Origin of the sequence: Actinomadura kijaniata NBRC 14229 (assembly GCF_001552175.1) — a bacterium.
Lineage (GTDB): Bacteria > Actinomycetota > Actinomycetes > Streptosporangiales > Streptosporangiaceae > Spirillospora > Spirillospora kijaniata.
Map to the genome: position 1 here is coordinate 1 of NZ_BCQR01000015.1, position 55,290 is coordinate 55,290.

A 55,290-nucleotide genomic window follows, 5' to 3' on the forward strand; every position below is an offset into this window, starting at 1 on the left:
TCGACCACGCCGACGCGTACTGGATCACCCCGGACGGTCGCATCGAGACCAACTTCTGGACTCACACAGAGGGATGGCATCAGCCGTTCTCCATCGCGCCGCCCGGCAGTGCCGCTCCCGGGGCGATCGCGACCCTGAGTCGTGCCGTCGACCACGCCGACGCGTACTGGACCACTCCGGACGGTCGCATCGAGACCAACTTCTGGACTCACGCAGAGGGATGGCACCAACCGTTCACCATCGCACCACCCGGCAGCGTGGCCAAGCGCTCCTAGGTCGAGCTGACCGATGCCGAGTGGGAGCTTCTGGAGCCGTCTGCCGCTTAGTCGGCGGACGGCTCCAGCTCCGCAGCGATCACCGGCGGGCGCTCTGAGCTTGTCAAGCGTTCTGGCTGGTGAGCGTCTTGTAAGCGGTTGGGGAGTGTTGCATATGTCAGCGATATGCCGTGCTGTCTAGCCTCCAGGTATGCGCGTACTGATCGTGGAGGACGAGCCTTTCCTGGCCGAGGCCGTGCGTGACGGTCTGCGGCTGGAGGCGATCGCCGCCGACATCGCCGGCGACGGTGACACCGCCCTGGAACTGCTCAGCGTCAACTCCTACGACCTCGCGGTCCTCGACCGCGACATCCCCGGTCCCTCCGGCGATGAGGTCGCCCGCCGAATCGTCGCCTCCGGCAGCGGCATCCCGATCCTGATGCTCACCGCCGCCGACCGGATCGACGACAAGGCCTCGGGGTTCGAGCTCGGCGCCGACGACTACCTCACCAAACCGTTCGAGCTTCGGGAGCTGGTCATGCGGTTGCGGGCGCTGGACCGCAGGCGCGCGCACGCCCGGCCCCCGGTCCGGGAGATCGCGGGGCTGCGGCTGGATCCCTTCCGCCGGGAGGTCTTCCGCGACGGACGCTACATCGCGCTCACCCGCAAGCAGTTCGCCGTGCTGGAGGTCCTGGTCGCCGCCGAAGGCGGTGTCGTCAGCGCCGAGGAGCTACTGGAGCGGGCCTGGGACGAGAACGCCGACCCCTTCACCAACGCCGTCCGCATCACCGTCTCGGCACTGCGCAAACGACTCGGCGAACCATCGCTCATCTCCACGGTGCTCGGCGTCGGCTACCGCATCGACACCGGCGTCGACCCCGCCCGCCCCGGCGACGCTCATGAATAGGCGCCCAGGGCTCAGCGTCCGGCTGAAACTCACCATCAGCTACGCCGGATTCCTTCTGCTGGCCGGTGTCGTCCTGCTCGCCGTGTTCTGGGTGTTCGTGCTGCGCTGGCTCCCGACCGACGACCCCGGGGCCATTCGCAGGGCGGTCGGCAGCGTGATCATCCTCGGGCACAACCGCTCCGACCTCCTGCGCGGCTTCGCCCCCGCCTCGGTCGCGGCACTGGCGTTCCTGCTGGTGTTCGGCCTGCTGGGAGGATGGGTCCTCGCCGGCCGGATGCTCGCGCCGCTCACACAGATCGCAGACGCGGCGCAGATGGCCTCCCACGGATCGCTGTCCCACCGGATTCGCCTGGAAGGCCCCAGGGACGAATTCCGCGAACTCGCCGACGTGTTCGACACCATGCTCGAACAACTCGAATCCCACGTCGCCGAGCAGCAACGTTTCGCCGCGAACGCCTCGCACGAACTGCGCACCCCGCTGGCGATCTCGCAGTCACTCCTCGACGTCGCCCGCAAAGACCCCGCACGGGGTCAGGGGGAGCTCATCGAACGCCTCCACACCGTCAACACGCGGGCGATCGAGCTCACCGAGGCCCTGCTGCTGCTCAGCCGCAGTGGCCGCGGAAGCTTCACCCGCGAGCCCGTCGACCTGTCCCTGGTCGCCGAAGAAGCCACCGAAACGCTGCTTCCCCTCGCCGAACAGCGTCAGACCACGCTCGATGTCACCGGCGAGCCCACGAAGACCGTCGGCTCCGCGCCGCTCCTGCTGCGGATGGCGACCAACCTCGTCCAGAACGCCATCGTCCACAACCTCCCCACCGGCGGCACCGTGACGGTCCACACCGAATCCCAGCACGACGCGAGCGTGCTGCGGGTCGAGAACACCGGCCATCGGCTCCCACCCGAACTGGTACCGACCCTCATCGAGCCCTTCCAACGCGGAACGACGCGCATCCGCACCGACGAGCACGCCGGCGTCGGCCTCGGGCTGGCCATCGTGCACAGCATCATCCGAGCCCACGACGGGACCCTCGACCTCGCCCCCCGCCCCACCGGCGGCCTCACCGTCACGGTCCGGCTTCCCGCCACACCGCAGGCGGCGTCTCCGAACGAGGCCCACTAGGTTCTGCCGTCGAAGTCCATAAAGGCGGCCCGGTTGCGCACCTGGTCGGCACGCTCAGGAACCGTCATGTCGATCCCGTGTGCCGCAGGAGCGCCCGGCTGCTGTAGACGTTGTCGGCCACCAGGTGGTCGGGCGGCGTCCGGATCTGTTCCAGCACCGTGGCGAACATGGTGGAGTCCACCGCTACAAGCCAGATCAGCCACTCGTACTGCTTGACGAATCACTTGCCCGTGTTGTCGCCCCACCACCGGGACCACCGCTCGCCGAGCAGGGTGTACGCGTCCTCGTCCAGCTGGTAGGTGCTCAACAGGGCCATCGACGTGCCCGCCGGTTCGGTCGTGGAGGGGCCGGTGCCTGCGATGATCAGCAGGCCTTCGCCCCAGGAGTCCACCGTGACCCCGAGCTGGTGCTCCGAGCGGAACCACACCTCACCCTCGATCGACTCGCCGGCGAGGGTCGCGGTGTAGCGGCTGCCCGGTTCGCTCGCCGCGGCCAGCCCCAGGCGTTCGATCACGGTGCCCGAGTACGTGCCGCGATCGCCGAAGAACAGCGTGCGCCGCCGCTCGCCGGGCTTGCGCTCGAGCGCGAAGCGCAGTTGGTGCAGGAAGGAGATCCAACCCTCGGTGACGTCGTCGTAGTAGGCGTCCCACTCGGGATCGCCGCTCAGCGGTGCGCGGACGAGCGTGACGCGGACGAAACCCTCGCCGTCGCCCCGCACCTCGAACCGGTCGCCGCCGTTGGCGAGGAACGTGTGCGTCTCGATGTCCTCGGTGACATCGGTGAAGTAGATCGAGTCGATCTCGGCTTCGAGCTCACCGGACTGCCAACCGTGCCACTGCCTGATCACGTCCTTGTCCCGCAGTGCCCGCCAGGCGGCGTCGACGGTGGTCGCCACCCGCACCTCCGGTCGCGGCGTGCCGGTGGGCTGGATGTCGCTCATGGACTCTCTCCCTCATCGCTGGTCTTGCCGGTCGGCCTGGGGGTGGGGTGGCCAGCGACCACCACGCGGTACTGGCGACCGTCGCGCGTGTCGAACCGGGCCGCGATCTCCCGCAGCGCTTCGGTCAGCTCGTCGGTGAACCGGTGGACGTCCGCCGGACTGGCGAACCGCACCTCGGTCTCGGCGGTGAAGGTGAGCAGGCGCTTGCCCGCTTCGTCCGCCTTGACCTGCATCCGTGCGACGTCGCGGACGGTCGCCGCGGCGACGTCGACCAGGTGCTCGGCGGCGTACTGGTCCTGGATCAGGCTGAGCTGCTCCGCCGGGGAGTCCTGGTCGTGGCTCATCACCGTCGGGTCCACCACGACCGCGCCGGGCCGGGCGCGCATGATGCGCTCCAGGCACCCGCGGCGCCTCCGCTCCTCGACCAGCTCGATCAGGCCCGCGGTCTCCAGCGCCCGCAGGTGGTAGTTCACCTTCTGCCTCGGCAGGCCGAGCGCCGCCGCGAGCTGCGTCGCGGAGGCGGGTTCGCGCAGCTTGGCCAGCAGTTTCCTGCGCAACGGGGCCAGCACGACCGCCACCGTGTCCGGCTCGTCGAGGTAGTTGATTCCGCTTTCCACGCAACCCATCGTTCATTTGACAGAAAAATTTGTCAAATCGTTCGCATGAACAGGGCCGCAGGCGGAGACGAGGGTCGACGAGCATCGGAACGAAGATCCGCGCTAGGTTCCGCCGTCAAGGTTCCTGGCCACATCAGCAGGACGGCCGGGGCGACGACGGCCTGTCGGGGCCAAGCGGGTGGCGATGCCGCGCCAGTGTTTGAGCTGGTGGAAGCAGCGTTCCCTCTGTCGTGACATGTGTGGACCTCGGGGGCCAAGCCTGGGGACCGCCCACCGCGTGAGCCGCGACGAATCCGGCCCGCGATGTGGTCGGCGCGTTCGGGGACGGTGGCCCCGATCCCGCGCCGCCGCAGACGGCAACGGAGGGCCCGGCTGCTGTGGCCCTGGTCGGCCACCATGTGGCCCGGCCGCGTTCGAGGCCGTCCCGGCCCCGCACGCCGCGCCCGGATCCGGTCCGGCTCGCGCACGCGCTGGCGGTGGCACGGTGCTGGACCGGCCCTCCGCCGAGCTGTTCATCGGGGCAAAGATCCCTCATGCTCCCCAGCCGAACGGGCGGAACGGTCCCCGCCGACGCCTCGTTCGGGGCCTGTGCGTCGCCGGTCCACATCGTCAACGGTCAGTGGGTGATCGGGCACGCCGGTGTCATCCTCGGCAATCACGACGACCTGCCGTTTTTCGTCGAACGCGCGGTGCAGACCATCACCAGTCGGCGCTGACGCACGGCCAACGCGGTGCGGGATCCAGACGGGCGACCGGCACGTCTGTAGGGGCAGCGAAGAGATCGTTGTGACCTGCGGGCGGACTCCGCGGTCGAACGGAGTGGAGGTGGCGTGCTCAGGGAGTGGCATGGCTGGGTCGGCACGTTCACCGGCGTGGTGGTCGTCACGGTGGCCGTGCTTCCGTTGGCCGCGTCGGCGGTGTGGGCTCTGGCGCGACGCCGGAACGCCACCGGCACCACTTCGGCGTGGCGGATGTCGCTGGCCGAGGTCGGCATCGTCTACGGGACGGCGCCGTGGGTATGGATGGTCATGTTGCCGGGCGAGCGGGCCGGTGCCGTTCCCGGTCGGCTGAGCCTGGTACCGCTGCGGGACCTGCTCACGATGGACGCGGTCCAGGTCGTCGGCAACCTGCTGGTGTTCGCGGCGCTGGGATTCCTCGCTCCGCTGCGGTTCGGCGCGCTGGCGTCGGTACCGCGGGTCCTGGCGCTCGCGGCGGGCTGCTCGGTCCTGGTCGAGGCCGCGCAGTACGTCCTGCGACTGGACCGGCTGTCCTCTGTGGACGACGTGCTGCTCAACACCGCCGGCGCCGGGCTGGCCGCGCTGGCGTCGCGCCGCTGGTGGCGCGCGACGGCCACCGCTTCGTCAGGTCGACCTCGATCGGCTCCGGTATCGGGACGCTGAGCCGCCGCCCGCACCTGACCATTCTCGGCTTTGGACCGGCGCGGGCGGGGCCGGCCTGGGCGTGGTGGTCAGCTGGTGTCGATGGAGCGTTGCTGGCCGGGGTACCCGGGCTTCTGCTCGGGGACGCCGACCATCTCCTCGTCGCGCGTGGCCACGGTGGCGGGGTCGGGCGGGCCGGAGGCGGGGGCGGTCGGGTCGTCGTCCGGCTCCTGGTCCACGGGACGGTCGATCGCGCCTCCGGCGTTCACGCCCTGCGGCTCGATGAGGTTGTCGTCGCCGTTCGGCTCTGGATCGTTGTGGTGCGACATGATCCGCCCCTACCCGACGGCATCGAGGGAAACCCGCCCAAGCGCGTGCCTCGCAGGGAACGGACGGCATCCCCGGCGTCGCCGTCATCGGCACCGGCTGGAGCCGCGTCGCGTTCCTCTCGTAGACTCCCTCCGGATGAGCGGCGCGTTCGCCGGGTGCTGTGCGGGCTGGCGCGTAGCCCGTCGGCTCCGGGGGAGGAGCTGGAGCGGCTGGTCCGGGAGCACGGCGAGGACACCTCGGTCACGCCCCTTCTGGTGGAGCATCCCAACTTCCCGCCCCGGGCGTTCGTGCGGCTGGCCCGGTCGGACGACCCGCGTCTGCGCCAATGGGCGCTGAAGGGCGAGGACCTGCCGGCCGCGCTCGTCGGCACACTGGCCTCCGACCCCGTCCCGTCCCTCCGCCGCCGCGCCGCCGGGCACCGGAACCTGCCGGTCTCCTGCCCGCCGTCGCTGCTCACCGACGATGATCCGCAGGTGGTCGAAGCCGCGGGCGCCGCACCCGGCCTTCCCGTCCTGACGGCGGCCGTAGACTGCGGCCAGGGCGGGCGGATCGCCGGGACCCGTATCCGGTGACCGGCGCCTGCGTTCCAGATCCCCGGAGCATCTCCGCCCGGCACGGTGTCCGCGTCCCGACGACCCCACCGAACCGGATTCGGTCGCCGGAATCCATGATCGTGCGGGCGTGACGGCGGGGCCCCGGGCCAGCGTCAACTGATCCATCGCACAGATTTGGGCGGCAGAGGTTGGTGGGCGTCCACTGCCCACCGGCGCCCGCTGGTACATAGGGTCTGATCAAACATGTCTCCGGTGCCGGCCGCCGCCCTCGAGCACGTTCCTCCTGTCCGCGACCGAGTGAGGGGCACCGCGCTGTCGACGGAGCCGAGGGAGGTCTCGTGGTGGGGAGCGCGGTCAGCCGACTCCGGCGGGATCCAGACGACCAGCAGCGAGATCAGGGAGGGTTCGGCCGCGTGTTCCGTCGTGTCGCCATCGTCAACCGTGGTGAGGCAGCGATGCGCCTCATCCAAGGCGTTCGGGATCTGGTCTCCGAGACCGGGACGCCGATCGAGACCGTCGCGCTGCACACCGACGTCGACCGCGACGCGACGTTCGTGCGCGAGGCCGACATCGCCTACGACCTCGGGCCCGCCGCCGCGCGTCCCTACCTGGACCTGAAGGTCCTGGAACGCGCCCTGGTGGAGACCGGGGCCGACGCCGCGTGGGTCGGCTGGGGCTTCGTCGCCGAGGACCCGGCGTTCGCGGAGCTGTGCGAGCGGATCGGGGTCGCCTTCGTCGGGCCGAGCCCCGAGGCCATGCGCCGGCTCGGCGACAAGATCGGCGCGAAGCTGATCGCCGAGGAGGTCGGGGTGCCGGTCGCGCCGTGGAGCCGGGGCGCGGTCGAGAGCCTGGACGCCGCGCTGGCGGCGGCCGGCCGGATCGGCTACCCGCTGATGCTCAAGGCGACCGCGGGCGGCGGCGGCCGGGGCATCCGCGTGATCAGGGACGAGTCCGAGCTCGCCGACGCCTACGAGCGCACCAGCCAGGAGGCCGCGCGGGCGTTCGGCAGCGGCGTGGTGTTCCTGGAACGCCTGGTCACCGGGGCCCGGCACGTCGAGGTCCAGGTGATCGCCGACGGCCAGGGCACCGCGTGGGCGCTGGGCGTGCGCGACTGCTCGGTGCAGCGCCGCAACCAGAAGATCATCGAGGAGTCGGCCTCGCCGGTGCTCGACCCCGAGCAGGTGGCCGAGCTCAAGGGCTCCGCCGAACGGCTGGCGATCGCGGTCGGCTACCGGGGCGCGGCGACCGTGGAGTTCCTCTACCACCCCGGTGACCGGCAGTTCGCGTTCCTGGAGGTCAACACCCGGCTGCAGGTCGAGCACCCGATCACCGAGGCCACCACCGGGTTCGACCTGGTCAAGGCGCAGCTCCATGTGGCGGCGGGCGGCCGCCTGGAGGGGGAGCGGCCGGTCGAGCGCGGCCACGCCGTCGAGGCCCGGCTCAACGCCGAGGACCCCGACCGCGACTTCGCGCCGTCCCCGGGCCGCATCGCGCGGCTGGAGCTGCCGGCCGGGCCCGGCATCCGCGTGGACACCGGGGTCAGCGAGGGCGACACCATCCCCGCCGAGTTCGACTCCATGATCGCGAAGATCATCGCCTACGGCCGCGACCGCGCCGAGGCGCTGGGACGGCTGCGCCGGGCGATGACCCAGACCAAGGTGGTCATCGAGGGCGGCACCACCAACAAGAGCTTCGTGCTGGACCTGCTCGACCGGCCCGAGGTGATCGACGCCAGCGCCGACACCGGCTGGATCGACCGCGTCCGCGCCGCGGGCGGGCTCGTGTCGCACCGGCACTCCGCCGTCGCGCTGGCGGCCGCGGCCATCGACGCCTACGAGGAGCAGGAGCGCGCCGAGCAGCAGCGGCTGCTGTCGACGGCGTCCGGCGGGCGCCCGCAGGTGCAGCACGAGAGCGGACGGCCGCTGGACCTCAAGCTGCGCGGCGTCGGCTACCGCGTGCGCGTGGCGCGGGTGGGGCCGCACCGGTTCCGCGTCGGCATCGAGGCGGGCGGCGACCCGCACACCGCCGACGTCGAGCTCGACCGTTTCGACCGGTACTCGGGGCAGATCGTCGTCAACGGCGTGCGCTACCGGCTGCTCACCGACACCCACGGGCCGGTCCACCTGATCGAGGTGAACGGCGTCACCCACCGCGTCAGCCGCGACGAGGGCGGCGTCGTCCGCTCGCCCGCGCCCGCGCTGGTCATCGCCACGCCGCTGGAGGTCGGCGACGAGGTCGAGGCGAACGCGCCGGTGCTGGTGCTGGAGAGCATGAAGATGGAGACGGTGCTGCGGGCGCCGTTCCGGGCGCGGGTGAAGGAGTGCGTCGTCTCCGTCGGCAGCCAGGTCGAGACGGGCGCGCCGCTGCTGCGGCTGGAGCCGGTCGGCGACGACGAGGTCGCCGAGGCCCCCGTCGCCGCCGTCGAGCTGGACCTGCCCGCCGCGCCCGTGGACGTCCCGGCGCGCGACCGCCTCGCGCGCGGCCTGGAGGACCTGCGCTCCCTGCTGCTGGGCTTCGACGTCGACCCGCACGACGAGCGCCGGATGCTCGACGACTACCTCGCCGCGCGCCGGGCGGCCGCCGGGGAGGGCCGCCGGCCGCTGGCCGAGGAACTCGGCCTCATCGAGGTGTTCGCCGACCTGGCCGAGCTCGGCCGCAACCGGCCGAACGGCGAGGACGCCGCTGACAAGGGCCACCTGCACAGCGACCACGAGTACTTCCACACCTACCTGCAGAGCCTCGACGTGGAGCGGGCCGGGCTGCCGGAGGCGTTCCAGGGCAGGCTCGCCAGGGCGCTCGGGCACTACGGCGTCACCGAGCTGGACCGCTCTCCCGAGCTTGAGGCCGCGGTGTTCCGGATCTTCCTGGCCCGGCAGCGCGCCGCCGCGGACTCCGCGGTCGTCGCGGCGCTGCTGCGCTCGTGGCTGCGGGAGCCGCCGCCGGACGCGTTCGTGTACGAGTCGGCGGGCCTGGCGCTGGAACGCCTGGTGGCCGCCACGCAGGGGCGCTTCCCCGTGGTCGCCGACCTGGCGCGCGGCGTGGCGTTCACCTGGTTCGCGCAGCCGCTGCTGCGGCGCAACCGCGCCCGCGTCTACGCCCGGGTCCGCGAGCACCTGCGCCACCTGGACGCGCACCCGGACTCGCCGGACCGCGCCGAGCGCATCGCCGAGATGGTGCGCAGCACCGAGCCGCTGGTGCGGCTGCTGGGCCAGCGGCTGCTGCGCGGCGACCGGGACAACTCGGTCATGCTGGAGGTGCTGACCCGCCGCTACTACGGCAACAAGGGCCTCACCGGCGTCCGCGCCGTCGAGCACTCCGGCTGCCGGTTCGTGGTCGCCGAGCGCGAGGGCTCCCGGCTGGTCTCCTGCGCCGTCGGCTTCGACGCGCTGGGCGGGGCGCTGGACGGCCTGGCGGAGCTGGCCGACGGCGGCCACCCCGTCGACGCCGACATCTACGTGTCCTGGGAGAACCAGCCGGAGGACTCCGACGCGATGGCGGCCGCGCTCCAGGAGGCCGTCGGCGCGCGCCCGCTGCCGCCCCAGGTGCGGCGGATCACCGCCACCGTCGCCGGCAGCCGCCGCGCGGTGATGCACCACCACTTCACCTTCCGGCCGTCGAGCACCGGGATGGCCGAGGAACGGCTGATCCGCGGCCTGCACCCCTACATCGCGCAGCGGATGCAGCTGGAGCGGCTGAACGCCTTCGACCTCACCCGGCTGCCGTCGTCGGACGAGGAGGTGTACCTGTACCGGTGCGTCGCGCGGGAGAACCCGTCCGACGAGCGCCTCGTCGCGTTCACCCAGGTGCGCGACCTGACCGCGCTGCGCGACCACGACGGGCGGCTGGTGACGCTGCCGACGGCCGAGTACACCGTCGCGGCCTGCCTGGACTCGATCCGCCGCGCGCAGTCGCGGCGGCCGTCGAAGAAGCGGTTCAACACCAACCGGATCGTGGTCTACGTGTGGCCGCCGAGCGAGATGACCCGCGAGGAGCTGCAGACGATCGCCGACCGCGTGCTGCCGACGGCCCAGGGCGCCGGGCTGGAGGAGATCCTGTTCATCGCGCGGCGGCGCGACCCGCGCACCGGCGAGCTGCACAAGGTCACCGTGCGGGTGTCGTTCGACGCCACCGGCGGGACCGCGCTGACCGTCGGCGAGCCCGCCGACGAGCCGGTCCGGCCGCTCGACGACTACCGGCTGAAGGTGCTGCGCGCCGCGGCCCGCAACACGGTGTACCCGTACGAGCTGACCGGCCTGCTCGGCGACTTCGTCGAGCACGACCTCGACGGGGACCACGCGCTGGTGCCGGTCGACCGGCCGAGGGGACGCAACACCGCGGCGATCGTCGCGGGCGTGGTCACCACCCGCACCCGGCGCCACCGGGAGGGCGTGACCCGGGTCGTGCTGCTCGGCGACCCGACCAAGGCGCTGGGCGCGCTGTCGGAGCCCGAGTGCCGCCGCGTGATCGCCGCGCTGGACCTGGCCGAGCGGATGGGCGTGCCGCTGGAGTGGTACGCATTGTCGGCCGGGGCCCGGATCTCCATGGAGTCGGGCACCGAGAACATGGACTGGGTGGCCGCGGCGCTCAAGCGGATCGTGGAGTTCACCCAGGCCGGCGGTGAGATCAACATCGTGGTCGCGGGCATCAACGTCGGCGCGCAGCCGTACTGGAACGCCGAGGCGACGATGCTCATGCACACCAAGGGCGTCCTGGTGATGGTCCCCGAGTCGGCGATGGTGCTGACCGGCAAGCAGTCCCTGGACTTCTCCGGCGGCGTGTCGGCCGAGGACAACTTCGGCATCGGCGGCTACGACCGGGTCATGGGCCCCAACGGGCAGGCCCAGTACTGGGCCCCGGACCTGGCCGCCGCCCGCGACGTGCTGATGGCGCACTACGACCACACCTACGTCGCCCCCGGCGAGGACGCTCCGCGGCGCGCGGAGACCACCGACCCCGTCGACCGCGACGTCCGCGACTTCCCGCACTCGGCGGAGGGCAGCGACTTCGCCACCGTCGGCGAGATCTTCTCCGCCGAGGCCAACCCGGACCGCAAGAAGCCGTTCGACATCCGCACCGTGATGCGGGCGCTGTCCGACCAGGACCACCCGGTGCTGGAGCGCTGGGCGGGCATGGCCGACGCCGAGACCGCGGTGGTGCAGGACGTCCACCTCGGCGGCATCCCGGTGTGCCTGGTCGGCATCGAGTCGCGGTCGGTTCCCCGGCGCGGCTTCCCGCCCACCGACGGGCCCGACGCCTACACGGCGGGCACGCTGTTCCCGCAGTCGTCGAAGAAGGTCGCGCGGGCGATCAACGCGGCGAGCGGGAACCGTCCGCTGGTGGTGCTGGCGAACCTGTCGGGCTTCGACGGCTCGCCGGAGTCGATGCGCAAGCTGCAGCTGGAGTACGGCGCGGAGATCGGGCGCGCGATCGTGAACTTCCGCGGCCCCATCGTGTTCTGCGTGATCTCGCGGTACCACGGCGGCGCGTTCGTGGTGTTCTCCAAGGCGCTGAACCCGAACATGACCGTGCTGGCGCTGGAGGGGTCGTTCGCCTCGGTGCTGGGCGGCGCGCCCGCCGCCGCGGTGGTGTTCTCCGGCGAGGTCAACGCCCGCACCGCCGACGATCCGCGCGTGCGCGACCTGGAGGCCCGGATCACCGCCGCCACCGACGCCGACCGCGCCGCGCTCACCGCCGAGCTGACCGCCGAGCTCGACGAGGTGCGCGCCTCGGTGCGCGCGGAGAAGCTCAGCGAGGTGGCCGCCGAGTTCGACCGCGTGCACAGCATCCGGCGCGCGGTCGAGGTCGGCTCGGTCGACGCGGTGATCGGCGCCGCCGAGATGCGTCCCCGGATCATCGAGGCCATCGAGTCCCGGCTGGGCTGAGCCCGGGCCGGGATCCGGCCCGCCGCTCGCGGGAGCACCGCCCGGGTGCTCCCGCGAGCGGTTCCGGCGTCGCGCGTCAGGTGGGCCCGGTGGCCCAGCGGCTCAGGTACGCGGGGTGGTAGCTGCGGCTCCGGGTGGTCAGCCGGTGTCCCCGGCGGATGGGGGAGCCCCGGTGGGCGAGGTCGCTGTCGATGACCAGCAGGGTGCCCGCCGGGCCCTCGACGGGGATCTGGCCGGTCGTGAACTCCGGGGTCTCCAGGCGGGTCTCGGCCGAGGCCGGCAGCACGAGCCGCCGCCGGTTGTCGCGCTGGAGCTCCTTGGCGTGGCGGTGGGAGCCGGGCAGGCAGTGGAACGCGCCGTTGTCGGCGGTGGTGTCGGTCAGGTAGAGGAAGAACTTCAGCTGCGGCATGCGGTCGTAGTGGACCCGGTGGGCGAGGTGCTCGGTGCCCACCACGTCCATGACGATCATGAGGTCGTGGTTGAAGACGTACGGCTCGCCGCCGAAGAACAGCTCGGCCACCCGCCGCATCCACGGCCGTTCGAACACGGAGGCCAGGGCGGGGTGGTCGGCGGCGGCGCGGGCGCGTTCCACCCGGATGCCGTTCCCGTCGGGATAGCTGCTCAGCGCCTGGGCGTGGTCGGGGTGCGCATGGAGAGCCTCGCGGGCCTCGTGTTCGGCGGCGGACAGCTCCCCGGCGTCGTCGAGGTAGCGCGGGAGGAGCGCGATGCCGTGTTCGGCCAGCGCCTTCGTCACGGCGTCGGGGTCCGGTCCGGTGAGCTCGAACGGATGTCCGGTCATCCGTCCCACTCCTCTCTGGGGGTGAAGGGGTTCGGCCGGTGGGCCCGTGCGGGGGTCGCCGGGTCCAGCCGCATCAGGGTGAGGGGCTTGGCGGGGATCGGGGCGGTGAGCAGCGCCCGCCGGTCGGCGCGCGCGAAGGGCGTGTCGGGAAGGGCGTCGTAGGCGTGGCGGACCTGGGATCCGATCGCGTCCCACAGCCGTTCGGCCGGTGCGTGCGAGGCCAGGGTCGTGACCAGCCCGGCCAGTGTCGTGGCGACGAACGACCCGAACAGCTTGGCGTGCAGGCCGCGGGTGTCGGCACGGAGGCGTTCGGGGAGGTCGTGTCCGGCGAGCCCGGCGGCGTCCAGGCGTCCGGGGTGGACGCGGACGTCGGCCAGGTCGCGGTAGACCAGGCGTGCGAGACGGTCGCCGTCGAGGACCAGCAGGAGGTTCTGTTCGTGCGCCTCCAGCGCGACGCCCCACGCCAGCAGGGTGACCAGCGGGGGAACCGCCAGCGCGGCGAAACCCGCCAGCCACGCGGCCGGGTCGTCGCCCGCCAGCGCGCACAGCGGCGGGCATCCGCCGTCGCGGGGCCGCGCGGTCAGGGCGGCGATCGGCAGGACGGTCTCGCCCGGGCGCGCCTCGGGGACGTCGCGGATCACGGCGGCCAGGTCGGGGCTCGGCTCGCCGCCGACCAGGACGGCCGCGGTGGCGCGGGTGGGTTGCAGCCGCAGCGGACCGTCGAGGCGGTCCACCGCGTTCCGCAGGAAGTCCGACACCGCGACGCCGGACCGCGTCGAGCCCGCCGAGATGTCCCGCACCGACGAGGTGAGCTGGGTGCTCAGCGCGGTCTTGACCTGCCACGGCCTGCCGTCCAGGGCGAACGTCCGCAGGGCCATCAACGGATGCGCGGGCAGGGCCCCCGGCTGGTGGGGCGCCAGGCCGAGGCGGGGCAGGACATGGCGGGACTGCCAGGGGTGGAGCGGGAGCAGGAGGGCGTCGCCCTCGCGCAGCTCGGCGGGCCAGGAGCCGCGCGCCAGGCACGCGTCCGGCGGCACCGCGAGCAGGTCGAGTCCGACGACCGGGCGGTGCTCGGGGCCGTGGGCCAGATGGTCGGCGGCGCGGAAGCCGGTGCGGTTTCGACAGCACGGGTGGAGGGGATGGCCGTCCACCACGCTCTGTTCGTGTTCGACCGGGGTGCGATGGGTGAACGGCGCCGCGGGGCCGACGGCGTTGGCGCGGGCCAGGGCGAGCCCGGCCACGCTGTGGTCGATCTCGGCCCGCAGGCGCTCGGCCTCGGGCCATGCCAGCGCCGCCAGCAGCCCGGCGGGGTGCTCGTGACGGCGGCCGTCCAACGTGACCGGCCGGTCCGCGGTCGGCTCGGGGAAGCACCAGTCCCCGGACGGCCCGGCCAGGCGGCGGCCGTCGGTCAGCGTCAGGACGGTCTCGGCCCCGACCCGGCGGCGGCCGGCGACCCTGGGCAGCGGATCGACGCACAGCCCGCGCCACAGCCGGGCGAGCACGCCCGCGCGCGCCCCCGGCAGGGCCGTCCGGTAGGCGTCGGCCAGGTCCGGGCGCAGGCCCGCGGCGAACTCGGTCTCAAAGGGCCTCAACAACGCGCTCCCGGTGGGTCACAGGACATGATTGCGACAACGTACGACCTGCCGTCAAGGAGCCCGAAAGCGGTGAACCCACTGGAACAGCACGCCGACACCATCACCGGCACAGCCATCCTCAACTGCCTCGGACGCGAGGCCTCCGCCGTGGAGGGGCGGGTGACGGTCGGCGACACCCATGTGACGATCGGACTTCCCCGCACCGGGACGGTGCTGCGCGCGCGCCGGGGACGGTGGATGTCGGATCCCGAACGGCGCGTCGGCGACCGCTGGCGGCCGCTCGACTGGCGGGAGCTCGTCACCCTGGTGTGCCGGGAGCTGACCCTGCACACGGGGGCGGCCCCGGAGGGGTTCGTCGCCGAGATCGCCCAGAGCCGGGCGGCGCTCGGCGCGATGCTGCGGGCGCGGGCGGAGGCGCCGCTGCCGGAGGAGCCCTACCGGCGCTCGGAGCAGGCGCTCGTCGCGGGGCACCGGTACCACCCGGCCCCCAAGGGGCGGGGCGGCGCCGCGGCGGAGCAGTGGCTGCCGTACACGCCCGAGGCGCACACGTGCTTCCCGCTGCGGCTGCTGGCCGTCCGCGCCGACGCCGTGGCGGAGGAGGGGACGGTCACGGGCCTGGACGGGGCGGCAGCCGCCGTGCCCGACGGATACCGGCCGCTGGTCGCGCACCCCTGGCAGCTCGACCTGCTGGAGGAGCGGTTGCGCGGCCTGTTCGAGGGCGGCGTGCTGCGCTGGGTCGAGGCCCGGCACCGGCCGGTGTGGCCGACCTCGTCGGTGCGCACGGTGTACGACCCGGCGGCCGACGCGTTCCTCAAGTTCAGCCTCGACGTGCGGATCACCAACGACATCCGGCGCATGTGGCGGTACGACCTGCGTTGGACCTCCCCGCTCGCCGGGCTGCTGGGGGAGGTGTTCGCGGAGGTGGGCGCGGTGTTCCCCGGCGCGGCGTTCCTGGCCGACCGCGGGTACCGCACGGTCGACGTCGGGGACACCGACGTGTACGAGGGGCTGGCCGTCCTGCTCCGCGACGGGGTGCGCGCCCACGCGCGGCCGGGGGTGACGCCGCTGCTGGCGGCCGGGATCAGCGAGGGGTTCCCGGGGAATCCGCTGGACGGGCTGGGCGCCGACGCGGCGCTGGGGTGGTGGCGGCGTTACCTGGCGGTCGTCGTTCCGCCCGCGCTGCACGCGTTCTTCCGGCACGGGGTGGTGCTGGAGTGCCACATGCAGAACGTCCTGGTCGGCGTCGACGGCGACGGCATGCCCGTCCAGGCGTTCTTCCGCGACCAGGAGGGCGTCCGGCTGCTGGCCTCCCGCCACGCCGCGCTCCTGCGCGAGATCGACGGGCCGCACGCGAGGGAGCGGGGCGTGGAGACCGCCTCCGGCTGGCGGCGCCTGCAGTACTGCCTGGTCGTCAACCATCTGAACGAGATCGCGGGCGCCGTCGTCGAACGCCACCCCGCGCTCGCCGCCGACGTGTGGGCCGAGGCGCGGGCCGCGTTCCTGGCCTACGGCCACGACCACGGCACCGCGCGCGAGCTCCACGACCTGCTCACCAGCCCGTGCGTCCCCGGGAAGACGAACATGCTGCTGCGCTGGACCCGGTCCCACGGCTCGGCCGCCACCTACATCGACCACCCCAATCCGCTGCGTCTCCCCGCCGCGGTCACCGGGCGGTGACCGCGGCCCGCCGCGCCCGCAGGACGACGTCGCGGGTGTGGTGGGTGCCCGGCGGCGGGGGAACGGCCCGGGGACGGGTCTCGTCGACCAGGACGGTCCAGGTGTCGTCGAGCAGCGCGGCGTAGTCGGTGGGCTCGTAGTAGTCGTCGGCGTGGAAGCCGTGCTCGCCGTCCGGTATCTCGGTGCGGTCGTGGCCGACGACCAGGAGGGTGCCGCCGGGCGCGACGGCGGACAGCAGGGCGCGCAGCGCGGCGTGCCCGGCCCGGCGCGGCAGGGGGAAGTACTGGATCGACACCAGGTCGAACGACCCGGCGGGCGGGGGAGTCACGGTCAGGTCGGCGCGGGCCCACGCCACGTTGGGGAAGGCGCTCCCGGCCCTGGCGACGGCGCGTTCGAGCGCCACGCGGGAGATGTCGATCGCGGTGACCCGCCAGCCGCGCCCGGCCAGCCAGAACGCGTCGCCGCCCTCGCCGCACCCCACGTCGAGCGCCTGCCCCGGCGGCAGACCGGCCGCCTCGGCGACGAGGACCCCGTTGGGCAGGCCGCTGAACAGCTGCTCGCGGTCGGCGTAGCGCTCGTCCCAGAACGTCGCGTCCGTCATCATCGCTCTCCTCGGAGGGGTCGGCGTCGCTGACGGCCACGATCACCCACCGCATGCCAGGTTGACAAAATTCTTTGCCGAACCTGCAATTGACGGATGACGGACGAGTTCGACGCCGTGCTCGACGCGGTCGGCCCGCGCCTGCGCGAGCTGCGCCGGCGCAGCGAGATGACCCTGTCCGAGCTGTCGGAGGGCACCGGGATCTCGGTCAGCACCCTGTCGCGGCTGGAGTCCGGGCTGCGCAGGCCCAACCTGGAGCTGCTGCTGCCGCTGGCGAAGGCGTACCAGGTGCCGCTCGACGAGCTCGTCAACGCCCCGCCCAGCGGCGATCCGCGCGTCTACCCGCGGCCGATCGAACGGTGGGGCATGACCGTGATCCCGCTGACCCGCAAGCCGGGCGGGTTGCAGGCGTTCAAGCACATCCTGCCCGCGCGGGAGGCGCCCGCCGAGCCGGACCTGCGCTCACACGAGGGCTACCACTGGCTGTACGTCCTCAACGGGCGGCTGCGGCTGATCCTCGGCGACCAGGATCTCGTTCTGACGGCAGGCGAGGTGGTCGAGTTCGACACCCACCTGCCCCACTGGTTCGGCAGCGCCGGTCCGGAGCCGGTCGAGTACCTGAGCATCCTCGGCCCGCAGGGCGAGCGCTTCCACGTGCGGGCCCGCTACCGGCCCGCGCGCTGACGTCACCCGACCGCGAGGCGGAAGCGCCCGGCGAGGTCGGCGAGCCGGTCGGTGCTCTCGTTGGCGAACACCAGCCGCAGGTAGCGTTCCCCGGACGGGCCCCAGCCGTCCATGGGGGTGGCGGCCACCTTGCCGCGCCGCAGCAGCCGTTCCGACAGCGCGGCGGGGGTGAGCCCGAGCGCGGCGGCGTCCACCAGCAGCGACCAGCCGCCGTGCGGGCGGACGACCGGGTAGTCCGGAAGCTGCCGCAGGATCGTCTCGCAGCGCCGTCGCCACTCGGCGGTCGCGGCGGCGACGTCGCGGTCGGCGTCCGGGGCCCGCAGCGCCGCCGCCACCGCGTCCTGGGCCAGGCCGACCTGGCAGACGACGTTGGTGAGGCCGACCAGGCGGATGTCGGCCAGGATCGGGGCGGGGCCGACGACCCAGCCGACCCGCCAGCCGATCATCCGCAGCTCCTTGGACGCCGACCCGACGGTGATGACGCGCCCGGCCAGCGCGTCGTGCCGCGCCGGGTGGGCGGGGGAGCGGCCGTCGAAGCGGAGGCGTTCCATGGCGGCGTCGTAGATCAGCCAGGCGTCGTGGCGGTCGCACGCCTCGGCCAGCGCCGCCCAGTGGCCGTCGTCCAGCACCAGCCCGGTCGGCATGGCCGGGCCCATCATCAGCACGGCGGCGGTGGCGGGCCCGACGGCGGCGGCCAGGCGTTCGGGGTCGACGGTCCAGCCCTCCGGAGTGGGGCGGGCGGGCACGAAGCGGGGGACGCCTCCCGCCAGCCGCACGCGGTTGACCAGGCCCGCGTAGACGGGGTCGCACAACACGACCTCCCGGCCCGGCTCGACGGTGGCGAGGAGGGTGTTGAGGATGCCGTTGAGCCCTCCGGCGACGCCGACGCACTCGGTCTCCGGGTCGTAGAGCCGCCCGGCGATGCGGCCGACGTGCTCCGCCGCCGCCTCCCGCAGCGAACGGTGGCCGTGGAAGGGCAGGTAGCTGTTGGCCGCGTCGTCGCCGACGGCGGCCCGCGTCGCCTCCAGGGCGACGGCGGGGGGAGGCAGGTCGGTGTCCAGGTTCTCCAGGCGCAGCACGTCCGGATCGGCCAGGGCGTCGGCCGCCTCGCCGACGACGTCGACGCCGATCCCCGGGATGTCCCGCAACCGTGAAACCGACATCCGCCCTCCAAGGTGTTCGCTTTACTGGAATGTGCGTAACACCATAGTGGTACGCCGAGGCCGGGACAAGGCATCAGGACTCCGGGTGCAGCATGAGCAGGACGGCGCGGTTCCGGCGGCCGTCCCCCTCGTACACGTGCGGGAACTCCGCCTGCATCAGCAGTGAGTCGCCCTCGCCCAGGTCGACCGGCTCCGCGGCGGGACCGGCCGTGACGCCGCCCTCGGTGACCACGAGGCATTCCATGACCCCGGGCAGATGGGCGTCCGAGTGCTGGCGGCGCTCGGCCACCTCGATGTCGTAGACCTCGACGGTGCCGCGCAGCCTGATCCGGTGCAGCAGGCGCGCGGTGACCGCCTCCCCCTCCACGCGCGGCACCTCGTCGTCGCCCCGCACGACCCGCGTGGCCGACGCGGGCGGATCCAGCAGGTCCCCGAGCGTGGCCCGCAGCGCCGTCGCCAGCGCCCACAGCGTGCTCAGCGTCGGATTGCCCGCGCCCTGCTCGATGCCGTGCAGCGTCGTCTTGCTCATGCCCGCGGCCTCGGCGAGGTCGGCCAGGGAGATCTTGGCGGCGGTCCGCAGTCGGCGCACGTTGTCGCCGACGGTCCGCGCCAGATCCTGTTGTGCCAGCACAGTGGTCTCCACATACCGGTCGGGTGGGTCGTCGGCCAGTATCCCGCGCAACGCGAAAGCGACCCACGGGCGGCCGGGCCCGTGGGTCGCTTCGGCGGTCGAAGGTCAGTCCGTGCCGGTCTCCATCGCGGCGCTGTCGAGCAGCTCCTCCTCGGAGGGGGCCACCCCGCGCGAGGCGATCGCCTCGGCGCCGCCCTCGGGCATCGCGCCGATCAGCCCGGTCGCGGCGGCCTGCGCGGCGCCGACCGGCGACGCGTCGGCGCCGCCGACCATGCCGAGCCCGACGTACTGCTCCAGCTTGGCGCGGGAGTCGGCGATGTCGAGGTTGCGCATGGTGAGCTGGCCGATCCGGTCGACCGGGCCGAACGCCGAGTCCTCGGTCCGCTCCATCGACAGCTTGTCCGGGTGGTAGCTGAGCGCGGGCCCGGAGGTGTCCAGGATGGAGTAGTCCTCGCCGCGCCGCAGCCGCAGGGTCACCTCGCCGGTGATCGCGGCCCCGACCCAGCGCTGGAGCGACTCGCGCAGCATCAGCGCCTGCGGGTCCAGCCAGCGGCCCTCGTACATGAGCCGGCCCAGCCGCCGCCCCTCGGCGTGGTAGGTGGCGAGGGTGTCCTCGTTGTGGACGGCGTTGACCAGCCGCTCGTAGGCCGCGTGCAGCAGCGCCATGCCCGGCGCCTCGTAGATCCCCCGGCTCTTGGCCTCGATGATCCGGTTCTCGATCTGGTCGGACATGCCGAGCCCGTGGCGGCCGCCGATGGCGTTGGCCTCCAGCACCAGGTCGACGGCGGTGGGGAACTCCTTGCCGTTGATCGTCACCGGCCGGCCCCGCTCGAAGCCGATCGTGACGTCCTCGGTGGGGATCTCGACGTTCTGGTCCCAGAACCGCACCCCCATGATCGGCTCGACGATCTCGATGCCGGTGTCGAGGTGCTCCAGGGACTTGGCCTCGTGGGTCGCGCCCCAGATGTTCGCGTCGGTGGAGTAGGCCTTCTCGGTGCTGGCCCGGTAGGGGAGGTCGCGGGCCAGCAGCCACTCCGACATCTCCGTACGGCCACCGAGCTCGTTGACGAACTCGGCGTCCAGCCACGGCTTGTAGATCCGCAGCGAGGGGTTGGCGAGCAGGCCGTACCGGTAGAACCGCTCGATGTCGTTGCCCTTGAAGGTGGACCCGTCGCCCCAGATCTGGACGTCGTCCTCCAGCATCGCCCGCACCAGCAGGGTGCCGGTCACCGCCCGCCCGAGCGGGGTGGTGTTGAAGTAGGCCCGGCCGCCGGACCGGATGTGGAACGCCCCGCAGGCCAGGGCCGCGAGACCCTCCTCCACCAGGGCCGCCCGGCAGTCGACCAGGCGGGCGACCTCGGCGCCGTACTCGGTGGCGCGCCCGGGCACGGAGGCGATGTCGGGCTCGTCGTACTGGCCGAGGTCGGCGGTGTAGGCGCACGGCACGGCGCCCTTCTCGCGCATCCACGCGACCGCGACCGAGGTGTCGAGACCGCCGGAGAAGGCAATGCCGACGCGTTCGCCGACAGGGAGGGAGGAGAGCACCTTGGACATGAGTAAGAGTATGCACACTAATGAATGAACATGCAATGCCGTTCTTGAAGACGGTGTGTTCCGCGTGCGGCGGCGCACGGCCCCGGCGGGCGGCATGACATGCACTCCGGGCCTATGGCAAAGGGGTTCGGGCCGCTTCACCCGGCCGACGGGACGAGGCCGGAGGCAAGGCTGAGCGGACGCATCACCGGGCGACGCCACGCCCGCCCGTCCGTGTCACGTCTGGACACGAAGGGGCCGTCAACGTCGTGGCGCTGCCGCCGGACGGCCGTTGGCTGACCATGCGCCCGCTGGCGTCCCGTCCGCCTCGCGGATCTCCGCTATCCCGGCCGGATGAACGGCGTCATCCGGCCCCGGCGGGCGAAGGGGAACGTTGGCCACCACCTGCGGCGACCGCAAGATCAAGGCTGGAAGGTGTCGCCTGCCCGCGCCGTCCGGTTCTGCCCGGCGCCCTGCACGGCGTCGCCGCCGTCCTCGCTGGACGCTCCCTGGCCATTGCCGGTGACGATCGTGTCGTTCGCTTGGTGGGGCATCACCGCCGTGGCATGCGGCTCCGGGGCGGGTCAGCGGCCGGTGTCCGCCTCGGGGCGGGTGGCGGCGACGACCAGGGAGATCAGTTCCTCGTGGACGTCCTGGAGCGGGCGGGCCGAGCTCTCGGCGCGGGCCAGGATCATCGCGCCCTCCACGGCCGCCAGCATCACGGTGGCCAGCCGGGTCGCGCGGGCCGGGGGCGTTCCGTAGTGGACCAGCGCCTCGGCCGCCGCCTCCTGCCAGGAACGGTAGGCCGCCCGGCACGCCTCGGTCAGCGCCGCCGAGGCCGGTACCGAGTCCAGGGTGACGGTGCTGACCGGGCAGCCGTTCAGGTAGCCCGTCTCGACCAGCCCGCCCGCCAGGTGCTCGACCATCAGGCCGCAGAACGTCTCGACGTCGGGGGACTCCTCGACGGAGGCGGCGATGAGTCCGGTGTACTCGGCGGCGGCCTCGGTGATCGCGGCGACCGCCAGCTCCTCCTTGCCGCCGGGGAACAGGAAGTAGATCGAGCCGCGCGGGGCGCCGCTGGCGGCCACGATCTCGCTCATGCCGGTCGCCTGGTAGCCCTGGCGTTGCAGCAGCTCGCGGGCGGCCCTGATCAGGCGCTGGCGGGAGTCGGAACGCGGTCGGGCCATGGCTCCACAATACTATGATGACCGTTCCACTTAATGGGGGGAGAATGATGAAGGTCTTCGTCACCGGGGCCACCGGGTTCCTGGGCGGGCGTGTCGTCGACGGGCTGCTGGCCGAGGGGCACCGGGTACGGGCGCTGGTGCGGAACCCCTCCCGCGCTCCGCGGGGCGTCGAGGTGACCCGCGGCGGGCTGGCGGACGTGGCGTCGTGGGAGGCGGACCTGGACGGGTGCGAGGTGGTCGTCCACCTGGCGGCGGTCGTCTCCACCTGGGAACGCGGGGACGAGCTCTCGCGCGTCAACGTCGAGGGCACCCGCGACCTGATCGCGGCCGCGAAGCGGCACGGGGTGCGGCGTTTCGTCCACATGAGCAGCGAGTCGGTGCTCCAGGAGGGGCGGCCGCTGCTGGACATCGACGAGGGCCACCCGGCGGCGGACCGGCCGAGCTCCCGCTACGGCGCGGCCAAGCTGCTGGCCGAGCGCGCCGTGCGCGCCCACGCGAGCGAGATCGAGACCATCACGCTGCGCCCGACCTTCATCTGGGGCCCGGGGTCGGCGCACGTCGCCGGGTTCGTCGCCCGCGCCCGGGCCGGGAGGCTGCCGCTGGTCGACAGGGGCCGGGCGGTCGTGGAGCACGTCCACGTCGACAACGTCGCCGCCGCGACCGTCGCGGCCCTCACCGAGGGCGCCCCCGGAGGGACCTACTTCATCACCAACGGCGAGCCCATGCCGGTCCGGGACCTGCTCGGCGGCATCCTCGGCGTGTTCGACACCGCGCTCCCCACCCGTTCGCTCCCCGGCCGCCTGGCCTACGCGGCGGCGGGCGCGGGGGAGTGGCTGTGGCGGACGCTGCCGCTGCCCGGCCGCCCCCCGGTCACGCGGTTCGAGGTGGAGTTCCTGGCGCTGCCGCGCCGCTACGACATCACCCGGGCCCGCACCGAGCTCGGTTACGTTCCGGCGGTCACCTTCGCCGACGGCCTGAAGACCCTCGGCACCGCACGCTGAGCCGGACGGCCCGCCGCCCGCCGCCCCCAGGCGGTGGGCGGCCCTTCTCCGAGATTGCCCGATCGGGACGGTCGCCTCTTCGGCGAGGCGTGCTGCCGTTATCTTCCGTTCATGGCGAACGCGTCCTGGAACGCGGCTCGCCCACGGCAGGGTGACCGAGATTCCGGGAAGAGCCGATGGTCGTGCACATCACCGCCGACAACTGGGCGGAGACACGTGAGTACCTGCGGAGACGCTCGGCGCGGTTCACCGCCCTGGCGGTCCGGGCCGCCGCGACGCGCCGCCGGGCCACGGCCGACTGGTCGGTGACCGACACCGCCGCCCATGTCGCGACCCTGGCGCGGGCGTGCTCCGGCCTGGTCGACCCCGGCCACGCCCCCAGCCCGTTCACCGGCTTCGGCGACCTGCTGGAGCGGACCGTCGTCGACACCGTGGACGAGTTCAACGAGGTCCTTCTCGAACGCCTCCCCGGCCGGGCCCCTCACGAACTGGCCGACGCGACACGGCACGACGTGGACCACATCCTGCGCGTCACCGAGGGCGCCGACCCCACGGCACCGGTGTCCTGGCTGGGCGGATCCCGGGTGCCGCTCGCGGGGGTGCTGGCGCACCTGCTCAACGAGTTCCAGGTGCACGGCCGCGACATCGCGAACGCCGCCCGCCTCCCCTGGCGGGTCCCGCCCCGCGAGGCCGCGCCGTTCTTCGAGCAGTTCCTGGTCGGCGTGACCGACTACGGCTACGGGAGGCTGCTCGACGGCCACGGCCCGCCGCCGAGGGGCCGGGTGGCCGTCGAGTTCCGCTCGGAGCACACCACGCCCGTCACCATGGCGCTGACCGACGGGTTCGCCACGGTCGAACGTCCCGACGGCGAGCCGGACGTCCGCCTGTCCTTCGACCCGACCGTCCTCAACCTGATGCTGTTCGGCCGCGTGAGCAAGGCCCGCGCCGTCCTGACCGGGAAGGTCGTCATCCGGGGCCCGCGCCCGTGGAAGCTGCCCGGCTTCCTCCGCATCGTGCGCCTGCCGTCCTGACGGCGGAGCCCCGCGCATCGCCCCCGTTACTTACCATGTGGTAAGAAAAGTGGGTCCGGTGAAGTGTGGCCCCGCCGTTCGGAGGCACCGTGAAGGAATCGACGCCCCTGGTCCCGCTCCCGCAGAGCGTGGAGACGTTCGACGGAGCCGGGCTCCGGCTCGGGACGCGCCCGCGCGTCGCGGTCTCCGGCGACGCGCCGCGCGGGCTGGGGGAGACCGTCGTCGAACTGCTGGCGCGGCTGCACGACGTGGAGCCCGTCCTGACCGACGGGGACGCCGACCTGCGGCTGGTGCCGGCGGACCGGGTCCCGGTGAGCGGGATCGCGGACGTCCGGGGCGTCGATCCGCTGGACGGGGAACCGGGCGAGGCCGGTGTCCGGGAGAGCTACGAGCTGGTCGTGACCGGGAACGGGGCCACGGTGACCGCCCGCGCCGCCGAGGGGCTCTTCCGGGGGGCCACCACCTTCGCGCAGGCGCTGCGGCCGGGAAACGGCGGACTGACGGCGCCCGCGATGCGGGTCGCCGACGGTCCCGCGCTCGCCTGGCGCGGCCTGTCGCTGGACGTGGTGCGCCGCTTCTTCACCGTCGCCGAGGTCAAGCGGGTCGTCGATCTGCTGGCGCTCTACAAGTTCAACGTGCTGCACCTGCACCTGAGCGACAGCCAGGCGTGGCGGCTGGAGCTTCCCGGATGGCCCCGCCTGACCGACCCGGCGCGCTGGCCCGGCGAGCCGCTGGCCGAGGACGGGGTGCGCCCGTACTACACCGAGGAGGACTTCCGGGAGATCGTCGCCTACGCGGCCGACCGGTTCGTCACCGTCGTGCCCGAGCTCGACATGCCCGGTCACGTGCTCGCGGCCGTCCGCGCCTACCCGGAGTTGCAGGGCGAGGCGGAGCCGCCGCACGAGCTGCTGGCCTACCTCGATCCGCGCTCGGAGACGGCCGTCGGGTTCGCGGCGGACGCGCTCGCCCGGCTCGCCGAGCTGGCCCCCGGACGGTACCTGCACCTGGGCGGCGACGAGGCGTTCGGGATGCCCGACGAGCTGTACGCGGCGTTCGTCGCCCGCGCCCTGGAGATCGCCCGCGGCACCGGCAGGAAGGTCGTCGGCTGGCAGGAGACCGCCCGCTCCGGCGCGCTGACGCCGGACGACGTCGTGCAGGCGTGGATCGGCTCCGGCGACGAGTTCGACCTTGACGCCACCCGCGAGACCACCCCGCCCGAGTACCACGGGCTGCTGGAGACCGTCGCCGAGACCTTCGCGCAGGCGGCGCACGACGTCCCGGCCGCCGTCGCCGCGGGCGTCCCGGTGCTCGCCTCGGCCAGCAGCTTCCTGTACCTGGACCGCCGCCACGCCGAGGAGTCGCTGGACGCCGACCAGAACGCCCGGCGCACGCGCGTCGGCTTCGGCAACTATCAGCCGCGCACCTGCCGCGACCTGTTCGGCTGGACCCCCGACACCCTGGTCGAGATCCCCGGGAACGCGCGGCTCGCCGGGGTGGAGGCCGCGGTCTGGTGCGAGACGGTCACCGGGTTCGAGGACCTGGCGTTCCTGCTGCTGCCCCGGTTGCCGGGGGTCGCCGAGAAGGCGTGGACCCCCGGCGGCACCGCGTGGGACGACTACCGGGGCCGGGTGGCCGGGCACCGCGGCTGGTGGGAGCGCCTGGGCTGGGGCGGCTACTTCCGCTCCGCCGAGCTGTTCTCCCGGTAGGCGGACCGCTCGAACGCCTCCCGGCGTTCCCGCTGCCAGGCGACGTCGGCCACCGGGGCGGCCAGCATCAGGCTGCGCGTGTACGGGTGCGCGGGGCGCTCGGTCACCTCGGCGGTGTCCCCGGTCTCCACGATCGCGCCGCGCCGCAGGACCGCCACCCGGTGGCTGACGAAGCGGATCACCGCCAGGTCGTGCGAGACGAACAGGTAGGAGACCCCGGTGCGTTCCTGGATCTCCAGGAACAGGTCCAGCACTGTCCGCTGGGTCGTCAGGTCCAGCGCCGACACCGGCTCGTCGCACACGATCAGCTTCGGGTCCAGCGCCAGCGCGCGGGCGATCGCCACGCGCTGGCGCTGGCCGCCGGAGAACTCGCGGGGCAGCCGGTCGGCGGCGTCCGGCGGCAGCCGCACCCGGTCCAGCAGCCCGCCGACCCGGCGGCGCGCCTCGGCGGCGGGCACGCCCTGCGCCAGCAGCGGTTCGGCCAGGGTGTCGCCGATGGTCAGCGACGGGTTCAGCGAGGTGTAGGGGTCCTGGAACACCACCTGGAGGTCCCGGCTGAGCTCGCGGCGACGGCGGGCGGTGGCCCGTTCGATCCGCTCGCCCGCGAACGTGACCGTGCCCGAGCGCACCGGGACCAGGCCGAGGATCGCCCGGCCGAGGGTGGTCTTGCCCGACCCCGACCCGCCGACCAGGCCCAGCGTCTCGCCGGGCCGCACCGCCAGCGACACGCCGTTCAGCACGTCGGCCGCCGGGGCGCGCCATCCCCGTCCGGGGAACGAGACCCGCAGGTCGGCGACCTCCAGGAGGTTGTCGCCGGTCACGTCGTCGGTGGTCACGGGGTCCTTCCCTTCAACGGCGGCCGGGCGGGGACCTGGTCCAGCACGGCGTCCAGCAGCGTGCGCGTGTAGGGCTCGCGGGGGTCGTGCAGGACCCGCTCGGCGGTGCCGGTCTCGACGACGCGGCCCTCGTGCATCACGGCGACCCGGTCGCACACGTCGGCGACGACGCCGAGGTTGTGGGTGACCAGCAGGACACCGAGGCCGCGTTCGCGTTGCAGCCGCCGCAGCAGCCCCAGCACCTCGGCCTGCACCATGACGTCCAGCGCGGTCGTCGGCTCGTCGGCGACCAGCAGCCGGGGGTCGCACGACATCGCGCCCGCGATCAGCACGCGCTGCGCCATGCCGCCGGAGATCTGGTGCGGGTAGGAGGCCAGCACGCGTTCGGGGTCGGCGATCTCCACCTGGCGCAGCAGGTCCAGCGCGCGCCGCCGGGCCTCCGCCCGGGAGATCCCCAGCTTGTACCGCATCGGCTCGGTGAGCTGCGCGCCGATGGTGAACGAGGGGTCCAGGTTGCTCATCGGCTCCTGCGGAACGTAGGCGACCACGGTCCCGCGCAGCGCGCGGTGCCCGCGTTCGGGCAGTCCGACGACCTCCCGGCCGTCGACCGTGACGCTGCCCCGGCTGACGTGCCCGCCCTCGGGCAGGATGCCGAGGATCGAGAAGGCCGTCTGGGTCTTGCCCGACCCGGACTCGCCGACCAGCCCGACGATCTCCCCCTCGCGCACGTCGAGATCGACGCCGCGCACGACCTCCCGGACGGTGCCGTCGGGCAGGAGGTAGGAGACCGCGAGGTCACGCACCGACAGCAGCCCCGCCCGGTCGCCCCCGTCACCGGCGGGCGCGGTGGACGCGGTGGACGCGGTGGCCGGGCGCCTGCGGCGGACCGGGTCGGCGCCCCGGCCCTCCAGCGCGTCGCGCAGCGCGGCGGCCAGCAGCACCAGCGAGGCGCTGGTCAGGCCGAGCGCCAGTCCCGGCCACACCATCATCGCCGGGGCGCGCTGGATGTTGGCGAACGCCTCGTTCAGCATCGCGCCCCAGGTGGGCGTGTCGCCGCTGCCGATGCCCAGGAACTCCAGGCCCGCCTGCAGCCCGATCGCGATCCCGGCGACCAGCGCGGTCTGCACGATGACGGGGGCGCGCACCACCACCAGCACGTGCCGGGCCACGATCCGCGCGTCCCGCAGCCCCGACACCCGCGCGGCGTCCACGTACAGCTCGTTCCGGACCCCGGCGACGGTGCCGCGCACCAGCCGGAAGAAGCTCGGTGCGATCAGCACGCCCAGCACGACCATCAGCACCCACACGGTGGGTCCGAGGATCGCGCGGGAGGCGAGCAGGACCACCATCGCGGGCAGCGCCATGACCAGGTTGGCGGTCCAGGACGCGGCGGCGTCGAACCGGCCGCCCCGGTACCCGGCCACCAGCCCGGACGGGACGCCGACCACCAGCGCGACCGCCAGCGCCAGCAGCGCTCCGCCCAGGGTGTTGCGGCCGCCGTGCAGCAGCCGCGCCAGCACGTCCCGGCCCGCCGAGTCGAAGCCCAGCGGATGCCCGCCGGTCGGGCCGCCGAACGAGTCGCGCAGGCTGGCCACGGCCGGGCCCTGCGGGCTGAGCAGCGGCGCGCACAGCACCGCCAGCACGATCAGGGCGAGCACCACCGCCGGAACCAGCCCGAGCGGGTTGCGCAGCACCCGGCGGGCGACCCTCCGCGCGTTCACGCCGTCCTCGCCTTCGGGTTGAGCCAGCCGACCAGCAGGTCCACCGCGAGGTTGACGGCGACGACCCCGACGACGGCGACCATCACCAACGCCATGATCACCGGGATGTCGCCGCGCGTGGTGTAGGTGACGGTCATCGCGCCGATCCCCGGCAGCCCGAAGATCTGCTCCACGATGACCGCGCCGCCCAGCAGCCCGACGAACTGCATGCCCAGCACCGTCAGCGCGGGGGCGGAGGCGTTGCGCAGCACGTGCCGGAACAGGATCCGCGACGGCGGCAGGCCGCGGGCGCGCAGCGTGCGCACGTAGTCCTGCCGCAGCACGTCGATCACCGCGCCGCGCACCTGCTGGGACACGCCCGCGACGGCGGCGACCGACAGCGACGCCACCGGCAGCGTGATCGTGGACAGCCAGCCGGGCACCGACTCGGTCAGCCCGATGTAGCCGATGGCCGGGAACCAGCCGAGCCGCACCGCGAACACCACGACGATGACCAGCGTGACCAGGAAGCCGGGCAGGGCGTACCCGAGCACGCCGAGCACCTGTACCAGGCGGTCGGCCGCGCCGCGCCGGACCCCCGCCCACACCCCGAGCAGCAGCGACAGCACGGCGGTGACGAGGGTGACGCCGACCATGAGGCTGACGGTGACCGGCAGCCGGGTGGCGATGGCCCGCACCACGTTCTCGCCGGTGAACCAGGAGGTGCCGAAATCGCCGCGCACGGCGTGCGCGAGCCAGTCGGCGTACTGGACGGGCACCGGGCGGTCCAGGCCGAGTTCGCGGTTCTTGGCGGCGACGGTCTCGGTGGGCGCGCCGGAGCCGAGGATCTGGCGGCCCACGTCCGTGTCGGGCACCGACAGCAGGAGGTAGGACAGCGCGGAGACCACGAACAGGAGCACCGCCCCCGCCGCGACCCTGCGTACGACGAAGCTCACCATGTCACTTGGCGGGGGCGTAGTTGTAGATGGACGGGACGGCCATCCCGGACTGCGGGGTGACGCGGACGGTGCCGTCGCTGACGTGCAGGTAGCTCATGCGGTAGAAGGGCACGAACCACGCCTGCTCCACCAGGTGCCGGTTGAGCTTCCGCAGGTCCTCCTTCGCCTGCGCGCCCTCCGCCCGCTGGATCCTCGGCAGCAGTTCCCTCACCGTGTCGTCGGTGGTGCCGAACATGTTGAAGACGCCGGGCAGGACGTAGTCGTTGATGCCGATCCAGTCGACGGCGTGCTGCCCGAGGTTCATGACCATGGCGGGGTAGGCGCGGTCGGTGAAGATCTTCCGGATGGCGCCGGCGTCGACGTTCTCCCAGGCCAGCTTGACGCCGATGGCGTTCAGGTCGGTCTGCAGCGACGAGGCCAGCGCGTCGGGGACGATCGCCGTCACGCGCGGCAGCCGCAGCGTGAACCCCGAGGCGTACCCGGCCTGCCTGAGCAGCTCGCGGGCCTTGGCCGGGTCGTGGGCGTAGTGGGGGTCCAGCTCCTTGAGGTAGCCCGCCGCCTGGGTGCCGAAGATCTGGGAGGTGACCTCGCCGCGCCCCTGCCGGAGCTTGTCCAGCATCGTCCTGCGGTCGATGGCGTGGTTCAGGGCCTGCCGGACGCGGGGGTCGCGCAGCGCGGGGACCAGCGCGCCGCCCCGGTCGAACAGGACGATGCCCTGGAAGTCGAACTCCTGCTCGGCCTTGCTCAGCTTCCGGTCGTTCTCGACGGCGGCCTGCTGGTCGGCGGCCTGGAGCAGCGCGGCGTTGATCTGGCCGGTGCGCAGGCCGTTGACGATGGCGGTCTCGTTGTTGAAGTAGCTGATGGTGAGGTTCTCGTAGGGCAGGCGGGTGCCCCAGTAGTTGCGGGCCCGCGTGTAGACCCACCGGGTGCCGATGGCGGACTTGGCGGAGTCCAGCTCGTAGGGGCCGGTGCCGTCGGGCCTGGTCTTCAACGGGTCGCCGGGCTTGTCGAACGCCTTCGGGTTCGCCATGAGACCGGCCGCGTCGCTGAGGAAGTAGAGCATCGCGGGGTTGGGCTGGGACAGCTTGAGCGTCACGTGCGTCCTGTCCACGACCTCGATGGATTTGACGTCCTTGAGCGTCTTGGCCTGCGCGCCCGCCTTCTTGCCGAAGCGCTCCATGTTCGCCTTGACGGCGGCGGCGTCGAACGGGGTGCCGTCGTCGAACGTCACGCCGTCGCGCAGCGTGAGCCTGAGTTCGGTGCGGTCGTCGTCGTACTTCCACTCGGTGGCGAGCATCGGACTGTAGGAGCCGTCGGGCTCGCGCTTGAGGAGCGTGTCGTACACCGCCTGGAAGAACGGCAGCGCGCTGCCGTTGGCGTCGGCCGGGTCCAGGCTCTGGGGCAGCGTCATCGTGGCGATCGTCAGGGTCGTGGACCCCGCGCCGCCCTTGCCCCCGCTGCCGGCGCATCCGGTGAGGGCCGCCGCCGCGGTGACGCAGAACGCGGCGAGGGTGACGGCCCTGGTGCTCTTCTTCATGGATTCACTCCGTTATGCGGACGAAACCGCCGTCTCGGCGAGTTGCCGGGGAGCATACAGCCGAAACTAACCACGTGGTAGGTTTTGCCCGCGGCTTGTGGCGGAGACGGACGGCCGTACGGTTGGCGCAGGACCGGACCCGCTCACGGCGCGGTCCTGACGTGCCCGAACCCACCCGACGTCCCAGGAAGGCCCCGGCCCGTGACCGAGCAGTCCCCACGCCGCATGACCAAGGGCGAGCGCACCCGCGCGCGCATCCTCGACTCCGCGACCGAACTGTTCTCCCGTTCGGGCTTCCACGCGGTGTCGCTGCGCGACATCGCCGCGCACGCCGGGCTGACCCACGCGGGGCTGCTGCACCACTTCCCCGGCAAGGAGGAGCTGCTCATCCAGGTGCTCGGCCGCCGCGACCGGGTCGACGCCCGGCTGCTGTTCGGCCCGGGCACCGCCACCCCCGAGGGCGTGCTGCGGACCATCGTCGGGTTCGTGGCCCGCAACATGACCACGCCGGGACTGGTCGGCCTCTACGTGAAGATCTCCGGCGAGGCCGTCGCCCCCGAGCACCCCGCGCACGCCTACTTCGTCGACCGCTACCGGGTGCTGCGCGAGCAGCTCACCGGGGCGTTCGCCGCGCTGTTCGCCGAGGCCGACCCGCCGCTGGAGCACGACCCCGCCCTGGCGGCCCGGCAACTGCTGGCCCTGATGGACGGGCTGCAGACCCAGTGGCTGCTGGAACCCGACGCGGTCGACATGCACGCCGCGGTCACGGCGTTCATCCGCCAGCTCGGCCTGGACCTCGACCTGACCCCCGAGCCCGCACCCGGCCCCTGACCTCCAGAGGGAGCACATGACCCGGTCCGACCTGACCCTCGCCGAAGCCGCCTCGCTGACCTCCGGCGCCGACACCTGGACCACCGTCGCCGTCCGCGACGCGGTCCCGCCCGTCACCCTCGCCGACGGCCCGCACGGCATCCGGCGGCAGGACCCCGAGGCGGGCGACGCCCTGGGCCTCACCCGCAGCGTCCCGGCCACCTGCTTCCCGCCCGCGGTCGCGCTCGGCTCCTCCTGGGACCCGGACCTGGCCCGCCGCGTCGGGGCGGCGCTGGCGGTGGAGGCGGCCGTGCTCGGGGCCGGCGTGGTGCTCGGACCCGGCGTCAACATCAAGCGTTCGCCGCTGTGCGGCCGCAACTTCGAGTACTTCTCCGAGGACCCGCACCTGACCGGCGTCATGGGCGCGGGCGTCGTGTCCGGGATCCAGTCGCGCGGGATCGGCGCGTGCGTGAAGCACTTCGCGGTCAACAACCAGGAGACCGACCGGATGCGCGTCAGCGCCGACGTCGACGAGCGGACGCTGCGCGAGATCTACCTGCCCGCGTTCGAGCACATCGTGCGGCACGCCCGCCCGTTCATGGTCATGAGCGCCTACAACCGGATCAACGGCGTGCACGCCAGCCAGAACCGGTGGCTGCTGACCGAGGTGCTCCGCGGGGAGTGGGGCTTCGACGGCGTGGTCGTCTCAGACTGGGGCGCGGTCAACGACCGGGTGGCGGCGCTCGCCGCCGGGCTCGACCTGGAGATGCCGCCGACCGGCACCGACCACGAGATCGTGGACGCCGTCCGCTCCGGCCGCCTGGACGAGGCGGCCGTGTACCGCGCCGCCGGCCGGGTGCGCGCGCTGGCCGAGCGCGTCGCCTTCGCCGAACGCCACGACGGCTGGAACGTCGAGGCCCACCACGAGCTGGCCCGCGAGGCGGCCCGCGCCTCGGCCGTGCTGCTGAAGAACGACGAGGACCTGCTGCCGCTCGACCCGGACGCCCGGCAGCGGATCGCCGTGGTCGGCGAGCTGGCCCGCACCCCGCGCTACCAGGGGAGCGGCAGCTCGCACGTGGTGCCGACCCGGCTCGACAACGCCTGGGACGCCCTGACCGCCGCCGTCGGCGAGGCCACCACCCTGACCTTCGCCGCCGGATACCGCCTGGACGGCGCGGCCGACGACGACCTGGAACGCCGGGCCGCCGACGCGGCGGCGGACGCCGACGTCGCGCTGGTGTTCCTCGGCCTGCCCGACGAGGCCGAGTCCGAGGGCTTCGACCGCACCACCCTCGACCTCCCGGACGTCCAGGTGCGCCTGCTGCGCCGGATCGCCGGACGGTGCCCCCGGGTCGTGGTCGTGCTGGCCAACGGCGGCGTAGTGTCGGTGGCCGGGTGGCGGGACGCGGCCTCGGCGATCCTGGAGTGCTGGCTGCCGGGCCAGGCGGGCGGCTCGGCCGTCGCCGACCTGCTGCTGGGCGCGTGCAGCCCGTCGGGACGGCTCACCGAGACGATCCCGCTGCGCCTCGCCGACGTCCCCTCCCACCTGCACTTCCCGGGGAGCGACGGGCACGTGGTCTACGGCGAGGGCCGCTACGTCGGCTACCGGCACCACGACACGCTCGGGACCGAGGTCGCCTACCCGTTCGGGCACGGGCTGAGCTACACCCGCTTCGAGTACTCCGACCTGGAGGTCCGCGAGACCGGGGACAACACCTGGGACGTCGGCCTCACCGTCACCAACGCGGGCGGGCGCGCCGCGCACGAGGTCGTCCAGCTCTACGTGGCCTTCGACGAGGAGCGCCCCACCCGTCCCCGGCACGAGCTGCGCGGCTTCGCCAAGGTCGCGCTGGAGCCCGGGCAGAGCGCGCCGGTGTCGTTCGGCCTCACCGGACGCGACCTCGCGCGGTGGTCGGCGGCGCGCGGCGGCTGGCGGATCGACCCGGGACGGTTCACGGTCGAGGTGGGGGCGTCCTCCCGCGACATCCGGCTGCGCGCCGAGCTGAGCACGCCCGGCGACGGGTGGATGCCCGCGCTGGACGGGATGTCCACGCTCGGCGAGTGGCTCGACCACCCGGTCGGCGGGCCGGTGCTGCGGGAACGGCTGGGCGGCGCGTTCGGCGGCCGGAACGGCGGCGGCCCGCCCCCGGCGCTGCTCGGCCTGGCGCGGGGCATCCCGCTGCTGAAGTTCCGCACCTTCGGGATCGGGCTGGACGTCGAGGTCGTGAACGAGCTGGTGGCGGCCGTGCGGAACGCCCGGCAGGGCTGACGCGCCTAACCGATCCTGCCGAGCACCCCCTGCCGTCGCGGACGGCCGCCAGGCAGAACGGGCCCAACCCCTCGAACCCCTCGCGGTCCTCGCTCCGAGGACGCGGAGGGAAACCCCGGCCTTCCCGCGTCAGCCCCTGCGCCACCTCGGCGACGCGGGAAGGCTCCGGCAGGAACGCGGCATCCTCGTCGAGGACAGGGCCGTCACGCTCCCCGGTCGCCTCGACCATCCATCGGCAAGCCAGCCGCCAGTCCACCTCGCCCTCGGCCTGCGCGCGCCCTTCGGCGATGTCGCCGAGCAGCCGGTGGTCGTACCCGTACACGTCCCTATGCCCTGTGCCTGTAGCGATCAGGCCCGACATCGCATCCGAGACGCGGACAGCGGGGACCAGGCGATGGTGCTCGTAGCGCAGGACGTCCTGATCGGGGCGGAGGAAGACGCGCAGGCGGGAGTCGGCGGCCCCTGGCCCAGTCCACCGACAAGGGCGCCACCGCCGGTGTCGTCTCCTCCCCCGCGCCGATCGTGACCCTGGTCAGTCCAGCGGCCAGGGCCGGGCGGTGGCGCCGAGCCGGTTCCAGGCGTTGATCACGGTGATGGTCCAGATCAGCTCGGCGAGTTCGACCTCGGTGAACTCGGCGGCCGCCCGGTCGAACACCTCGTCGCCGACGGGCCCCTCGGTGAGACGGGTCGCCGCCTCGGTCAGCTCCAGGGCGGCCCGTTCGCGGTCGGTGAAGAACGGGGTCTCGCGCCACACGGGCAGCGCGTAGAGCCGCTGCTCGGTCTCCCCGGCCTTACGCGCGTCGCGGGTGTGCAGATCGACGCAGTAGGCGCAGCCGTTGAGCTGGGAGGCGCGTGCCCGCACCAGTTCCAGCAGCGCGGGCTCCAGGCTGACCTTCCGGGAGGCGGCGTCGAGCGAGTTGAGCGCGCGGTTGATGTGCGGGGCCAGCTCGTCGACCCGGAGGCGCACGGACGTCATGGGAGTTCTCCTTCGAGTGGGGTCATCGGCTTTCAACGGTCGACGGCCGGTCGATGATGGTGACCTCACCGTCGCGGAGGGCGCGGTAGGGCACTCCTTCGCGGTCGTAGCGCTCCACGACGCGCTCGATGGGCTCGCTCTCGGGGATCGGCGAGCGGTAGTGGGGGACGAAGGCGTGGTCCAGGAGGCCGAGCCCTTCCCAGAGCGCCGGCCGGTCGTAGGCGGTGACGGTGTCGGCGGGGTCGTCGACGAGTTCGAGGCCGTGCAGGTCGGGCGACAGGACGCAGGCGCCCGCGCTCCAGCCGGCGTAGACGACGGCGTCGCGCCGCAGCAGGCCGGTCAGGATCTCGTCGGCGCCGCTGAGGGCCATGGCCAGCCGCAGGACGAACGGGTTGCCGCCGTGGACCCAGACGACCCCGAAGCCGGACAGGCGCTCCGCGAGCGCGCCCGGATCACCGAAGTGGTCCCGCAGGTCCACCTCGGTCACCTGGTAGCCGCGGTCGCGCAGCATCGCGACCTCCCGCCCGGTGGCCTGCCGCCTTGCCGGGTCGGGGAGGGCGTCCAGGGCGTTGCCGACGACGGCCGGGGTCCGGGCGTCCCCGACGAGGTCGTCCAGCAGTTCGGGGGCGTTCCCGAGTTTCCATGAGGAAAGGAACAAACGCATGGGCCTGCTCTCATGGGAGGGGGTCAGTCGGAGACGGTGAGGACGATCTTCCCGGCGGTGTGGCCGGCCTCGCCGATCTCGTGGGCCTTGGCCGCCTGTTCCAGCGGCAGGACGGTGTCGACGCGGGCGCGCAGCCGGCCCGATCCGGCGAGGGAGGCGATCTCCCGCATCCCCGCCCGGTCGGCTTCGGTGATCATGAAGATGGAGCGGAGCCCGAGTGCTCGGGCCTCGTCCGCCAGGCGCGCCTCGGCGGGAGAGGCGAGCGAGACGACGACGCCGCCCGGGCGCAGGGTCCGGAGGGAACGGGGCCCGTAGTCGCCGCCGATGGTGTCGATCACGACGTCGATGGCGCGGGCGGCGGTGACGAAGTCGGTGCGGGTGTAGTCGATGACCTCGTCGGCGCCCAGACCTCTCACGAAGTCGTGGTTGACGGTGCGAGCGGTGCCGACGACATACGCGCCGCGCGCCTTGGCGATCTGGACGGCCAGGTGTCCGACGCCGCCCGCCGCGGCATGGACCAGCACGCGCTGGCCGGGACGGACGTCGGCCGTGTCGACCAGCGCCTGCCACGCGGTGAGCGCGGCCAGGGGGAGGGCGGCGGCCTCCACGTGGGAGAGCCCGGCGGGCTTGGCGGCCAGGTGCCGCGCCGGGGAGGCCACGTACTCGGCGTAGGTCCCCGCGGGGGCCGGCTGGCGCGGCATGCCGAACACCTCGTCGCCGGGCTGGAACAGGGTCACACCCGGTCCGACGGCCTTGACCACGCCGGACACGTCCCAGCCCAGCCGGACGGGAGCGTCGCCCGCCAGCCCGCCGGTGGTCCGGTGCCACCAGTCGGTCGGGTTCACCCCGGCGGCACGCACCCGGACGAGCACCTCGGCGGGGCCGGGCACCGGGCGCGGCACCTCAATGATCTTCAGGACGTCCGGTCCGCCGAACGAGTCCTGGCCGATGGCACGCATGGTCATGTTCCTTGTCGTCGCACGCCGTCCGTCATGGTCCGGTCGTGTGGGGGGTGAACAGTTCAGGGGGTCCGCGCTCGGACCGGTGGGCCGGGACGGCGAGACGTCGGTCCCGGGAGGGGAGGGGGACTCACCCGCGGCCGGCGGGCCGGTAGTCCAGGACCACCGTTCCGGAACTGAAGGCCGCGGTCGTGGCGAGCCGCCACGAGGTCGGGTCGACGCCCTCGGGGAACAGGCGCTTGCCGCTGCCGACGACCACGGGATGCAGCCAGAGCCTCAGTTCGTCGAGGAGCCCCAGCTTGATCAGGGAGTTGACCAGGACGCCGCTGGCATAGAGAAGGATGTCGCCGGTGTGGCGCTCCCTGAGCTCGACGATCTCGGTGGCCAGATCGCCGCGCACGACGGTGGTGTTGTTCCACTCGGCGGTCTCCAGGGTGGTCGACACGACGTACTTGGGCATGGCGTTCATCCGGACGGCGAAGTCGCCGTCGGACTCCTCCATGTGCGGCCAGGTGGCGGCCATGCCCTCGTAGGTGACCCGGCCCAGCAGCAGCGCGTCACTGGCGAACAGCTGGCCGTGCGCGAACCTGGCGTGCTCGGCGCCGAAGTACGGCCCGGTCCAGGTCGGTTTCTCCATCACCCCGTCCAGGGACAGGTAGACGAGGGAAACGATCTTGCCCATGGAAGGTCCTCGGGTGGGGTCGGAGAACAGCAGGTGGTGCCGGCCTGTTCAGGCTCCAACGCGCCGGAAGCGCCGACAAGGTGACATAGTGCAACGGTCATTTAGGTGGATTTAACGTGGGGAGGGCCAAGTGCTGGAGCGGCTTGAACTGGAGGCGTTCCTGACACTGGCCGAGGAGCTGCACTTCGGCCGCACGGCCGAACGACTGCACGTGACCACCGCCCGGATCAGCCAGACCATCAAGAAGCTGGAACGGCAGATCGGAACGCCGCTGTTCGAACGCAGCAGCCGGCATGTCGGGCTCACCGAGGCCGGTCGGCGGCTGCACGACGACCTGCGCCCGGCCTACGACCAGATCGAGGCCGGACTCAAGAGGGCGACCAACGCCGCGCGCGGCGTCCGCGGTGTGCTCCGGGTCGGTTTCCTCGGCGCGGCCGCGGGCCAGCTCATGGTCCAGGCCGCCCAGCTGTTCGAGCGGCGGCATCCCGGCTGGCGGGCCCAGCCCAGGGAACTCCAGATCGTCGACGGCCTCCGGCGGCTGCGCGCGGGCGACGTCGACCTTCTGGTCGTGAGCCTGCCGCACGACGAACCCGACATGGTCACCGGGCCGGTCCTGTTCTCCGAGCCCCGGGTGCTGGGAGTGTCCTCCCGGCACCCGCTCGCCCGCCGCGACAGCGTTTCGCTGAAAGACCTCTCCGCGGTCAAGATGCTGCAGGTGGCCGAAGCGTTCCCCGACTACTGGCGCGCGGATCGCACACCCGACCTCACGCCCGACGGCGACCCCGTGGAGCCGGGTCCCCAGTTCGAAACGCTCCAGGAGGCCCTGGCCCTGATCGGCGCCGGTGAAGGCGCCTTCGTGATGGGCGCCCAGGTGTCGCGCTTCTACGCGCGTCCCGGCGTCGTCTATCTCCCGTTCAGCGACGCACCGCCTCTGGAGTGGGCGCCCACCTGGCTCGTCACCAACACCGAGCCCCAGATCCACACCTTCAACGAAGCCGCGCAGGACGTCGCCGCCCGGGTCTATCTCGCCATCCGCCACTGACACCGAACCCGCGCACGCCGACCGGACGACCTTCCCGCCCCCGGCGCAACCGATCGACCACCGACGGCCATCCAACGGGAACTCCCCCTCCATCCCCGACACGGCCAGGCCCGGCATAGGTCGTGCACACGGCGAGCAGCGCTGCGGGCCGACCCGCCGGGTCCTGGCGCTCGAAGGAAGGGACAACGCTCGCGAAGCGATCCACGACCCGACCCCCGGTCTTCCCGGTGCCGCGAGGAACGGGATCACGTTGTCTTCTCACGTTGACTCGTTGCGTCTGCGTGTTCAGGGAGCCGCGCTGGCTGGCGGAAGAAGCCCAGAGCTGTGGAGCGCCGTAGGAAGCCGCCGGGCGCGCCCTGCCGGTCTCGTGGGGCAGGCACCCGAGCGCCTCCACCGGCGGCCCTTCCAGCAGGAACACCAGCCGCGCCAGGTCATAGCCGACATCGGCCACGACCAGGACAGCAGCGGTGGCGACATCCTCTGGCGCGACGCCACCACCGGCGCCACGCAGGTCTGGTTCATGAACCGCGAACGCCTCACCGGCCGGGCCGACGTCCCAGCCGAAGGTGGGACGCCGACCCGGGTGGGGGAGTACCGCAGAAGAGGCGGGCGGCTCGGGCGGTTGCGGGGCGAGGCGTACTGGTCGTTGCTCGTCCCTTTGAGGATGGTGCGGCGTCCCGGTCGCGTTTGGGCGGCCGGAAGGGCAGGGCCCGGAGAAGCCGGAGGGGCCGTTGAAACGGCTGGCTCGGGAGGCTGCGGACTCGGCGCGCTCGAAGTCGGCCGCGGTGGGATGGACGTTGCCAAAGAACGCCTGTACGTCGTCGGAGGAAAACAGCCGGATCACGGCTAGTACTCCAGCCGTAGATCGTTATGTGCCCTCGTCTTGGGATTGTCCGCCGCTGGCGGAAACTCAGATGATCTGAGCCCACCATCCGGTTAGGGTCGGGCGGTGCCCGAGCTGAAGCGGCTGCATGCCGGCCATGCCCCGGCGGTCCTGGCCTTCGAGCTGGAGAACCGCGCCTACTTCGCTGCCTCGGTCCCCGACCGCGGCGACGATTTCTTCGACAAGTTCACCGACCGGTACGGCGCCCTGCTGGCCGAGCAGGAGGCCGGCATCTGCGCCTTCTACCTGCTGGTTGCCGAGGACGGTTCGGTTCTGGGCCGGTTCAACCTGTACGACCTGGAGAACGGCACTGCTGAGCTCGGTTACCGGGTCGCGCAGCACGTCGCCGGACGCGGCGTGGCGACCGAGACCGTCCGGGAGCTGTGCCGGCTGGCGGTGGCACGGCACGGGCTGCGCACCCTGCGGGCGGGCACCTCCCGCGAGAATGTCGCGTCCCAGAGGGTGCTGACCAAGGCTGGGTTCGTCCTGGTTGACCCGGCCGATCTCGGTGGTAAGTCAGACCTCTGGTATCAGCGCGACTTGGTACTGCGGCGGTAGGCCGTGATCTTGCTGGTGGACCGGCTGCGGGAAGGCTGCGACCACCGGTGATCATCGGTGTGTGAAGACAAACGATCGTGCGGTGGGCGCAGGTCACAGCGTAGACCCTGTCCGCTGGCAGGAGGCGTTCAAGGTCCTGATGGGCCGGATAGCGGGCCGGTTCGCGCGGGTGGAGCCCCGGCGCCGGGTAAGAGACGTGGTGCTGGGGCTGCCGTCGGACCTGCCGCGCAAGAACTGCTGGTCGATCGCCGAGTTGGCCGGGGAGGCGAGTCCGGACGGCATGCGGCACCTGCTCGCCCGGGCCAGGTGGGATGCCGATCCGCGTGCGTGATGACGTGCGTGAGTATGTGCTGGAGCATCTGGGCGACGAGGATGCGGTGCTGGTGGTCGACGAGACCGGGGACGTGAAGAAGGGCACGCACACCGTCGGTGTCCAGCGCCAGTACACCGGCACCGCCGGGGGGATCGAAAACGCGCAGGCCGCCGCGGGCGCGCGGCGGTGGACCGGGAGCTGTACATTCCGCGCTCATGGACGTGCGACCCGGGCCGCTGCCGGGCCGCGGGCCTGGCCGAGGACACCGCCCCGGACTGGAGGAGCACCAGGTCCGACGCTTCACCTCATGGTCCCGCTGGGTCACCCTGGCCATGCTCGCTCACGCCTTCCTCGCCGTCGTCCGCGCCGATGAACACGCCCGCCATCCCGCTCCGGACGGGCTGATCCCGCTCACCTGCAACGAGATCCAGCGACTGTTCACAGCATTCGTGCGGCCCATACGCGAGGCGGTCCACCGGCTCCGCTGGTCCGCCTGGCGACGCCGTCACCAAGCCCGAGCCCCAGGCCAGCCATGACCACCGACAAGCCGCGAATCAGACCTGAAGACCACGACCTACGGCTGGAGTACCTCATTTCCTCCACCACGGTTTCGTGACCGTCCGGACGGCGTTGGTCCCGCAGTGGATCTCGCCGCCCATGGAGTGGTGGGTGGTGTAGTCGTCGATGTGGTCCACTTCCATCCCCACCTTGCGGTAGGCGCGCTCGATCGCGTCTTGGAAGACGTCACGGCCACCCACGACCGGTCCCCACTGGCGCGGGGCGAGATAACGCCGCCGGTCGAGCACGATTCCGTTGACCGCATCCGGAAGATAGGCCACGAACGAGCCCTGCGGCTTGAGAGCGCCGGTTACCGGCGCGTCCTGGTCCGGCGGCACTTTTCCGGGTCTGGTCCGATCGAACTTGTGGAACAGTGCCGGGACCGCGATCACCTCGTTCCGCCGCACGCCTGTCTCGTCCATGAGGATCTTCAGGTTCCGGTCGATGGCCGCCGCGACTTCGGTGTTGCCGTCCAGGAACCTGCGGTTTGCCAGCAGCCGACCGACCGTTGTCGCCGGGGCGTGCCGATGGCTGCTCGCCCGGACCCGGCCGTGTCCGGAATCGTTGACGGCGCGCAGGAGATCGACACCGGCTCGTGGGTCGGCGACGGCGATGGTCCAGCCACGCGGGTTGTCGGCGGGCAGGAACTGGACGAACTCATCGACGTGCGCGACGGCCAGCCAGGAGGTGTCCAGCTTGAGCGGCTCCTGGAGCCCCTGTGCGGTGAACAGGGTGAGCGCCTGCCGGTCGAAGCCGGCGCCCGGCCCGCCGTCACCGTAGATGATCCGGCCGACCGGGAACGACCGGCCGCGGTGCTCATGCGGCGGGATCACCTCAAGGTTTCCGAAGAAGTTGACCTGGTGGTAGCCCTTACCACCGCTCTGTACCGCCCCGAACCCGGGACCGCGTAGGTCGAACACCGCACGGCCGCCGGCTCTGGTGGGACGGGGCGACCGCACCGCGATCTCGATCGAACGGGTCGTGCCGCCCGGCCCCGGCATGGACACGTATCCGAACTCCACGATGTCCTGCGCCCAGTTGTCATCGGTGGACAGCGTCCTGACCGGGACGCCGCCGGTCCTGGCCGCCGCGGCGCGCAGGTCACGGACGAACCTCTGGTGATCGTCCCGTCCGGCGCTGCGCGGGACCAACAGCGTGCTGACGCGCTCGGTGTGGTTGTGCAGGATCAACGGCGCCACGGTCATCGGGACGCTGCTCGACGACGACCTGTCCCCGTCGGTCACCTGCGCCTCGACGGTGAACCGGCCGTCCCAGACCGCCCGGTCGCGGACGATGTCGCGCGCGTCGACGCCGAGTTCGACGCCGGACCGCAGGTCTTCCGCGCCGATCCGGGCACCGGGTTTCAGGTAGGTCCACGCCTGGCCGGTCCTGCGGAACAGGCGGATCCGTCCCATCGGATCGCCGTGCACCGTGACAGCGGCCCTCGCCTGGCCGGACGCCCTCGCCAACGGAAGGATCTTCACCGGAGCAAGATTCTGCGGCGCGTGGGCGATATCGTCCGAGGCGTCATGACACCCCTCCAGCTCGTTGCCGCTGACCACCCTGCGTGAGTCCGGGCACCGGCCGCCGGTCACACCGATGTTCGGCAGGACCAGCGCACCCCCGTGCGTCGCAACGGTTCGCCCGCTCTGTGGCGCGTGGTGGTCGTCGACAGATCCGTCCCGATCGACATCGGCGACAATCCGGACCCCGTCCCCAGAGCCCCGGAAGGCGAGGATGATGGTCCCCATCCCACCCGTCACCGCGACGGCGACGGAGGCAGCCATGATCATCTTTCGCCTGTCGCGACGTGTTCGAGGCATGCATCCGAAGTTATTGCAGGTCAACCGGCGTGACACCGGACCGGTCGGTGACTTCTGAGTCGCCAACCGGCTAACTCCCGGCCGAATGACGGGGGAGGCGCTCACCAACCCGCGCGCCCGCTCACAAGACGCGATCAGCCCCGAAGCTTTGCGGCGGACGGGCGTTCTTTGTCAGAGAAGCGGACAGCCTCTGTGGGGCGGCGTAGTGGTGGGGGTGGCACAGTGTCTGACGTCCCCATATCTAACCTGGGCCATTGCGGTGGGCGTTGCCGGGCTCACCCTGGAACGCCGTCGCCGAGCTCGTCGCGAGTGCCGTGACCTTCGGGTGGTCGGCGGGTCTGGGGGTGCGCAGACCGCCGTCCCCAGCAGCACCACGACCACCGGGACGATGAGCGCGGCGCGGTAGGCGTCCGGTGAGCCGTCGGTGCCGGCCGCGGCAATGCCGTACACCGCGGTCACCGCGGAGATCCCGACCGCCGCGCCGAACTGGGTGAAGGTGGACAGCAGTCCGTCGGCCAGGCCCTGCTCGCGGGAGGCCATGCTGTCGGTGGCCGCGATGGTGAGCGGACCGTAGGCCAGGGCGAAGGCGACGCCCGTGATGGTCAGGCGGGGGAACATCGCCGCATAGGACCAGCCGCCCTGGACCGGCAGGAACGGCCCGTAGGCCACCACCGCCAGCAGGAAGCCACCGAAGATCACCCGACCGGTGCCGTAGCGGCGCACCAGGTAGGGGCGCCAGCACCGCGTCGCAGCCCATCACGATCAACGCGACCGCGGTCCGCAGGGCCGACCAGTCGCGTAGCTCCTGTAGGTAGAGCGTGACGATGAACTGGAACCCGAAGAACGCGCCCAAGAACAGCAGCGCACAGGTCGGCCCGCACCATCGCGGTCCGGCGGAAGATATCCAGCGGCGCCTTGTCGCGCCGTTCGACCATGATGAACACCGCCACCAGCGCCAGCCCGGCGGCCAGCGCGCCGACGGGCAGACCCAGCCCGTGGCCGCGGTGCTCAAGCCGGACGATGCCGTAGGCGAACAGCAGCATCGCGGCGGCGGTCCTGGGGCGGCACCAGCCTGAGCGCCGCGAGCAGGATGGCGCCGCCACGCCGGTGCCGAACCGTGCCACCACGAGCGTCCAGCCGTTGACCGCCTGCCCAGCAGATCGGCGGCGCGGCCGCCGAGCAGGGTGAAACCGGCGTAGCCGAGCACATACCCGCTCATCACCCACGCCGCGGTGCCGGTGGTCGGACCGAGGTCGGCGCGGATGGTGGGAACGGCAACGACCAGCATCGCGACGTCGCCGCCCTCAAGGAAGGTCGTGCCGCACAGGACCAGCAACAGGGCCCAGCCTCGCCCGCTCTCACCGGCCGCGGGGACCCCTTGGTCACCGCCGGTTCATCGGCGACGAGTGCGATCCATCCCGCAGACCCCATGATCGCCATGGCCCCGACCGTACCGAGCAGCCGGAAACCGAGCCATACCTTCTATCCGCACCCGCAGGGATCGACGACAGCCCCTCAGCTCAACGAGGACATCGCGAAGCCTGCCGAGGTCGGCATGGGGAGCCGAGCGGGCCCGGGGATTCGGAACACGTGGGGAACGCCGCACGTCGACGTCAGTATCACAGAACCTCATGACGGGTGGGCGCCGGTTAGCGGTCCTGGGATCGGACGATCTTGACGCCGAAGTGGGTGCCCATGCCGCCGAGGGCGAGGCCGATGGCGGTATGCAGGTGGGCGTACATCTCCTGGGCGCGGGCGTTCCCCAGGCCGCCGAGATCGATGACGTCGCTCCAGCCGTACTCGTGGAGCAGGCCGATGGCGGTCTGTTTGGCGCCGTGGTGGTCGCCGGAGACGAACATGGTGTGGTCACCGCCGCCGATGTGTCCGGGATCGATGACGGTCTCCTGCTCCTGGGTGCAGAAGGTCTTGACCACCTTGGTGCCTGGAAGAGCGCGCTGGATCTGTTCGGCCAGGCTGTCGGAGTCGACCGGGTTCAGGCCGGGCATCTCGCCTCATGGCATCTGCCACGGGTGGGCGTGTCCGGGGTCGTAGACATACGGGATGGCATAGTCGAGCAGAACTTTGCCGTCCAGCTCCGCCCCGAGTGAGCCGAGGGTCTTGAGGGCGTTGGCGCCGTCGATGCCGTTGATGACCACCTCGCCGGCTTCGGCGGCCGGGCCGAACGGCAGCACTGGCAGATCGGGGTGGTCGGCATGCCAGTCCCTGAACGGCGGGGTGCCCATGATCGGGTCGGCCTAGGTGCGAGCCAGGGTGACCGAAGGGTCGCGGGTGCCGATGGTGACCTGGTGGCCCAGCTCAGCCAGGCGGGCAGCGTGGCAGCGGCCCCCGGCGCCGGTGCCGAGTACTGCGATCCTCATGGGCTACTCCTCAGATGGGCGGAGGCGCCACGAGTGCCGGCGCCCGGCGTTGCCGCTCCCGGGGCAGTCGTACCCCGCACGCCTTCGTGACCGGCTCAACGCGGGTTCAAGAGTGAGTCGGGCTGAACAGAAGGCACTGGTACGCCGCTATGCCCTCGGCGCCAGGTCGACCCTCGTGGCCGTCGCAGCCCGGTCCATCGGCGGGCGGGGAATTCTTGGTGACCGCTGTCATGGCCGCGTGGGAACCATGCCCTGCGGATACCTCTGTGGCCGGGGCGGCGATGTCCGGGGCGTCGGAGTCGGCTTCCCCTACGTATGTGGCTCCCTGGGATGTTGGTCGCATTACCCCTGCTCAGCGACACTCTCTCGGGTGCGTTCCCTCCTTCGGGTCACACTGGAGGTGGCTGTCAGCGCGGCGCCGTAAGAGGCGGGCCCGGCGTGTAGGCGCGCGGTCAGCAGGGCCGGTAGCGCCAGGGTCAGCACCTGGGCGAAAGCACCGGCGGCGACAGCCAGGGCGATGCCGGTGGCGGAGTGGGCGCGCAGCAGCACCCGGGCCCGCGGCCGCACCAGAGACCGGGGCGGGGATGTCGATGGAGTGGCATCGGCAGTGGCTGGAGTAGGGCACGGCTGCTGGTGCCGGTCGCCGGACCGGCGGTGGCCGCCAGCCGGCGCGCCCGCGCCGACCGGTTGTAGCCTCGGCCCCTATGAGCTGGCTGCCTGACGATTTCGTCCACCCCGTCCACGTGCCCGTGCCCAACACCACGCTTCACCTGCGGCCGATCCGGGAGGGGGACACCGCGCTCGACTACCCCGCCGTGATGGGGTCCCGGGAGCGCCTGTGGGAGATCTTCGGCCCGGCCTGGGCTTGGCCCAGGGAGACGATGACCTACGAAGAGGACCGCATCGACCTGCTGCGGCACGAGAGGGAGATAGCCGCGCACCAGTCGTTCAACTACGCACTGCTGGACGAGGAGGAGACGGCGATCCTCGGCTGCGTCTACATCGACCCGCCCGAGCGCGTCGGTTCTGACGCGGAGGTTTGCTGGTGGGTGGTGGACGACCTCGTCGGCGGCGAGGTGGAGCGCGAGCTCGACGTGCTGGTGCCGCAGTGGATCGCCGCCGACTGGCCCTTCCAGCGGCCCCGTTATCTGGGCCGCGACATCACCTGGCAGGACTGGCTCGCGCTGCCGCGCGCCTCGTGACGGGTCCGGGTGCGGCATCTGTCCCGGAACCGTGCCGGGCTCTGGAGCCGCTGGTGCTGTTCGCGGTTGGCCGCAGACGTGGTGGCAGTTCCGCAAGGTGCCGCCGGAGCTGGCACGCCGCTACCGGGTGACCGCCGTCGGCCTGCGTGGCATGGGAGGCTCGGCCAAGCCCGGGTCCGGTTACGACAAGGAGACGACGGCGGGCGACATCGTCGCCCTGATCCAGCATCTGGGACACCGGGCGGCGTTCGTCGCTGGGCACGACATCGGCGCTTCGGTGGGCTATCACCTGGCGGCGTCCCGGCCCGCGACGGTGCGGCGTCTGGCCACCCTCGACCTGGGAGTCCCCGACGCCTCCTGGCTGGACATCCCGATGCTGCCCGCCACCGACGAGCAGGTCGCCGTGCTGGCCAAGGGCCGCGGCGGCTACCCCTGGTGGTACGCGTTCAACCAACTCCGGGTTGGCGGGCGGGCCGCGGGCGCCGTGGGGGCTGACCCAGGCCGCCGCCATCGGAGTGTCGCGGGAGACCGCGCGCGCACCTGGTGGACCGCTACCCGCGCCCGCGCCGCCGCCCCGATCGCCGCTGCGGCCGCCGACGCGCTGCCGGTGCCTGATGGGCTGGCCCCCGACAGCGCCCCGGGCACCGCCGGGTTCTTTGCCCCCCGGCGGCGACCAGGCGGGCCAGCCGTGGTGGACGCTGCCCAAGGTCCGGCCGCTGTGGACGCCGGGCACCATCGCTGCCTGGGCACTGACCACCGGACGGCCCTGGCACACCGGCGGCGTGTTGGAGGGCCGGTACCGGCACCCGGCGCCGATGTTCGTGGGCCTGCCCGCCCTGGAGCAGCCGCTGCCACGGGTGCTGGACCGTCTGGTGGAGGTCACCGCGCACGGCGTGGGGGGCCAGCAGCGTGCACGCGTGCATCTTCGACAGGCCGGTCTTGCTCGACGGCACCCACACCGGGACGGCGGCCGACGAGCCGGCGCCGCACCGCACCGTGGTGGTGCTGACCCAGCCCGACGGCGGCCTCCTGGTGCTCACCGTGCACGGCGAGGACATCGCCGCCGGGCAGTCCGGCGGTCCGCGCCGTGATCCGGGACGCGTGTGGTTTTTCGGACTGTTCGTGTGGGCGGTGGCCGGTTCAGGACGTAGAGGTCTTCTGGGTGCGCCTGGTTTTGTCGTCCTGCGGCGTCGTCGCGGGCGCGTTCTTGTGAGGCCGTTGTGGGCGCGTCCGCATGAGGTCGTGGACACCAGAGCAGCAGCACCGCCCGCCCCACCTGAAATGTTGCGGATATGCACACTTGACGCACGTCAATTGTCCCGGTCTGTTCCGCCGATGAACGATCGCAGGACACACCGCGGTCAGCGGAGATCGCGGTCCCTGCCGGCGCCCTTGAAGCGCCGTGCGAGGAGATCCGATGCCCTCCACCCGTCGCCCCATGCCCGACAACACCACCCCGGAGTTCCAGGCCGAGGCGTTGGCCGCGGCCAACGCCTACCGGGCCGCCCACCACGCGCCGCCGCTGGTCATGGACCCCGAGCTCAACACCTACGCCATGCAGCGGGCCGCCTCGCGCTCGGAGCAGGAGATGCTCAACGCCGGCCACGACGACCTGCGCAAGGGCACCGGCGAGAACATCTTCTGGGGCGCCACCACCGGCACCACCCCCTCCAGCGGCCAGGCGGCCGTGCAGTCCTGGTACGACGAGATCAAGGACTACGACTTCAACAAGGCCCAGTTCAGCTCCAGCACCGGCCACTTCACCCAACTGGTCTGGAAGGCCACCACCAAGGTCGGAATCGGACGCGTCTCGGGCCAGGGAGACAGGTACTACGAGACCTACATCGTGTTCGTCTTCGAACCCCCCGGGAACATGGAAGGCGCCTTCGCCGACAACGTCCTGCCGGCCTGAACCGGCATCACCGGTGAACCGGTAAGCGAATCGTCGCCCACCCTCCTGTGCGGTTCCGCCCGACAGGGCCCGTCGAGCACACGCTCCACGGGCCCTGTCCGTCCAACCGCCTGTCTGTCGGGGGTCAGCCGGAGTACGCCGGAAAGAGATCATCGCGCAGGTCAGCTCATCCTTGTGGCACCAGCCGGTGAGCCGATCCATGACATCCAGTAGAAGCTCCTCGGCGGGATCCTCCTGACCATCCACCGCCCGCAGGTTGATGACGAGCCAGGCCGCGTTGCAAGCCTTGAGAACGTCCTCCCGTTCGGTACCCCGCGCACCGCGTCGGTGGCGATCTCCACCATGCGCTTGAACTGGCCTTTGTCGGCCGCCTGGAGGAGGGCGTCGGCCATGCCCTGATCGGCTCCGAGCGCGCCCTCACGGATGCGGTCCAGGACGATCTGGTCTTCGGATCTCTCTTCCACCGGCCGATTATGGAAGGAAGTGCGCGACTCGTTCTCAGGAAGCCATCCGTCCAGCTCAGCGGAGTCCTTGTGGAAGAGCCGCACCCGTCGGCGAACGCGCGGGCGAAGCTCCGCTCGTACAGTTCCCGGCCGGTGTGCATCTCGCTGATGGCCCAGCTGCCGCTGCGCAACGCCGCCAGCGCGGTGCGCTCGGTCTCGGCGTCCAGGCGGGGCCAGGGCGTCCACGGCCGGGAGCGGACGGGCGCGCCGCCGTACACGGCGAGTTCCCGTTGGCCCGCCCTGCCGCGCAGCGCCTCAGTCATCCCTCATCACCCATCCCTCGGAAGATCCGGTGGACACTGTGACGTCCGCCATAGTGATCATCGGGGGTCCCCGGCGATATCCGCGATCGGCCGCCCGGAGGTGCGGACGATCGGGCGGGCCGAACTGCGCCCGACACCGGTATCCCGCCCGTTCCGGCCGCCGCTCTACGCTCCAGGTCCCAGCCGCGACGCGAAGGAGGGACGCGCATGCCGTTCCCGCAGACGCACGGTTTCCTTTTCGACGACGGGCCCCGGGGGCGTGTGCTCGACGTCCCCCGGTACGCGTTCGAGGTCGCGCTCGCCAAGGCCCGGCGGCGCAATCCGCCCTTCCCGCCGTGGTGGCGGAGGTACGTCGGCTCCTGGCAGACCTTCGCGCCCGAGCGGGCCGGGCCGCCCGCGAACGACGCGCGGGAGCGGCCGCTGATCTTCGGTCTGTGCCAGGCGTGGAACGAGGACGACGTGATCTACGCGACCGTCCGCAACCTGTTCGGCCAGGGCGTCGACGAGGTCTTCGTCATCGACGACGGCTCCGACGACGACACCGCCGCCGAAGCCGCGGCGGCCGGGGCGACCGTCCTCCGGCAGCCAGCCGGCGGGGCCTTCAACGAGGTCCGCCGGACCGAGCGGATCGCGCGGGTGATCGACGAGCGGACGGCGGCCGCGGGCCGCCCGCTGTGGTGGATCATGGTGGACGCCGACGAGTTCCCCCGCGGTCCGGGCCGGAGCACGATCCGTGAGCTCGTCGGCACGCTCGCGCCCGAGGTGGACACCGTCGGAAGCCGCGTGCTGGAGCACTATCCGAGCCGGTCCTCCGCCCCGGAACCGCGCCATCACCCGATCGACGAGCTGCGCATGGCCCGCCCCTACCTCAACCCCGCCTGCCCCGCCGGGCATTGGAAGCACCAGCTGCTCCACGTCCGCGCCCCCGGCGACCTGCGGTTCAGGATGGGACGGCACACCATCGCTGCCCCGCCCGACCGCAGACCCGTCGTCGAGAGCCGGTCGTCGCTGCTGATGCACCACTTCCCGCTACGCGGCCGGGAGCGGACCGAGCGCCGGTTCCGGCAGGCCACCGCCCGGTCCGGCCGCTACGGCGCGGGCTCGGACAAGCTGGTCGGGCAGCGCACGGAGCTCAGGTTGCGCATGCTCGAACTGGCGTACGAGGAAAAGTACGAGCTGATGCCCACCATGTTCCCCGGCCGGCGGAACAGCGGGTTTCCCGTGCACGACTGGCGGGAGCTGGTCGAACCCGCCGAGCGGGAGCCGCACCATCGTCCCGGACTGCCCCTGTGACGCCGTTCACCACACCCCGGTGATCATTCCGGCGGCGACGGTAGTGTGGGTGGCCTCGTCGATGAGGATGAACCCGCCGGTCAGCCGGTTGCGGCCGTAGTCGTCGACGAACAGCGGCTGGGTGACCCGCAACGAGATCCGACCGATCTCGTTCAACCCCAACCCGGTCGCGGTCTCATCGCGGTGCAGGGTGCCGCCAACCGTCCCTACGGTGAGGGGGCGGTGCCAGTTCCCCGGACCCTGTTGGGTGAGCTGGTGTCGCACGCTCTTGACCAGCGTGAACATCCCCGGCTCGTCCTCAACCAGCCAACCGCGCTCGGTCAGCCGCTTGAGCTTGCCGCACAGCCCCTGGACCTTGGCCGCGGCCTCGCCCCGCCCCGCCCCGACGCCGGCGAGATCTTGCCCGCCCGCATCGCGCCGTCGGCATCGGCCAGCACTTCCCACACATCCCGACACGCCCGCGGCAACACCGACACCCCTCTCCCCGGCTCCCACCGCGGCACCAACATCACACCCCGCCGTATCGCCTCGGCTTCCGGCCCGGGGCCCATGGAGTGCCCGCCGGAGGCTTTTCGCTCCCCGGTTCCAGCTCGGCCACCTGGGAGGCCTCACCCACAACCGTGTTCACCGTCTTGTGTGTGAGCTCAGCGCCGACAGCCAGTCTTCCTTGTCCTCCAACCGCTCCTGCACCTGGGCAAACTGCCGGCAAAATTCCTCGATCTGCTGCCGGGCCTCCACTTACCGTCGCGTCAACTCCTCCTGCCACAACACCACCCCCACCTCACCCGCCCGCACCCACAGTGGAAACCAATCCCGCATTCAAACAGCCCAGGCACCAATCCCCAGCTCAGCAGACCCTTAGAGGAGAGCCACACCCATCCCAGATCGCTGCGCGGCTGGGCGTCAGCCGCTCCACCGTGGCCGGGCACCTGCGCCGGGCCCGCCGCGAAGGGCTGCTGTCGAGCTGAGCACGCTTGAACGGACGCAGGGCCAAGTGGGTGTTGAACAACCGCTGATCTTGGTTGAGTGCGGGGGTGCGGCATCCACGGCGGGACCCATGCCAGACCGGTCCAGGCCATCCTCGCCTAGAACGCTGACACACAGTGCCGACCATGCGACGCTCAGCCAAAGCAGTGAAGCGGGAAGGCAACAGAAGCGAGATGAGCGACCACGCACGATCCAACGGATATACCCGCCGCCGCGCGTTGGGCCTTGCAGGTCGCGGCGCCCTCGCCACCACGGCGGCTGTCGCCGGGCTACTGACGGTGTACCAGACACCCGCAGCGGCGGCGCAGAGCAACTGGAAATTCTGCCGCCGCTGCTGCGGCCTGTGGTTCTCGGGAAACAACACGCGGGGCGGCTGCCCGGCGGGCAACCTGTTCGACGGTGGCCATCACCTTGACGGCAGCGGCAACTACGTGCTGAAGGTGCAGGCCGACGGCGGTGCCGGCCAGGACGGCTGGCGGTGGTGCGCCCAGTGTCAGGGGCTGTATTTCGGTCTCAACGCCGGGCAGGGCATCTGCCCAGCGGACGCGTCCCTTACTCCCGGCCCTGGCCACTATCCGATCAGCAATCCCTCGTTCGGAGTGTTCATCAACTCGGCCTTGTTCCGGATCGAGGACGTGGACCATCGCGACGGCCCGGGCGGCCAGAGCCAGTGGCGCTGGTGCGTCAAGTGCGCGGGCCTGTACTTCGACGGCAACTCCCCGGGCGCATCCGGCGTCTGCCCCGCCGACCACCGCAACCACAGCAGGGCGGGCAGTGGCGACTATGTCCTACGGCAGTTGTAGTCAGGACGAACGCTGAGCTTGTCGTTTAACCACCGACGTCAGTTGATCTCGCCTCTGGTTAGATGCTGATCGGCAGGTGGATACCGTCCTGAAAGATCAGCTCCTTCGGGATGGTGTCGTATGTCTCGCGCACGTATCCGCCGTAGCCGGGCTCGTCGACGTGCGGAGCGATGAGGTCCAAGAGCGTGACGAGCTGCCCCATATCGTCGTCGAGTCAGCAGTCGCGGCTGAACAATCCCCAAGAGTGCTGCGCGGCCTCGGCGGCGAGTCCTCGAAGCTGTCGTTGCAAGGAGGCGAACTCACCGCCGGGCAGGCGGCTGCTGTCCGGGTCTGGCTCAAGGAGGGATAGGCGTGCCCAGTTGGGTCCAGGCTCGTTGGAAGTTCGGTTTCCAGCCCGAGGTGCCAACGCAGGGCGGCCAGGACTGTTCCTGGAGTGTCCTCGCGGAGAAAGCAGGTAAGGACGACTTCGTAGTGGAGGCTCACATGGGGATTGTGCACGGTTGCGGATCAGCATGACGTCCTTGATGCGCTTGCCGTTGACGATGATGTAGACGGGTGCGGCAGGCTGTAGTGGTCGAGGCATCTCGTCGTCGGGCGGCCGTCGTCTCATCCTCGGATTTGGATGAGGACCACCAAGAACGGAGACGACGGCCGTGGTCCCCACTGTGACAGCCGTTCGTCCAGGCATCACCACCTGCGAGAACACCCGCACCCCGACGAACACGGGCCTGGCCAGACTGTCGGGCTTTCGTGCTGAGCTGTATGCGTGTCTGCCACGGTATGGCGATGAGCTGTTCGAGTTGTGCCAGGCGGTGTTGTGCGCCGACGGCCCGGTCCGCACGCTGGTGGATCTGACGTTGGCACCCGAGCGTCGGCGTGGACATGGCGCGTTGTATGCGGGTCTGAACCAAGGACAGGTCGATGTGGGGCGATGGCGGTGGGCGCTGGCCGCGGCGCCATTGCCGCGTTCGGCGGACAGGGAATTCTTGGTGACCGCTGTCATGGCCGCGCGGGAACCGTGCCCTGCGGATACCTCCGCGCCGCCACCCCTCGTGTCGCACTGGGTTAGAACCCAAGCTGAGTGGCTGTTCGGGAATCCGGCTTGCGGTCGGACGGCCCGGGCAGGGGCTCGGCGGCCTCGACCATGTTGCGGGCGAACCGGTCGAACGTCGTCACGGTGAACTTCGACCCATCCCACAGCGGCCAGAGCCTGTTGGAGGTGGTGGGAACCGTGATGTGCATGATCGCGTCCTACGCGGTGCACGTGGCGGCCAGGACGAAGGAGACCGATGAGTTCGCAGTTCACGATCTACAGCGTGAGTATTGAAAACGTGGCCGCCTTGATCCGGCGTCCCGCACCCGGCACGGTGGAGACGAGCCGAGAGCGGGCCGCGGCCGTCGACGCGCGTTGGGAGCTGGACGCGCCTCGGACGATGGTCGAGGCCGTCGATGACATCTTCGGCGATCGTCCCAAGGACCCGGAGGCCGGCCACGTCTATGCCCTCGTATGGAAGGACCTGATCGAGTACGACGAGTCGACCCGTTTCGATTTCGGGCCACTGCGGCTGGGCGCGCAGTACCTGCAAGAGGCGAGCGAGGAGTTCGAGAGTGCCGGCGTGCCTCGTGAGCTCACGCCAACGGGATTCATGTACGACCATCCGTTCGCCAGTACGCCGCTACCGAGGCACATGCCGGTCATCGGGCATGTGCCGGCCGCTCGGGTGCCGCAGATGCGCCAGGCGTACGGAGAGATCGTTGACCAGGTGGTGGCGGCCGACCTGGTCAAGGTGCTGTTGGCCGCGGTGGACGAGACGCTCGACTTCAACGCGTTCGCGCGCGAGGTCCCTGATGGACCGCTACCGCTGCGCGACCTGGTCACCTTCTACGGCTGACCGCGCCAGGGCGTGTCGTTGTGCGCGGCGGCTGCCACCGCCTCATCTTCGATCGGACGCTGTGCCGGGAGGTGGTCATGTCGGATGCGACGTGGCTGACCGACCATCAGGTGGCGGTCCGGCAGAAGGGCCTCTCGTCGCCGGGCAACCGTCGTTTTGTTTTCGGGCCTGTGTGAAGGACCACCGAGCATGACATCGATCGGCTCTGGGGCGCCTTGCCAAGTGCTGGCGATGTCTCACGGACAGCCATTTCCGATGTCCACTTTGCCCCGGGGTCTGAGAGGCAGGGCCGCTCGCACGTGAACGGGACCGCTGCCCTGCCTGGGCGGATGAGATCACAAACAGGCTCCAAGGAAGGTCAGGCCATGGCTTCGGCCTGTTCGCGGGTGCGGGCCGGGTCGGTGCCCGGCGTGTGGGCGGGGGCGAGGGGGAAGCCGGTGGTTCCGGCGGAGACCCTGGCCTGCGCCTGCCGGAACTCCCTGATCGGACCGATGGTGGCGTGGACGCCGTTGAGGATCAGCCAGAGGGCGGTGCGGCGCGCCCGCAGCTCGACGGGGTTGGGCGAGCGGTGCATGACCATCGAGGCGGCCCAGTGGGGGAGGGTGTCGCGGATCGCCCAGTCCATGAACGGGCCGGTGAGCGGGGTGGTGGGGGCGTCGCGGAGGTTGGGGCCGGTGCGGGCGGCCTGGCCGTGGGTGAGCGCCAGGCAGGGCAGGTGCGCCTTGAGGCAGTCGAGGGTCTCGGCCTTGGTGGTGGGCAGGTCGGTTCCGCCCAGGGCGTGCCCGACGCGGACGAACTCGCCGTAGTAGCGGTCCAGGTCCTTCCCGCGCAGCGGGCGGGGGTGGTAGCGCTCGTGGGCGGTGGCCAGCCCCCACACGACGGTGGCGTAGTTCCAGCGCAGCCATCGGGGGTCGTCGGCGTCGTAAGCCAGGCCGTCGGGACGGGTTCCCTTGACGGTGTGGTGCATGGCGCGCACGGTCCGGGCGAGGCGTTCGGCGGTCGCGGTGGAGCCGTAGGCGGTGCCGATGAAGAACGACAGGGAGTGCCCGAACCGAACGGCGGCCCCCTCCTGGTCGAGTGCGCCGGTCGGTCTTCCGTCGTCGTCCTTGGCGATGAGCCGGGAATGGTGAACGCCCATCCAGTAGATGCTGGGGTCCAGCCCTTCCAGGAAGGCCGCGCACGCCAGCCCGAAGGACAGCAGGGGAGTGTGGGAGTGCACGTACCACACCGCGCTGCCGGGGCCGAACCATCCCGGGTCGCCCTCGGGCCCGGCGAACTCCAGCCCCCTGAAGAAGCGGGACCTGACCTGGGTGTCGAAGTGGTCGTCGAACCGTTCGGCGAGAGGCCGGACGAGTTTGCGGTGAGGCAGGGGGACCATGCCGACTCCCAACTCTGGCTACAGGTGTGACCAGAGTAGGGCATTTCTGGCTACGGGTGTAGCCAGAAGTGGGATGGATAGGCTGGGCCGGTGGCGAACGACACGAGGACCGCGGCGACCCGATGGGCCGGCGTCCCGCTGGCCGCCCGGCGCGAGGAACGCCGCGCCCGGCTGGTGGAGGCGGCTTTCGAGCTGTTCGGCACCCAGGGCGAGGCGGGGGTGTCGGTCCGCGCGGTGTGCCGGGCCTGCAGCCTGCACGCCCGCTACTTCTACGAGAGCTTCACCGACACCGACCAGCTCCTGGGCGCGGTCTACGACACGGTCGCCTCCGAGCTGACCGGACGGCTCCTGACGGCCTTGAAGGCGGCCGGCGACGACCCGGCGGAACGGATCCGGACCGGCATCCGCGGCGTGCTGGACTTCAGCTCGGCCGACCCGCGCCGGGGCCGGGTTCTGTTCACCGAGGCCCGCGCCAACCCCGTGCTGGCCGCCCGCCGCCAAGCCGCCCAGACCGCG

52 protein-coding genes and 4 pseudogenes (1 of these 56 only partly in view) are annotated in these 55,290 nt (G+C 72.0%); 26 read left to right on the forward strand and 30 right to left on the reverse strand.

Annotated elements, in window-relative coordinates; all coding sequences use genetic code 11:
- The 3 genes from AKI01S_RS51595 to AKI01S_RS06125 all read left to right on the forward strand — a co-directional run.
- Positions 1-275, forward strand: a 275-nt coding sequence (locus AKI01S_RS51595) for a hypothetical protein (protein ID WP_218009563.1), incomplete at its 5' end; no start/stop codon positions are given.
- Positions 276-465: 190 nt separating this feature from the next.
- On the forward strand, positions 466-1,161 hold the full coding sequence (locus AKI01S_RS06120) for a response regulator transcription factor (protein WP_067812782.1): 696 nt from the start codon (positions 466-468) through the stop codon (positions 1,159-1,161).
- Between the two features lie 82 nt (positions 1,162-1,243).
- Entirely contained in the window at positions 1,244-2,284 is a 1,041-nt protein-coding gene (locus AKI01S_RS06125; RefSeq protein ID WP_281185883.1) for a sensor histidine kinase, read from the forward strand.
- Positions 2,285-2,504: 220 nt separating this feature from the next.
- On the opposite strand, the gene AKI01S_RS06130 is transcribed toward AKI01S_RS06125, so the two are convergent.
- Positions 2,505-3,224 (reverse strand): hypothetical protein, encoded by a 720-nt coding sequence (locus AKI01S_RS06130; protein ID WP_067812784.1) that lies wholly within the window; start codon positions 3,222-3,224, stop codon positions 2,505-2,507.
- A complete protein-coding gene (locus AKI01S_RS06135) occupies positions 3,221-3,841 on the reverse strand; it encodes a winged helix-turn-helix domain-containing protein (protein WP_067812785.1) in 621 nt (206 codons plus the stop codon). Before AKI01S_RS06135 ends, AKI01S_RS06130 begins: the two co-directional genes overlap by 4 nt.
- A gap of 533 nt (positions 3,842-4,374) precedes the next feature.
- Between AKI01S_RS06135 and AKI01S_RS06140 the strand changes: the two genes are divergently transcribed.
- Together AKI01S_RS06140 and AKI01S_RS06145 are read left to right on the forward strand one after the other, a co-directional pair.
- Entirely contained in the window at positions 4,375-4,557 is a 183-nt protein-coding gene (locus AKI01S_RS06140; RefSeq protein ID WP_067812786.1) for a hypothetical protein, read from the forward strand.
- A gap of 114 nt (positions 4,558-4,671) precedes the next feature.
- Complete coding sequence (locus AKI01S_RS06145; protein WP_067812787.1) at positions 4,672-5,241, forward strand: VanZ family protein; 570 nt, start codon at positions 4,672-4,674, stop codon at positions 5,239-5,241.
- A 68-nt stretch (positions 5,242-5,309) separates the two neighbouring features.
- On the opposite strand, the gene AKI01S_RS06150 is transcribed toward AKI01S_RS06145, so the two are convergent.
- Positions 5,310-5,549, reverse strand: a complete 240-nt coding sequence (locus AKI01S_RS06150) for a hypothetical protein (protein WP_067812788.1) — start codon at positions 5,547-5,549, stop codon at positions 5,310-5,312.
- A 156-nt stretch (positions 5,550-5,705) separates the two neighbouring features.
- Between AKI01S_RS06150 and AKI01S_RS06155 the strand changes: the two genes are divergently transcribed.
- Together AKI01S_RS06155 and AKI01S_RS06160 are read left to right on the forward strand one after the other, a co-directional pair.
- Complete coding sequence (locus AKI01S_RS06155; RefSeq protein ID WP_067812789.1) at positions 5,706-6,122, forward strand: hypothetical protein; 417 nt, start codon at positions 5,706-5,708, stop codon at positions 6,120-6,122.
- Positions 6,123-6,517: 395 nt separating this feature from the next.
- Entirely contained in the window at positions 6,518-11,986 is a 5,469-nt protein-coding gene (locus tag AKI01S_RS06160; RefSeq protein ID WP_067812790.1) for an ATP-binding protein, read from the forward strand.
- Between the two features lie 76 nt (positions 11,987-12,062).
- On the opposite strand, the gene AKI01S_RS06165 is transcribed toward AKI01S_RS06160, so the two are convergent.
- Both AKI01S_RS06165 and AKI01S_RS06170 read right to left on the reverse strand, forming a co-directional pair.
- Entirely contained in the window at positions 12,063-12,785 is a 723-nt protein-coding gene (locus AKI01S_RS06165) for a phytanoyl-CoA dioxygenase family protein (RefSeq protein WP_067812791.1), read from the reverse strand.
- Positions 12,782-14,377, reverse strand: a complete 1,596-nt coding sequence (locus tag AKI01S_RS06170) for an IucA/IucC family protein (RefSeq protein ID WP_218009564.1) — start codon at positions 14,375-14,377, stop codon at positions 12,782-12,784. The genes AKI01S_RS06165 and AKI01S_RS06170 overlap by 4 nt, the downstream gene beginning before the upstream one ends.
- 72 nt (positions 14,378-14,449) lie before the next feature.
- Between AKI01S_RS06170 and AKI01S_RS06175 the strand changes: the two genes are divergently transcribed.
- The gene (locus AKI01S_RS06175; RefSeq protein ID WP_067812793.1) at positions 14,450-16,057 is read left to right on the forward strand and encodes an IucA/IucC family protein; all 1,608 of its coding nucleotides are present in this window, start codon (positions 14,450-14,452) and stop codon (positions 16,055-16,057) included.
- On the opposite strand, the gene AKI01S_RS06180 is transcribed toward AKI01S_RS06175, so the two are convergent.
- Positions 16,044-16,658: a class I SAM-dependent methyltransferase gene (locus AKI01S_RS06180; protein ID WP_067812861.1), complete on the reverse strand. Its 615-nt coding sequence runs from the start codon at positions 16,656-16,658 to the stop codon at positions 16,044-16,046. The two genes, AKI01S_RS06175 and AKI01S_RS06180, sit on opposite strands and share 14 nt — an antisense overlap.
- A 96-nt stretch (positions 16,659-16,754) precedes the next feature.
- Between AKI01S_RS06180 and AKI01S_RS06185 the strand changes: the two genes are divergently transcribed.
- Positions 16,755-17,342 (forward strand): helix-turn-helix domain-containing protein, encoded by a 588-nt coding sequence (locus tag AKI01S_RS06185; RefSeq protein ID WP_067812794.1) that lies wholly within the window; start codon positions 16,755-16,757, stop codon positions 17,340-17,342.
- A 2-nt stretch (positions 17,343-17,344) separates the two neighbouring features.
- Here AKI01S_RS06185 and AKI01S_RS06190 read toward each other — a convergent pair whose 3' ends face one another.
- The 5 genes from AKI01S_RS06190 to AKI01S_RS06205 form a co-directional block, all read right to left on the reverse strand.
- Entirely contained in the window at positions 17,345-18,505 is a 1,161-nt protein-coding gene (locus tag AKI01S_RS06190; protein ID WP_067812795.1) for a pyridoxal phosphate-dependent aminotransferase, read from the reverse strand.
- Between the two features lie 73 nt (positions 18,506-18,578).
- Positions 18,579-19,136, reverse strand: coding sequence for an XRE family transcriptional regulator (locus AKI01S_RS06195; protein WP_157419691.1), 558 nt, complete (start codon positions 19,134-19,136; stop codon positions 18,579-18,581).
- Positions 19,137-19,241: 105 nt separating this feature from the next.
- Positions 19,242-20,690 (reverse strand): argininosuccinate synthase, encoded by a 1,449-nt coding sequence (argG, locus tag AKI01S_RS06200; RefSeq protein ID WP_067812796.1) that lies wholly within the window; start codon positions 20,688-20,690, stop codon positions 19,242-19,244.
- Positions 20,691-21,091: 401 nt separating this feature from the next.
- A complete protein-coding gene (locus tag AKI01S_RS54170; protein WP_281185888.1) occupies positions 21,092-21,223 on the reverse strand; it encodes a hypothetical protein in 132 nt (43 codons plus the stop codon).
- Between the two features lie 30 nt (positions 21,224-21,253).
- Positions 21,254-21,856 carry a TetR/AcrR family transcriptional regulator gene (locus tag AKI01S_RS06205; RefSeq protein WP_067812797.1) on the reverse strand — a complete coding sequence of 201 codons (603 nt, stop codon included), beginning with the start codon at positions 21,854-21,856 and terminating at the stop codon, positions 21,254-21,256.
- Positions 21,857-21,900: 44 nt separating this feature from the next.
- Between AKI01S_RS06205 and AKI01S_RS06210 the strand changes: the two genes are divergently transcribed.
- From AKI01S_RS06210 to AKI01S_RS06220, 3 genes are all read left to right on the forward strand, one after another.
- The gene (locus AKI01S_RS06210; protein ID WP_169813913.1) at positions 21,901-22,857 is read left to right on the forward strand and encodes an NAD-dependent epimerase/dehydratase family protein; all 957 of its coding nucleotides are present in this window, start codon (positions 21,901-21,903) and stop codon (positions 22,855-22,857) included.
- 176 nt (positions 22,858-23,033) lie between these two features.
- Entirely contained in the window at positions 23,034-23,888 is an 855-nt protein-coding gene (locus tag AKI01S_RS06215; RefSeq protein WP_083999012.1) for a maleylpyruvate isomerase N-terminal domain-containing protein, read from the forward strand.
- 89 nt (positions 23,889-23,977) lie between these two features.
- Positions 23,978-25,594, forward strand: a complete 1,617-nt coding sequence (locus AKI01S_RS06220; protein ID WP_067812868.1) for a family 20 glycosylhydrolase — start codon at positions 23,978-23,980, stop codon at positions 25,592-25,594.
- On the opposite strand, the gene AKI01S_RS06225 is transcribed toward AKI01S_RS06220, so the two are convergent.
- Genes AKI01S_RS06225 through AKI01S_RS06240 form a run of 4 tightly spaced genes read right to left on the reverse strand, consistent with a single transcriptional unit; the run spans position 25,561 to position 30,626 of the window.
- Positions 25,561-26,430, reverse strand: a complete 870-nt coding sequence (locus tag AKI01S_RS06225; RefSeq protein WP_067812798.1) for an ATP-binding cassette domain-containing protein — start codon at positions 26,428-26,430, stop codon at positions 25,561-25,563. The genes AKI01S_RS06220 and AKI01S_RS06225 overlap by 34 nt on opposite strands.
- Positions 26,427-28,151: a dipeptide/oligopeptide/nickel ABC transporter permease/ATP-binding protein gene (locus tag AKI01S_RS06230; protein ID WP_067812799.1), complete on the reverse strand. Its 1,725-nt coding sequence runs from the start codon at positions 28,149-28,151 to the stop codon at positions 26,427-26,429. Before AKI01S_RS06230 ends, AKI01S_RS06225 begins: the two co-directional genes overlap by 4 nt.
- Positions 28,148-29,089, reverse strand: a complete 942-nt coding sequence (locus AKI01S_RS06235; protein WP_067812800.1) for an ABC transporter permease — start codon at positions 29,087-29,089, stop codon at positions 28,148-28,150. The genes AKI01S_RS06230 and AKI01S_RS06235 overlap by 4 nt, the downstream gene beginning before the upstream one ends.
- 1 nt (position 29,090) lies before the next feature.
- Entirely contained in the window at positions 29,091-30,626 is a 1,536-nt protein-coding gene (locus AKI01S_RS06240; RefSeq protein WP_067812801.1) for an ABC transporter substrate-binding protein, read from the reverse strand.
- A 201-nt stretch (positions 30,627-30,827) separates the two neighbouring features.
- On the opposite strand from AKI01S_RS06240, the gene AKI01S_RS06245 reads away from it, so the two are divergent.
- A complete protein-coding gene (locus tag AKI01S_RS06245) occupies positions 30,828-31,457 on the forward strand; it encodes a TetR/AcrR family transcriptional regulator (protein ID WP_067812802.1) in 630 nt (209 codons plus the stop codon).
- 16 nt (positions 31,458-31,473) lie between these two features.
- Complete coding sequence (locus tag AKI01S_RS06250; RefSeq protein WP_067812803.1) at positions 31,474-33,705, forward strand: glycoside hydrolase family 3 C-terminal domain-containing protein; 2,232 nt, start codon at positions 31,474-31,476, stop codon at positions 33,703-33,705.
- Positions 33,706-34,237: 532 nt separating this feature from the next.
- On the opposite strand, the gene AKI01S_RS06255 is transcribed toward AKI01S_RS06250, so the two are convergent.
- The 4 genes from AKI01S_RS06255 to AKI01S_RS06270 all read right to left on the reverse strand — a co-directional run bounded on the left by AKI01S_RS06255 (position 34,238) and on the right by AKI01S_RS06270 (position 36,986).
- On the reverse strand, positions 34,238-34,681 hold the full coding sequence (locus AKI01S_RS06255; RefSeq protein ID WP_067812804.1) for a carboxymuconolactone decarboxylase family protein: 444 nt from the start codon (positions 34,679-34,681) through the stop codon (positions 34,238-34,240).
- 22 nt (positions 34,682-34,703) lie between these two features.
- Positions 34,704-35,345: a Type 1 glutamine amidotransferase-like domain-containing protein gene (locus AKI01S_RS06260; RefSeq protein WP_067812805.1), complete on the reverse strand. Its 642-nt coding sequence runs from the start codon at positions 35,343-35,345 to the stop codon at positions 34,704-34,706.
- 23 nt (positions 35,346-35,368) lie between these two features.
- Positions 35,369-36,304 (reverse strand): NADP-dependent oxidoreductase, encoded by a 936-nt coding sequence (locus AKI01S_RS06265; protein ID WP_067812806.1) that lies wholly within the window; start codon positions 36,302-36,304, stop codon positions 35,369-35,371.
- A gap of 130 nt (positions 36,305-36,434) precedes the next feature.
- The gene (locus AKI01S_RS06270) at positions 36,435-36,986 is read right to left on the reverse strand and encodes a dihydrofolate reductase family protein (RefSeq protein ID WP_067812807.1); all 552 of its coding nucleotides are present in this window, start codon (positions 36,984-36,986) and stop codon (positions 36,435-36,437) included.
- Positions 36,987-37,116: 130 nt separating this feature from the next.
- Between AKI01S_RS06270 and AKI01S_RS06275 the strand changes: the two genes are divergently transcribed.
- The 3 genes and pseudogenes from AKI01S_RS06275 to AKI01S_RS53230 all read left to right on the forward strand — a co-directional run.
- Positions 37,117-38,028 (forward strand): LysR family transcriptional regulator, encoded by a 912-nt coding sequence (locus AKI01S_RS06275; RefSeq protein WP_067812808.1) that lies wholly within the window; start codon positions 37,117-37,119, stop codon positions 38,026-38,028.
- Positions 38,029-38,977: 949 nt separating this feature from the next.
- Positions 38,978-39,469, forward strand: coding sequence for a GNAT family N-acetyltransferase (locus AKI01S_RS06285; protein WP_067812810.1), 492 nt, complete (start codon positions 38,978-38,980; stop codon positions 39,467-39,469).
- 139 nt (positions 39,470-39,608) lie between these two features.
- Positions 39,609-40,046, forward strand: a pseudogene (locus AKI01S_RS53230) (IS701 family transposase); the annotation flags it as partial.
- Between the two features lie 326 nt (positions 40,047-40,372).
- On the opposite strand, the gene AKI01S_RS06295 reads toward AKI01S_RS53230, so the two are convergent.
- The gene (locus AKI01S_RS06295) at positions 40,373-42,127 is read right to left on the reverse strand and encodes a protein-arginine deiminase family protein (protein WP_169813914.1); all 1,755 of its coding nucleotides are present in this window, start codon (positions 42,125-42,127) and stop codon (positions 40,373-40,375) included.
- Between the two features lie 207 nt (positions 42,128-42,334).
- The gene (locus AKI01S_RS53235; protein WP_067812812.1) at positions 42,335-42,886 is read right to left on the reverse strand and encodes an MFS transporter; all 552 of its coding nucleotides are present in this window, start codon (positions 42,884-42,886) and stop codon (positions 42,335-42,337) included.
- 95 nt (positions 42,887-42,981) lie between these two features.
- Here AKI01S_RS53235 and AKI01S_RS53240 point away from each other — a divergent pair, with 95 nt between their 5' ends.
- Positions 42,982-43,239 (forward strand): hypothetical protein, encoded by a 258-nt coding sequence (locus AKI01S_RS53240; protein WP_245681496.1) that lies wholly within the window; start codon positions 42,982-42,984, stop codon positions 43,237-43,239.
- A 119-nt stretch (positions 43,240-43,358) separates the two neighbouring features.
- Here the strand turns inward: AKI01S_RS53240 and AKI01S_RS53245 are convergent.
- The 4 genes and pseudogenes from AKI01S_RS53245 to AKI01S_RS54175 all read right to left on the reverse strand — a co-directional run.
- Positions 43,359-43,451, reverse strand: a pseudogene (locus AKI01S_RS53245) (hypothetical protein); the annotation flags it as partial.
- 361 nt (positions 43,452-43,812) lie between these two features.
- Complete coding sequence (locus AKI01S_RS52700) at positions 43,813-44,169, reverse strand: NADPH-dependent F420 reductase (protein ID WP_218009565.1); 357 nt, start codon at positions 44,167-44,169, stop codon at positions 43,813-43,815.
- Between the two features lie 6 nt (positions 44,170-44,175).
- The gene (locus AKI01S_RS52705; protein ID WP_218009566.1) at positions 44,176-44,406 is read right to left on the reverse strand and encodes an NAD(P)-binding domain-containing protein; all 231 of its coding nucleotides are present in this window, start codon (positions 44,404-44,406) and stop codon (positions 44,176-44,178) included.
- Between the two features lie 12 nt (positions 44,407-44,418).
- Complete coding sequence (locus tag AKI01S_RS54175; RefSeq protein WP_218009567.1) at positions 44,419-44,541, reverse strand: 2-dehydropantoate 2-reductase N-terminal domain-containing protein; 123 nt, start codon at positions 44,539-44,541, stop codon at positions 44,419-44,421.
- 704 nt (positions 44,542-45,245) lie between these two features.
- Here AKI01S_RS54175 and AKI01S_RS06315 point away from each other — a divergent pair.
- The 3 genes from AKI01S_RS06315 (at position 45,246) to AKI01S_RS06320 (ending at position 47,655) form a co-directional block, all read left to right on the forward strand.
- The gene (locus AKI01S_RS06315) at positions 45,246-45,743 is read left to right on the forward strand and encodes a GNAT family N-acetyltransferase (RefSeq protein WP_067812814.1); all 498 of its coding nucleotides are present in this window, start codon (positions 45,246-45,248) and stop codon (positions 45,741-45,743) included.
- A 31-nt stretch (positions 45,744-45,774) separates the two neighbouring features.
- Positions 45,775-46,752, forward strand: coding sequence for an alpha/beta fold hydrolase (locus AKI01S_RS54595; RefSeq protein WP_369688703.1), 978 nt, complete (start codon positions 45,775-45,777; stop codon positions 46,750-46,752).
- 408 nt (positions 46,753-47,160) lie between these two features.
- Positions 47,161-47,655 (forward strand): CAP family protein, encoded by a 495-nt coding sequence (locus AKI01S_RS06320; protein WP_083999020.1) that lies wholly within the window; start codon positions 47,161-47,163, stop codon positions 47,653-47,655.
- A gap of 161 nt (positions 47,656-47,816) precedes the next feature.
- On the opposite strand, the gene AKI01S_RS06325 is transcribed toward AKI01S_RS06320, so the two are convergent.
- A complete protein-coding gene (locus AKI01S_RS06325) occupies positions 47,817-48,119 on the reverse strand; it encodes a hypothetical protein (protein WP_157419692.1) in 303 nt (100 codons plus the stop codon).
- 509 nt (positions 48,120-48,628) lie between these two features.
- On the opposite strand from AKI01S_RS06325, the gene AKI01S_RS06330 reads away from it, so the two are divergent.
- Positions 48,629-49,714, forward strand: coding sequence for a glycosyltransferase (locus tag AKI01S_RS06330; RefSeq protein ID WP_067812817.1), 1,086 nt, complete (start codon positions 48,629-48,631; stop codon positions 49,712-49,714).
- Positions 49,715-49,720: 6 nt separating this feature from the next.
- Here the strand turns inward: AKI01S_RS06330 and AKI01S_RS48850 are convergent.
- Positions 49,721-49,906, reverse strand: a pseudogene (locus AKI01S_RS48850) (elongation factor 1-alpha C-terminal domain-related protein); the annotation flags it as partial.
- A gap of 920 nt (positions 49,907-50,826) precedes the next feature.
- Between AKI01S_RS48850 and AKI01S_RS06340 the strand changes: the two are divergent.
- Positions 50,827-51,504 (forward strand): hypothetical protein, encoded by a 678-nt coding sequence (locus AKI01S_RS06340; RefSeq protein ID WP_157419693.1) that lies wholly within the window; start codon positions 50,827-50,829, stop codon positions 51,502-51,504.
- 58 nt (positions 51,505-51,562) lie between these two features.
- Here AKI01S_RS06340 and AKI01S_RS52715 read toward each other — a convergent pair whose 3' ends face one another.
- On the reverse strand, positions 51,563-51,706 hold the full coding sequence (locus AKI01S_RS52715; RefSeq protein ID WP_218009568.1) for a hypothetical protein: 144 nt from the start codon (positions 51,704-51,706) through the stop codon (positions 51,563-51,565).
- A gap of 463 nt (positions 51,707-52,169) precedes the next feature.
- Here AKI01S_RS52715 and AKI01S_RS54600 point away from each other — a divergent pair.
- A pseudogene (locus AKI01S_RS54600) lies at positions 52,170-52,475 on the forward strand (transposase); the annotation flags it as partial.
- 94 nt (positions 52,476-52,569) lie between these two features.
- Here AKI01S_RS54600 and AKI01S_RS50225 read toward each other — a convergent pair.
- Entirely contained in the window at positions 52,570-52,746 is a 177-nt protein-coding gene (locus AKI01S_RS50225; RefSeq protein ID WP_157419694.1) for a hypothetical protein, read from the reverse strand.
- A 47-nt stretch (positions 52,747-52,793) separates the two neighbouring features.
- Here AKI01S_RS50225 and AKI01S_RS06350 point away from each other — a divergent pair, with 47 nt between their 5' ends.
- Entirely contained in the window at positions 52,794-53,396 is a 603-nt protein-coding gene (locus tag AKI01S_RS06350) for a DUF7691 family protein (RefSeq protein ID WP_067812820.1), read from the forward strand.
- 358 nt (positions 53,397-53,754) lie between these two features.
- Here the strand turns inward: AKI01S_RS06350 and AKI01S_RS06355 are convergent, their stop codons facing one another.
- Positions 53,755-54,774: an oxygenase MpaB family protein gene (locus AKI01S_RS06355; RefSeq protein WP_067812821.1), complete on the reverse strand. Its 1,020-nt coding sequence runs from the start codon at positions 54,772-54,774 to the stop codon at positions 53,755-53,757.
- 90 nt (positions 54,775-54,864) lie between these two features.
- On the opposite strand from AKI01S_RS06355, the gene AKI01S_RS06360 reads away from it, so the two are divergent.
- On the forward strand, positions 54,865-55,290 hold the 5' portion of the coding sequence (locus tag AKI01S_RS06360; RefSeq protein ID WP_067812822.1) for a TetR/AcrR family transcriptional regulator. Its footprint extends 195 nt past the window's final position; 426 of the gene's 621 nt are visible here — the first part of the coding sequence; it begins with the start codon at positions 54,865-54,867; its stop codon lies beyond the right edge, outside the window.

Bases quoted from the DNA above. Each gene is read 5' to 3' on its own strand.
- AKI01S_RS52705 (WP_218009566.1), bottom strand. From the start codon at position 44,406: ATGGGCACCCCGCCGTTCAGGGACTGGCATGCCGACCACCCCGATCTG.
- AKI01S_RS54170 (WP_281185888.1), bottom strand. From the start codon at position 21,223: ATGCCCCACCAAGCGAACGACACGATCGTCACCGGCAATGGCCAGGGA.
- AKI01S_RS06250 (WP_067812803.1), top strand. From the start codon at position 31,474: ATGACCCGGTCCGACCTGACCCTCGCCGAAGCCGCCTCGCTGACCTCC.
- AKI01S_RS06355 (WP_067812821.1), bottom strand. From the start codon at position 54,774: ATGGTCCCCCTGCCTCACCGCAAACTCGTCCGGCCTCTCGCCGAACGG.
- AKI01S_RS06260 (WP_067812805.1), bottom strand. From the start codon at position 35,345: ATGCGTTTGTTCCTTTCCTCATGGAAACTCGGGAACGCCCCCGAACTG.
- argG (WP_067812796.1), bottom strand. From the start codon at position 20,690: ATGTCCAAGGTGCTCTCCTCCCTCCCTGTCGGCGAACGCGTCGGCATT.
- AKI01S_RS06330 (WP_067812817.1), top strand. From the start codon at position 48,629: ATGCCGTTCCCGCAGACGCACGGTTTCCTTTTCGACGACGGGCCCCGG.
- AKI01S_RS06180 (WP_067812861.1), bottom strand. From the start codon at position 16,658: ATGACGGACGCGACGTTCTGGGACGAGCGCTACGCCGACCGCGAGCAG.
- AKI01S_RS06320 (WP_083999020.1), top strand. From the start codon at position 47,161: ATGCCCTCCACCCGTCGCCCCATGCCCGACAACACCACCCCGGAGTTC.
- AKI01S_RS50225 (WP_157419694.1), bottom strand. From the start codon at position 52,746: ATGCACATCACGGTTCCCACCACCTCCAACAGGCTCTGGCCGCTGTGG.
- AKI01S_RS06165 (WP_067812791.1), bottom strand. From the start codon at position 12,785: ATGACCGGACATCCGTTCGAGCTCACCGGACCGGACCCCGACGCCGTG.
- AKI01S_RS06255 (WP_067812804.1), bottom strand. From the start codon at position 34,681: ATGACGTCCGTGCGCCTCCGGGTCGACGAGCTGGCCCCGCACATCAAC.
- AKI01S_RS06295 (WP_169813914.1), bottom strand. From the start codon at position 42,127: ATGGCTGCCTCCGTCGCCGTCGCGGTGACGGGTGGGATGGGGACCATC.
- AKI01S_RS06185 (WP_067812794.1), top strand. From the start codon at position 16,755: ATGACGGACGAGTTCGACGCCGTGCTCGACGCGGTCGGCCCGCGCCTG.
- AKI01S_RS06270 (WP_067812807.1), bottom strand. From the start codon at position 36,986: ATGGGCAAGATCGTTTCCCTCGTCTACCTGTCCCTGGACGGGGTGATG.
- AKI01S_RS06210 (WP_169813913.1), top strand. From the start codon at position 21,901: ATGATGAAGGTCTTCGTCACCGGGGCCACCGGGTTCCTGGGCGGGCGT.
- AKI01S_RS06340 (WP_157419693.1), top strand. From the start codon at position 50,827: ATGCGACGCTCAGCCAAAGCAGTGAAGCGGGAAGGCAACAGAAGCGAG.
- AKI01S_RS52715 (WP_218009568.1), bottom strand. From the start codon at position 51,706: ATGGGGCAGCTCGTCACGCTCTTGGACCTCATCGCTCCGCACGTCGAC.
- AKI01S_RS06150 (WP_067812788.1), bottom strand. From the start codon at position 5,549: ATGTCGCACCACAACGATCCAGAGCCGAACGGCGACGACAACCTCATC.
- AKI01S_RS06240 (WP_067812801.1), bottom strand. From the start codon at position 30,626: ATGAAGAAGAGCACCAGGGCCGTCACCCTCGCCGCGTTCTGCGTCACC.
- AKI01S_RS06265 (WP_067812806.1), bottom strand. From the start codon at position 36,304: ATGCGTGCCATCGGCCAGGACTCGTTCGGCGGACCGGACGTCCTGAAG.
- AKI01S_RS06190 (WP_067812795.1), bottom strand. From the start codon at position 18,505: ATGTCGGTTTCACGGTTGCGGGACATCCCGGGGATCGGCGTCGACGTC.
- AKI01S_RS06350 (WP_067812820.1), top strand. From the start codon at position 52,794: ATGAGTTCGCAGTTCACGATCTACAGCGTGAGTATTGAAAACGTGGCC.
- AKI01S_RS06130 (WP_067812784.1), bottom strand. From the start codon at position 3,224: ATGAGCGACATCCAGCCCACCGGCACGCCGCGACCGGAGGTGCGGGTG.
- AKI01S_RS06235 (WP_067812800.1), bottom strand. From the start codon at position 29,089: ATGGTGAGCTTCGTCGTACGCAGGGTCGCGGCGGGGGCGGTGCTCCTG.
- AKI01S_RS06215 (WP_083999012.1), top strand. From the start codon at position 23,034: ATGGTCGTGCACATCACCGCCGACAACTGGGCGGAGACACGTGAGTAC.
- AKI01S_RS52700 (WP_218009565.1), bottom strand. From the start codon at position 44,169: ATGCCCGGCCTGAACCCGGTCGACTCCGACAGCCTGGCCGAACAGATC.
- AKI01S_RS06205 (WP_067812797.1), bottom strand. From the start codon at position 21,856: ATGGCCCGACCGCGTTCCGACTCCCGCCAGCGCCTGATCAGGGCCGCC.
- AKI01S_RS06140 (WP_067812786.1), top strand. From the start codon at position 4,375: ATGCTCCCCAGCCGAACGGGCGGAACGGTCCCCGCCGACGCCTCGTTC.
- AKI01S_RS06315 (WP_067812814.1), top strand. From the start codon at position 45,246: ATGAGCTGGCTGCCTGACGATTTCGTCCACCCCGTCCACGTGCCCGTG.
- AKI01S_RS06120 (WP_067812782.1), top strand. From the start codon at position 466: ATGCGCGTACTGATCGTGGAGGACGAGCCTTTCCTGGCCGAGGCCGTG.
- AKI01S_RS54175 (WP_218009567.1), bottom strand. From the start codon at position 44,541: ATGAGGATCGCAGTACTCGGCACCGGCGCCGGGGGCCGCTGCCACGCT.